The following is a 56377-nucleotide window of genomic DNA, read 5'->3' on the forward strand; positions in this document are numbered from 1 at the left end:
CCCGCCCGCCCGCGACAAGGAAAGACCCGCACCGTGACCGCATCGCGCGTACTCGTCCTCAACTCCGGCTCCTCGTCCGTCAAGTACCAGCTCCTCGACATGGCCGACCGCTCGCGCCTGGCTGTGGGCCTGGTCGAGCGCATCGGCGAGGAGACCTCCCGGCTGGTGCACGAGCCGCTCACCGGACCCGCCGCGGCCGGCGGCAAGCGCGAGCAGGTCGGCCCGATCGCGGACCACGAGGCCGCGCTGAAGGCCGTGGCCGCCGAGCTCGCCGCCGACGGGACGGGCCTGGACTCCCCCGAGCTGGCCGCGGTGGGGCACCGGGTGGTGCACGGCGGGACGAGGTTCACCCGGCCGACGGTGATCGACGACGAGGTGCTGGCGGAGATCCGGAACCTGATCCCCCTGGCCCCGCTGCACAACCCGGCGAACGTCACGGGCATCGAGGTGGCGCGCTCGCTGCGCGCGGACATCCCCCAGGTCGCCGTCTTCGACACCGCCTTCCACTCGACGATGCCGGAGCACGTGGCGCGGTACGCGATCGACGCCCGGACCGCCGACGCGTACTCCATCCGGCGGTACGGCTTCCACGGCACCTCCCACGCCTACGTCTCGCGGGCGACGGCCGCGCTGCTCGGCAGGCCGGTGGAGGAGGTGAACGTGATCGTGCTGCACCTGGGCAACGGCGCGTCCGCCTCGGCCGTGCGGGGCGGGGTCTGCGTGGAGACGTCCATGGGCATGACCCCGCTGGAGGGTCTGGTCATGGGCACCCGCTCGGGCGATCTGGACCCGGCGGTCGTCTTCCACCTGGCGCGGGTGGGCGGCCTCTCGGTGGACGAGATCGATTCGCTCCTGAACAAGAAGAGCGGTCTGCTGGGCATGTGCGGCGACAACGACATGCGCGAGGTGCTGCGGCGGGCGGGCGAGGGCGACGAGACGGCGCGCCTGGCCTTCGAGGCGTACGTCCACCGGCTGAAGAAGTACATCGGGGCCTACTCGGCGGTACTCGGGCGGGTGGACGCGGTGGCGTTCACGGCCGGGGTCGGCGAGAACGCCCACCAGGTCCGGGAGGCCGCGCTGGACGGCCTGGCCGAACTGGGCCTGGTGCTGGATCTCGAAGCCAACGCGGCGCGTTCCCCGCAGCCGCGCCTGATCTCGGCGGATCATGCCCGTGTGGCCGTGGCGGTCGTCCCGACGGACGAGGAACTGGAGATCGCCACCCAGACGTATGCGCTGGTTACCGAGTAGTCACTTGGACTTTCCACCAGCCGGAATATTCCGCTGCGAAACAAACCGATAGGATCCAGTCATGCGCCGTTCCAAAATCGTCTGCACGCTGGGCCCCGCCGTCGACTCGTATGAGCAGCTGAAAGCGCTCATCGAGGCAGGTATGAACGTGGCCCGATTCAACTTCAGCCACGGGTCCCAGGCAGAACACCAGGAGCGGTACGACCGCGTCCGGCAGGTCTCCGAGGACACCGGGCGCGCCGTCGGCGTCCTCGCCGACCTCCAGGGCCCGAAGATCCGGCTCGAGACCTTCGCCGAGGGTCCGGTCGAGCTGGTGCGCGGTGACGAGTTCACCATCACCACCGAGGACGTCCCGGGTGACAAGTCCATCTGCGGCACCACCTACAAGGGTCTCCCGGGCGACGTCGCCAAGGGCGACCAGGTCCTGATCAACGACGGCAACGTCGAGCTCCGGGTGACGGAGGTCGACGGCCCGCGGGTCAGGACCATCGTCATCGAGGGCGGTGTCATCTCGGACCACAAGGGCATCAACCTGCCGGGTGCCGCCGTGAACGTCCCGGCCCTGTCGGAGAAAGACGTCGACGACCTCCGCTTCGCCCTGCGGATGGGCTGCGACATGGTCGCCCTGTCCTTCGTCCGTGACGCCAACGACGTCAAGGACGTCCACCGGGTGATGGACGAGGAGGGCCGCCGGGTCCCCGTCATCGCCAAGGTGGAGAAGCCCCAGGCCGTCGAGAACATGGAGGCCGTGGTCGCCGCCTTCGACGCGGTCATGGTGGCCCGTGGCGACCTGGCCGTCGAGTACCCGCTCGAGAAGGTCCCGATGGTCCAGAAGCGGCTCATCGAGATGTGCCGCCGCAACGCCAAGCCGGTGATCGTCGCGACCCAGATGATGGAGTCGATGATCACCAACTCCCGCCCGACGCGCGCGGAGGCGTCCGACGTCGCCAACGCGATCCTCGACGGCGCGGACGCGGTCATGCTGTCGGCCGAGTCCTCGGTCGGCGCCTACCCGATCGAGACCGTCAAGACGATGTCGAAGATCGTCGCGGCTGCCGAGGAGGAGCTCCTCGCCAAGGGCCTCCAGCCTCTGGTCCCGGGCAAGAAGCCGCGCACCCAGGGCGGCTCCGTGGCCCGTGCCGCGTGCGAGATCGCCGACTTCCTGAACGGCCAGGCGCTCATCGCCTTCACCCAGTCCGGGGACACCGCCCGCCGCCTGTCGCGCTATCGCGCCACGCAGCAGATCCTGGCGTTCACCACGGACGTCAACACCCGCAACCAGCTCACGCTGAGCTGGGGCGTCGAGTCGTACATCGTCCCGCACGTGGACACCACCGACGCGATGGTCGACCTGGTGGACGGCGAGCTGCTGAAGCTGGGCCGCTACAACGAGGGCGACACCATGGTCATCACCGCCGGCTCGCCCCCCGGCGTCCCGGGCACCACCAACATGGTCCGGGTGCACCACCTGGGCGGCGTCGACCGCGCCTGACGCGTCGCACCGCGAGACCCTGCCGCACAGAGACCGAGGGCGGCACCCCGCAGTGATGCGGGGTGCCGCCCTCGGTGTGTGCGCACCGCGTGCGGCCCGCTATTCGGGCGGGCCGATGTAGTTCTTCAGGCCCGGGACCGTCAGGGTGCCGCCGAACTGGGCCGCCTGCACGACCTTGACGTCCGTGAAGAACGCGAACGGGACGTTCAGGGGCGGCGGGCTGTTCGGGGTGAACTCGATCGGGATCAAACCGAACAGGTTCCCCTTGAGGCTCTCGGTGTACATCGTCACCGTGCCGCCGCGGATCTTCGAGGTGGAGCCCGGACGGGACTTCAGGTGGGCGACGTTCCCGCCCTTGCCGACCGTCTGGTAGAGGTCCTTGATGTCCAGCGAGTCAGCCGTGAACTTCAGGACCTTCTTGATCTTGCCGCTGCCGGTCTTCACCTCGACGATGCCGTGGTAGTCCAGGCCGTAGAGGGTCAGCAGCGAGCTGTCGAGGTACCAGGGCTCGTCCGGCACGAGCGGGATGCCCTGCTCCAGGTCGGCGTTGGCCAGGGCCTCGGCGTCGTAGGTCGGGCAGGGGAAGGGTTCCTTCCCGTCCGGGTCCTTCTTCGCCTCGTCCTTGTCCTTGTCGTCCTTGTCCTCGTCCTTGTCACCCTTGTCCTCGCCCTTGGGCGTCTCGTCCTTGGGCTTGTCGACGGTGTCCTTGACCTCGTCGGGCAGCTCCTCTACCGCGACACCCGCCTGCTTGGCGGCGTCCCGGATCGCGTCCGCGGCCGGGTCCGGAGCCGGGGCCGGCTTCTCGGTGGTGGACGGCGCGGGCGTCGGGGTCGCCGTGGTGTCCTTGAGCGGCTGGCCGAGCCCGTCGATGAGGTCCTTCAGCTTGTCGCCGACGCCCAGCGGGTCCAGCGGGTTCGCGGACTTGGTGGGCTCCGGCGCCGGCGCCGTGGTGGTGGCCGGGGCCGGGGCGTTGGCCGACGGGGACTTGGTCGCCGACGGAGAGGCGCTCGCCTTCGGCTTGGCAGCCGTCGACGGTGCGGGTGACGCACTGGGCGAGGCGCTCGGCGAGGCCGTCTTCGAGGGCGTGGGGGACGGGGACTTCGACTCGGTGTCCGCCGGCTCGTCGGACCGCGTCACGCACGGACCGGGGGCGAAGGGGATCTCCTTGTCGTCGGCCACGGCGAGCTTGGGCGCCATGCCCATCCCGACGAACACGGCCGTCGGCATCGCCGCCAGCGCCATCGTCTTGCCGACGGGTATCTGGATCTTGTTCAGCAGCGACTTCCTGGGCGCCGCGTGGCGCGGGCCCTTCCTCTCACGGGACTCTGCGCCCGGGGCCACGGCCCGCTGCGTCTCGTCACCCCGCACTGTTCCTCCCGCCATCGGCGTGGGCAGTCGTCTCGGTCGCGCGTGCCGTCTCCGTCTCACGGGGTCCGGGGATGCCCTGGACGCCCGCCACCGCCTCCGCCTTGGTCGGGCCGGCGGCGGCCTGCGGCTGGCCCGCCGGCTCCTCGTCCGCCGGCTGTCCGGGCGCCCACGACAGCGCGAGGGCGCCGCCGACGAGGGAGAGGACGAACCCCATCCCGAATCCGCCCAGGTTGGACACCGGCAGGGACACCAGGGCCAGCAGGATCGAGGCGACGCCGGCGAAAACGCGGATGGCCTGCTGGAACCAGAGGGCCAGGCCCAGCGTGATCAGCAGTACACCGATGATCAGTGCGCCGGCTCCACCCGTGGTGGCCATCGCAAGACTGACATTGCCCAACCGGAGGTCCGCATAAGGGAAGTACGCGATCGGGAAGCCACCGAGGAGCGTGAAGAGCCCGGCCCAGAAGGGACGGCGACCGCTCCAGGCATGGAAGTGGTAGTACACCACGGTGAGCCAGGCGTCGTCTTCTGCGCGAACGTAAACCGGGGCCTGGGGGTTCATGGACAACAGCTCCCTGGAAACGGTGGTACGGAGAACTCTGTGGAGCCCGGACGGGCGGCCGGCGACGGCCGCCGCGGCCCGCCCGTCCGGTCAGTCACCGGGACCTGTTCAGTCCTTGGTGTCCTGGTAGCACGGCTGGTCGCCACCGAGCAGACGCAGCTTCAGGTCGGGCAGCTTGAACGTGCCGGCGGTGGTCGCCCACGCCTTCTGGCGCACGTTCGTCAGGATCGCCTTGTCCGCGCGCTGCGAGAACGCGTACGGGCTGGCGACCGTGCCGGCCTGCGGCTTCGTCTTGTGGCTCGGGTCGCCGACCGCGACACCGATGTCCAGGTTCTTGAACTCGGCATCGGTGTCGAGCTCCGCAACATCCAGGTAGATGTTGTCGGCGACGGCCGGCTTGCCCTTGTGGCCGGTGCGCAGCTGCAGCGTGATGTTGCCCAGCGGGGTCGGGGTCACCAGCGACTGGCACATGTTGGTGATCTCGGCGTGGCTGAACCCGGAGATGGTCACCGGGTGGTGCTGCGCATTGCCCTTGAGGTCGTGCCCCTCGGCGATGCCGCCGTACTGGATGAGGTTGTCACCGTCGAGCTTGTCGGCCGTGACCTTGAAGTCCTGGCCGGAGACGCTGAAGGACGCCGCGAGGGCACCCTGCGCCAGTCCTACACCGACCGCGGCGGTGGCCGCGATGCTCGGCACCATGACGAGCGCGAAGCGCTTCCATCTGGTCCCGCCACGAACCTGAGAACTCATTTCGTTCCTCCTTCTCGGACGTACATCTCCGGTCCGGGCCGAGCCCGTCCTGGGATGGGAGAAGTGCTACGTCCTCGGGAAGGAGCGCAGGCGGCCGGGCCGCGGCCGTGCCACGTCCGATACACCGGCGTTCACCCCCGAGCGACAACCACTGGGCCACGCGTTCGCGCAACCTGGGGGACAGGCCCCGCCGGTGCGGCAGAGACCCCCCTGTCCCACGGTCGGTGCCACTGCCACCGGCCGGCCCGGTGGGGACCCTCCACCGCGGCTCCGAGTGAGCGGCTCTGCGGGAAGGACCGAGCGTCGCCGATCGTGGTCCATTACCGGCCGGGGCACAAGGGGGTTCGTTACTGGCGGGTAACGGCCAGATAACCTGGATGCTGCCTGTAACCGTCCGTCGGCAACGCAGGGTGCCGCCCAGGGCCATGACAAAACGGCGAACCGGTGAACACACCGGACAGTTCGCGAGGTTCGATTTACTGCGAGTAACAGCGGCCGCATTTGCCAAGTTTTGGCAAAGTGCGGCCGCTGTTTATCTACGTGTCAACAAATCGGCGGTGGCCCGCCCACGTCCGGAAGGCTACGGGGAGCGGGGCCCGAGCGGCCCCGGAGCGGGGGCGCGGGGCCCGCCTAGAAGAGCACCCGCGCGAGCGCCGTACGCGCCGTCGTCACCCTCGGGTCGTCCGCGCCGATCACTTCGAACAGCTCCAGCAGGCGCAGCCGTACGGCATCCCTGTCGTCACCGAACGTGACCTTCACGGTGTCCACCAGACGCGCGAAGGCGTCCTCCACGTGACCGCCGACCACGTCGAGGTCGGCAGCGGCGATCTGCGCCGCCGGGTCGCGGGGGTTCTCCGCCGCGGCGGTGCGCACCTGCTGCGGGTTCATGTGCTGGACCCGGGCGAGCAGTTCGGCCTGGGCCAGGCCCAGCTTGGCCTCGGTGTTGCCCGGGTCGTCCGCCAGCACGTTCTTGTACGCCTGCACCGCGCCGCCCAGGTCACCGGCGTCCAGCGCGACGACGGCCGCCTCCAGCAGCGCGTCGTGCGGGCCGGCCGGAGCCTCGGCCGGGGCCTCGGCGGCACCTTCGGCGTTCGGGTCCACCTCGATGCCGATGATCCCGAACCGCTCCTCGGCGACCTGGACCAGCTGGGCCAGGGTCTCGCGGATCTGCTGCTCGGGGGCCACGCCCTGGAAGAGCGGCAGCACCTGACCGGCGACCACGGCGAAGACCGCCGGGATGCCCTGGATCTGGAACTGCTGCATCAGCATCTGGTTGGCGTCGACGTCCACCTTGGCCAGCACGAGGCGGCCGTTCGCCTCGACGGTCAGGCGTTCCAGGAGCGGGCTGAGCTGCTTGCACGGCTGGCACCACTCGGCCCAGAAGTCCAGGACGACCGGGACTTCCGCGGAGAGCTGGAGCACATCACGTTCGAAGCCGGCCTCGTCTACGTCGATGACGAGCGCGGACGGCGGAACGGCGCCGGCGGACGGGGCGGCCCCGCCGCCCTGGCTCGCCTGGCGCGCCGCCTCGGCGCGGGCCTGCTCGGCCTTGGCCTTGGCCTCGCCGGCCGCCTTCACCGCGGCGAGGTCGACGACGCCGCTCATGGACATGTTTCTGGGCTGCATGCGTACATCCTCCCCCGTGTGCGCGCGCCGACGAAAAAGATCGCGCGAATTGGCCGTGCCGCGTCACCGCACGGCCGTGCCGTCGCCTCCGTCGCGATCGTGTTGCTGTGCGGCGCCGGGTCCCCACCTGGCGCCTGTAGCCCTTCGCGTGGTTGTCGCTCTTACGCTACGAGCCGTAGCGTAACTCCCCCGGAGGCCCTCCGCGCCCCCGCGGTACCCGTGATCTGAACCACAGCGGCCCGTTCGGCTACCGACGGGTATGGTCTCGGCCATGCGCAACGCCAGCCCCGGCCGCACCGGTCGCCCCCGCAGCGCGGCCGCGGACGCCGCCATCCTCGCCGCCACCCGGGACGCGCTGGTCGAGCTGGGGTGGTCGAAGCTGACGATGGGCGACGTCTCGGCCCGCGCGGGCGTCGCCAAGACCACCCTCTACCGGCGCTGGGCGGGCAAGAGCGAGCTGGTCGTGGACGCGGTCGCGGAGCTCTTCGACTCGCTCGAACTGCCGGACCGGGGCTCCCTGGAAGCCGACATCGAGTACGTGGTCCTGCGCTTCGCGGAGCTGCTGCGGCGGCCGGAGGCCCGTACCGCCCTGATGGCGGTCGTCTCCGAGTCCACCCGGGACGAGGCCCTGCGCGACCGGATCCGGTCGGCGATCGTGGACCGGCAGAAACGTCTCGTCGTCCTGGGTCGCGAGCGGGCCCAGGCCCGCGGCGAACTCCCCTACGAGGAGGACGAGTTCCTCGCGGGCCGCACCACCGACCTGATCTTCGACGTGATCGCGGGCACCGTCGTGCACCGCGCGCTGGTGAGCTCCGAGCCGGTGGACGAGCTCTGGGTGGCCGCCTTCACCGCCCTGCTGATGCACGGCCTGCGCGGCGCGACCGCCGCCTGACCACGCCCGCCCGGCCGCTGCCGCCGCGTCGTCAGAAGGTCCGCGCCCCGGAGCGGCGGCGGGACTCCAGGACCTGTTCCGCCAGCGCCGCGGCCCGCGGGTTGTCGCCCGGCCAGGGACGCCGGCGGCCCTGCCAGCTCGCCCAGCGCAGCGCGTCGGCCTCCTCCTGCGGCCGCAGACCGGCCGCGACGAGTGCACCCCGGGCCACTTGGGCCCCGGCCGTGCGGTAGCCGATGTCGCGGGCGTCCGGCCAGTGGACGCCGCCGTCGGTGATCAGGACCGCGGCGTCGACCCCGTCGAGGCCCAGCTCGATACCGTCCCGCACGGCCGCGAGGAATTCCGCGGGCAGCCGATCCTCCCGGGCCAGGTTCAGGATCTCGGTCCCGGCCGGTCCCGGCGGCTCGAAGTCGGCGACGACGTAGGCGTAGTGGCCGCCGCAGCCTCCCTTGTTCATCACCACGCGCGCGCTCACGCCCCGTACGGGCACAGGAAGGCCGGTCATGCCCCCACCGTAAGGGGGGCACGACCGGCCGTTCCGGCCCTGCGGGCCCGAAAGCGGGGCTAGAAGCCCGGGGGCTCGGTGTAGGTGCCCCATTCGTCGCGCAGCGTGTTGCAGATCTCGCCCATCGTGGCCTCGGCGCGCACCGCGTCCAGCATGGCGGGAATCATGTTCGACCCGTCCCGGGCGGCGTCCAGCATGGCCTTCAGGGACGCGGCGACCTTGGCGTCGTCGCGGCGGGCCTTGCGGTCGGCGAGGACGCGGACCTGCTCGCGCTCCACCTCGTGGCTGACCCGCAGGATCTCCAGGTCGCCGGTCACCGACCCGTGGTGGACGTTGACGCCGACGACCCGCTTGTCGCCCTTCTCCAGCGAGCGCTGGTACTGGAAGGCCGACTCGGCGATCTCGCCGGTGAACCAGCCGTCCTCGATGCCGCGCAGGATGCCCGAGGTGATCGGCCCGATGGGGTGCTGCCCGTCGGGGTGGGCGCGCAGGCCGCGCTCCTTGATCTGCTCGAAGATCCGCTCGGCGTCGGCCTCGATGCGGTCGGTGAGCTGCTCCACGAACCAGGAGCCGCCCAGCGGGTCGGCCACGTTGGCGACGCCGGTCTCCTCCATCAGCACCTGCTGGGTCCGCAGGGCGATCTCGGCGGCCTGCTCGCTCGGCAGCGCGAGGGTCTCGTCGAGGGCGTTGGTGTGCAGGGAGTTGGTGCCGCCGAGGACGGCCGCGAGGGCCTCGACGGCGGTGCGCACGACGTTGTTGTAGGGCTGCTGGGCGGTCAGGGAGACGCCGGCGGTCTGGGTGTGGAAGCGCAGCCACATCGACTTCTCGCTCTTGGCCCCGTAGACCTCCTTCATCCAGCGCGCCCAGATCCGGCGGGCGGCGCGGAACTTGGCGATCTCCTCGAAGAAGTCGAGGTGCGCGTCGAAGAAGAAGGAGAGACCGGAGGCGAAGTGGTCCACGTCGAGGCCGCGGGAGAGCCCGAGCTCCACGTAGCCGAAGCCGTCGGCGAGGGTGTAGGCGAGCTCCTGGGCGGCCGTGGCCCCGGCCTCGCGGATGTGGTAGCCGGAGACGGACAGCGGCTTGTAGGCGGGGATGCCCTTCGCGCAGTACTCCATGAGGTCGCCGATGAGGCGCAGGTGCGGCTCCGGTTCGAAGAGCCACTCCTTCTGGGCGATGTACTCCTTGAAGATGTCCGTCTGGAGCGTGCCGTTCAGGACGGCGGGGTCCACGCCCTGGCGCTCGGCGGCGACCAGGTACATGCAGAAGGCGGGCACGGCGGGGCCCGAGATCGTCATGGAGGTCGTGACGTCGCCGAGGGGGATGTCCTTGAAGAGGACCTCCATGTCGGCGGCGGAGTCGATGGCGACACCGCAGTGGCCCACCTCGCCGAGCGAGCGGGGGTCGTCGGAGTCGCGCCCCATGAGGGTCGGCATGTCGAAGGCGACGGAGAGCCCGCCGCCGCCGGCGGCCAGGATCATCTTGTAGCGCTCGTTCGTCTGCTCGGCGTTCCCGAAGCCGGCGAACTGGCGGATGGTCCAGGTCCGGCCGCGGTAGCCGGTGGCGTGCAGGCCGCGCGTGTACGGGTACTCCCCCGGCCAGCCGATCCGCTCGAAGCCCTCGTAGGTGTCGCCGGGCCGGGGCCCGTAGACCGGTTCGACCTCATCGCCGGAGAGCGTGGTGAAGTCCGCCTCGCGCTTGCGGGCCTTGTCATAACGGGCCTGCCAGCGACGGCGGCCCTCCTCGATGGCGTCAGCGTCCATACCCATGAATTTACTAGGACGTCCTAGTAAATGTCGATGGGAAACCCCCGGGAGTCGTCCCGGGGGTGAGTGACGCTCGCCTCGTCGTCAGGCCTTCGCGGTCGCGAGCGGGTCGCTGATCAGCGGTTCCACCTCGGCGCGGATCCCCCGCTCGACGAAGAAGGCCGCCAGCGGAATCGTGCCCGACACGAGCACCCAGAGCAGCTTGCCGAAGGGCCACTTCGCCTTGGAGCCCAGATCGAAGGCGAAGACGAGATAGATCATGAAGAGCACACCGTGCGTCTGCGACACCACGAAGGTGAGATCGGCACCGGTGTCGAAGCCGTACTTCGCCACCATGCAGGCGCAGAGGATCAGGAGCATGACCGCGGTCACGTAGGCCATGACGCGGTAGCGGGTCAGCACGCTTCGTTTCATGCGGACGAGCCTAACCGTCCGTTTTGCTCGATCTTGACGCGGCCCCGTGCTCGCGGAACGGGCGGGCAGGGCCCTCAGGACTCGTCGAAGTCCGCGGCGGCCACCCGCAGCGGACGGAGCAGGGCGAAGATCTCCCCGCACTCCTCGGCGTCGTACGCGCCGAGGCCGAAGTCGATCGCCATCAGGTCCTTCGTGGCGGCCTCGACGACCTCCCGGCCCTTCTCCGTGATGGAGGCGAGGGTGCCGCGGCCGTCGTTCGGGTTGGGCCGCTTGGCCACCAGCCCGGACCGCACCAGCCGGTCCACGGTGTTCGTCACCGAGGTCGGGTGGACCATCAGCCTCTCGCCGATCTTCGACATCGGCAGTTCGCCCGCCTTGGAGAAGGTGAGCAGCACCAGCGCCTCGTAGCGCGCGAAGGTCAGCCCGTAGGGCTTGACGACGGCGTCGACCTCGCCGAGCAGGATCTGGTGGGCGCGCATGATCGAGGTGATCGCGGCCATCGAGGGCACGGGACCCCAGCGCTGCTGCCAGAGCTCGTCGGCGCGGGCGATGGGGTCGAAGGGAAGGCTGAGCGGCTTGGGCACGCTTCCGACCCTACCGGGAGGTCACTTCCCGGCGGAGGCCGTCTCATCCCTCAGTCGCTCCTCCTGCCGGACGGCGGAGCGGAGTTCGGCCAGGAGCGCCAGGACGACGGCGGTCCCGAGCACTCCGGCCCCGGTGACGACCACGTGCACCGGGAAGAATTCGGCGGCGAGACCGGCGAGGGCCATGCCGGCTCCCTGGAGGGTCATCAGGCCGGTGCTGAGCAGGGTCATCGCCCGGCCGCGCAGCTCGTCGGGGACGGCGTCCACGTACCACTGGTCCAGCCCCAGGGTGTACGCGTGGGCCAGTCCGGCGAGCAGCAGCGCGCACAGGGCCAGGGGCACGCCCGGCCGGCCGGCGTAGAGGAGGAACGGCAGCAGGCCGGCGGCGGCCAGTGGGGCCACGATCCGCGAACGCGTCCGCGCGCTCAGCGCGGAGCCCGCCCAGAGCTCTCCGGCGATGGTGCCGACGGGCATGGCGCACATCATCAGCCCGAGGACGGCGGTTCCGGCGCCGATGCCGTCGGCGTACGCGGCGAGCAGCGCCTCGGGTACGACGAGGAAGACGGGCGGCAGCCAGAACAGGAGGGTGAGCGCCCGCAGCCGGCGCCGGCCCAGGACGGCCCGCATCCCGGCGAGCGGGGAGGTGCGGACGGTCGTCCGCGCGGGACGGGCACGGGTGCCCAGCCGCAGCAGCAGGGCCGAGCCGAGGAATCCGGCGGCGGTCAGCGCGATGGCGGCGCGCGGGGCGAGCACCGTGAGCAGCAGCCCGCCCAGGCCGAAGCCGATGAGCTGGGCGCTCTGGGCGACCATGCGCAGCAGCGACCGGCCCAGGACGTAGGTGTCGCCGGAGCCGAGGATGTCGGGGAGGGAGGCGTTGCGCGTGCCCTGGAAGAGGGGTGCGACGAAGGCCGTGGCGCAGCGCAGCACGAGGAGCGCGGCGACGGGGGTGCCGGGCAGCACCATGGCCGCCGCACAGGCCGCACAGACGAGGTCGCAGGTGACGAGCACCCGCCGGGCGGGGTGACGGTCGGCGATCCCGGCGAGCAGGGTGCCGCCGAGGGCGTAGGGGAGGAAGCCGAGGGCGAAGGTGAGCGCGCTCATCAGCGGCGAGCCGGTGAGGCGGTAGACGAGGACGGAGAGGGAGATCTCGGCGACGACCAGACCGAGTACGGACATCAGGTGTGCGGCGAAGACGGCGGGGAACTCCGGGGTCCGCAGCACGGTGCGGTAGCCGGCGGAGCCCGCTTCGGCCGGGGCCGGGGTGACGGTTGCCATGACGGCAGCCTCGGGGGCCTAGGCTGGCCGGTGTAGAGATTCGGCCTGGGACGAATGTCGGGCGGGGCGGTCCGGGGAGCGGGAGGGTGCGGTATGGGGTTGCACCATCGTTTCGGGCACGAGGACCTGCTGCGGTGCCGGTTCGCGCTGTCGCCGGCCTGGGAGACACAGGAGGCGATCCGCACCCTGAGCCGCCCGGACCGGCAGGGCTACCACCTGCCGTGGCTCCGGCGGATCCGGGCCGCCGCCGACGGGCTGGACCTGCGGCCGCTGTGGCTGCTGATGCCGCGCCGCGGGCACAGCACCGACTTCATCAGCCCGCCGCCGAGCGGGCCGGGCGTCTCCTTCGAGGAGGAGCTCGCGGTGATCCGCGCGGCCGATCCGGCCGCGGCGCGCGAGGACATGCGCAAGTCGCTCGCCTGTACGCCGGGCGCGCTCGACAGCGACCTCGGCCGGGCCCTCCTCGCGGAGCCGGCGCGGTCGGTGCGGGAGCTGGCCGACCTGCTGGAGCGGGCCTGGGGCGCGCTGGTCGAGCCGCACTGGCCCCGGCTGCGGGCCCTGCTGGAGGCGGACGTCCTCTTCCACACCCGCCGTCTCGCGGCCGGCGGGCTGGAGTCGCTCTTCGACGGCCTGCACCCCGATCTGTCCTGGGACGCCGCCTCGCTCACCCTGACCATCGAGCGGCCCAGCCACCACGACCGCGTCCTGGGCGGCCGGGGGCTGCTGCTCATGCCGAGCGCCTTCGTCTGGCCGCAGATCGCGGGCGGCTTCGACCCGCCCTGGCAGCCGACCGTCGTGTACCCGGCCCGGGGCATCGGCGCCCTGTGGACCCCGGCGGGCGAGGACACGCCGACCGCGCTGGCCCGGCTGCTGGGCCGGGCCCGGGCGGACGTGCTGTGCGCGCTGGACGAGCCGGCGTCCACCACGGCCCTGGCGCACCGCCTCGGGCTGGCCCCGTCCACGGTCTCGGCCCACTTGGGGGTCCTGCACGCGGCGGGCCTGCTGATCTCCGCCCGGCGGGGGCACCAGGTGCTCTACGAACGCACCCCGCTGGCCATCGCCCTCACCACGGGGGACGGGGCCGGCTGACCGGCGCGGGCGGTGTCGCGCGGCCGCGCTGACTATCCGTCATGTCACCATACTCCGGTCGTACATCCTCACCGCCTCACCGCCTCACGGTCTGCCGCCCGACCCTTCATCGCGAGGAATCCGGATGCCACCCGTCGCCCCCAGGCCGCGCCGCCCCAGGCCCGCCGCCGTCCTCGGCCTCCTCCTGCTGCTCGCGGCGGCCCCCGCCTGCTCCAGCGCACCGGAGCCCGGGCCGCGCGGTCCCGCCGCCGGTCCCGGGGCCGCAGCCCCGGCTGCCGCCGGGGGCGCCGCCGGGGGCGAGTCCTCCTTCTGGGTGGACCCGAACAGCGAAGCCGCCCGGCAGGTCGCGGCGTGGGAGGCGACGGGCCGCTACGACGACGCCCAGGTGCTGCGCCGGATCGCCGAGCGGCCGGTCGCGCTGTGGGGGCGGCCGGGCGATCCCGGCCCCGGGATCCGCCGGGCCCGCGCAGCGGCGAAGGCCGCCGGGCGGACCCTGTTGCTCGCCGCGCACAACCTCCCGCACCGCGACTGCGGGAAGCAGCCGGCCGGGGGCGCCGCCGACGCCCGGGCCTACGGCCGCTGGATCGGCGCCTTCGCCGACGCCATCGGCGACGCCAGGGCACTCGTCGTCCTGGAGCCGCACGCCGTCGCGCACATGGCCGACGGCTGCGTGCCCGCCGAGCACCGTGCCGAGCGCTACCGGCTGCTCTCCGGGGCCGTCGACCGGCTGAAGAAGAACCGCAACACGAAGGTCTACCTGGACGCGGGCGATCCTGCGTGGATCCGGGACCCGGCGGACCTCGCCGGCCCCCTCCGCGAGGCGGGCCTCGACCGCGCCGACGGCTTCGCCCTCAACGTCTCCGGTTTCCAGCCGGACGCGGCCGTCCGGGCCTACGGCGCAGAGCTCTCCCGGGCGGTCGGCGGCAGGCACTTCGTCGTCGACACCGGCCGCAACGGCGAGGGGCCGCTGCCGGGCGAGCGCACCCCGGCCTCGTGCAACCCTCCGGGCCGCGCCCTCGGCACCCCGCCGACCGACCGGACCGGTGACCCGCTCGTCGACGCGTACCTCTGGGTGAAGCGGCCCGGCGAGTCCGACGGCACCTGCCGCGGCGGCCCGCCGGCCGGCACCTGGTGGCCCGAGCAGGCCCTGGGCCTGGCCCGCCGCGCCCACCACTGACCCGCCCCGGAACCGACGGGGCCCGGGCCGGGCCCTCCGCGTCAGGTGCGGGTGCCGCGGCGGAGGCCGTGGCGGACGGCGCGCTGGCTCAGGGGGCCCAGGCCCTCCAGTACGGCGGCCAGTCCGGCGAGCTGCTCCAGGGCGTCGAACGCGCGGCCGGCGCCCTGCGGGTCCACCGCCTCGTACAGCTCGATGCCGACGAAGGAGGCGGCGGTGGCCCGGGCGAGCCCCGCGGGGTCGGCGAACCCTTCCAGGGGGGTCGCCGCGAGCAGCCGGGTGAGCACCGCCTCCAGCTCCTCGACCCACAAGCCGAGTCCGTCGGCGGTGGCGGCCGCGAGGGCGGGCGAGTTCTGCCCGGCGGCCAGCAGCTGCCCGAGCACGGCGACGTGCCCGGCCTCCCGCTCCTCGGCGTGCATCGCGCGGGCGAACTCGACCAGTTCGGTGAGGCCGCCCAGTTCGGCGAGCCGGTCGCGGTAGCGGGCCACCCGCTGCTCGGCCCCGTACCGGCAGGCGGCGGCGAGCAGTTCGTCGACGGAGCCGAAGTGGTAGAAGATCAGGCCCTGGCCGACACCGGCGGTGGCCGCGATGGTGCGGGCCGAGGCCTTGGCGATGCCCTGCTCGACGAGCGTGCGCAGGGCCCCTTCGAGGAGTTTCTCCTTGGTGGCCGCGCTCACGCCCGGACCTCCTCGCGGACCGGCCGCAGGTCGCCGCAGAGCCCGGTCGCCCACCGTGCGCGTGCGTCGACGTAACTCGCGGTGAAGGAGCCCTCGTACCCGAAGAGCGGCCCGAAGCGGCGGTTGACCACGCGCACCCGGATCCGGAACCGGCCGGTGGCGTCGTCGAAGGACTCGCGCACCTCGGCGTCGCCGCCGATGAGGTCGGGGACGCGGACGTCGACGGGACCCTCGCGGAAGCGGTGTTCGCCGGAGCGGATGAGCAGCGAGCCGTCCGGTTCGGCGCTCATGTGCAGGTCGCTGGCGAGGTGCTGGTGCGTGCCCAGGTAGTCGAGGACGCAGTCGCGCTCGGGGCTGTGGACCATCGTCGCGTCGAACCGGTGCGGCCCGTCGGGCAGCCGGAAGGTCCGCACGAAGGTGACGGTTTCGCGCCCGAAGGAGTCGAGGTACGGGAGGTTCTCGATGACGAAGGGGACGTCTCGGCCCTCGCGCGGCACCAGGATGTTGCGCATCCCGCCGAGCCGGAGGAAGGGCTTCACGAAGCTGCCGCCGTGCCAGATCCGGTCCATGGTCCCGCGGCCGACGCAGCCCTCCCCGCTCTGCAGCCCGACCGAGAACCGGCGCTGGATCTGCGGGTGCAGACGGTCGAAGTCGGCGCCCATGTGGGCCCGGAAGATGGAGGTCATGACGGCTCCAGGGTGCTGAGCAGACGGGGGGCCGCGACCGGGGTGCGGCCGGGCGGGGTGCGCAGGCAGCGGCGGGCGGCCGGGGTGCCGGGCAGGGGCGGCAGCAGCACCGCCGCGGCCAGGACGGGCACGACCACGGCCGCGGGGGCGTACAGCAGGGCGGCCGCGGGCAGCAGTACGCGCAGTGCGCTCTCGCCCACCGCCCGGGCGAGGCCGAGGCCCGGCGGGGTTCCGCGTTCGCACCACAGCCGCAGCCTGTCGAAGGACCAGGCGGTGGCCCAGCCCATGAGCGGGCGCAGGACGAACCGGTCGGCGAGCGCCCCGAAGCGGCCCCAGCGGGGCCGGTAGTCGTAGCCGGTGAGGAAGCGGATGCCGTCGCCGTCCGGGACGTAGCGCCAGTAGCCACTGCCCTCGGCGAGCAGCGAGAGCGGGTGGTCCGAGGCGAACCGCAGGGCCGACACCCTGGTCCCGTCGGGCCGGCGGCGCTCCCCCGCGGAGACGCCGGTCCCGTCGACGGAGACGAAGGGCAGTACGCGGGTCGCGTACCGGAACCGCTGCGGCTCGCCCTCGGACCGCGGGAGGTAGTGGATGGAGGTGAACCTCAGGTCCCACCGCTGGTGCTGGGCCGGATCCTGGCTGCGTTCCCACAGCTCGTCCATCCCGGCCCGGACGAACGTCTCGACGTACAGGCCCATGCCCACCCCCCGCTCCCGCGTTTTGAGCGATCGCTCAACCGGGACCCTAGGCGAGTTTGAGCGATCGCTCAACAGTGAGCCCGGTCACATGGCCCGGGGTCCGGGTCCGGACATGCGAAAGCGCCCCCGGCCGGCTGGGCCAGGGGCGCTCGTGACGCGCCGGGGACGGGCGGTTCAGCCCTGCCCGAGGTGGCGCTCCACCGTCTCCACCTTCGAGGTGATCCCGTCGGTGACGCCGGGGCGGATGTCGGCCTTCAGGATGAAGGAGACACGGGGCGCCCGCTCCTCGACGGCGGCGACCGCGCGCCGGATCACGCCCATGACCTGGTCCCACTCACCCTCGATGGTGGTGAACATGGCGTCGGTGCGGTTCGGCAGCCCGGACTCGCGGACCACGCGGACCGCGTCGGCCACGTACTCGCCCACCTCTTCACCGACCCCGAGCGGGGTCACCGAGAACGCGACGATCACGCCTGGGCCGCCTCACGGGCACGGGCCGCGACCACGCTGTCGGCCTCTTCGCGCTTGAGCAGCTTGTCGCCGTACAGGCCGCCCAGGGGCACCACCGAGAGGACGAAGAAGAACAGGGCCTTCTTGAAGGGCCACTTCGCCTTGTACCACACGTCCAGCAGCAGCACCGAGTAGACCATGAACAGGATCGCGTGCAGGAAACCCAGCGGCATCAGCAGGTAGTCGATGTCCGAGACCCGGCTCAGCAGCGAGCCGAAGATCAGCAGCGCCGGGAACGACAGCGCCTCCGGGACGGAGACGAGACGCAGGCGGTGCAGGGCGGAGGCGGTCTTGATGTCCACGTGGAACCTTCGGGGGTGGAGGCCAGGGTCGCCTCCAGTGTCTCAGCCGCTTTACGGGATCTTGACCCGGCCCCCGCCTCCCGACCCGCGCCGGATGGGACCGGGAACGCTCCCAAACGCCCGGGTGTGTCATATATCCGGCCACGGGACTCTGTTCGGGTCCGCCCGCTGCCGATAACGTCTCCCCGTGGCTCAGTTCCGACTCCAAGGCAGCAAGGTGCTGGCCGTCGACCTGACCGGGGACGCCGTGAAAGCGAAGAACGGCTCCATGGTCGCGTACGACGGGCAGATGGCCTTCAAGAAGATGACCGGCGGTGGCGAAGGCCTCCGCGGCATGGTGACCCGCCGGCTGACCGGCGAACAGATGACGGTGATGGAGGTACAGGGACACGGCACCTGCTTCTTCGCCGACCGCGCAAGTGAGATCAATCTGGTCAATCTGCACGGCGAGAAGCTCTACGTCGAGTCCAGCAACCTGCTGTGCACCGACGCCGGACTGCGCACCGGCACCACCTTCACCGGGCTGCGGGGCGCCTCGACGGGCAACGGCCTCTTCACCACGACGGTCGAGGGATCGGGGCAGGCCGCGATCATCTCCGACGGTCCGGCCGTGGTGCTGCGCGTGAGCGCCCAGTACCCGCTGTCCGTCGACCCGGGGGCGTACATCGCGCACACCGGCAACCTCCAGCAGTCCTTCCAGTCCGGTGTGACGTTCCGCACGCTCATGGGCGAGGGCTCCGGCGAGGCGTTCCAGATCCGCTTCGAGGGCGAGGGCCTGGTCTACGTGCAGCCCAGCGAGCGCAACACCATCGGGGGCGACGTCTGATGCCGTTCCGCGAGATCAACTCGAAGATGGTCGAGGCCCAGGTCGTCCCGGGCCAGAGGATGTTCAGCCAGCGCGGAGCGATGCTCGCCTACCGCGGCGACGTCTCCTTCACCCCGAGCCTGACGGGCGGGCAGGGCGGGGTCATGGGCATGATCGGGCGCCGCGTGGCGAACGAGCAGACCCCGCTGATGACGGTCGAGGGCAGCGGCACCGTGATGTTCGGCCACGGCGGCCACCACATCCAGGTGATCAACCTGACCGGCGAGACCCTCTACGTCGAGGCCGACCGTCTGCTCGCCTTCGACGGGACCCTCCAGCAGGGCACGATGTTCATGGGCTCGCAGGGCGGGGTCATGGGCATGGTCCGCGGCCAGGTGACCGGCCAGGGCCTGTTCACCACCACCCTCAAGGGCCACGGCTCGGTCGCCGTGATGGCCCACGGCGGGGTCATCGAACTCCCCATCACCCCGAACCGGCCCATCCACGTGGACCCCCAGGCCTACGTGGCCCACCACGGGGACGTCAGGAACAAGCTCTCCACCGCCCTCGGCTGGCGGGACATGGTGGGGCGCGGCTCGGGCGAGGCGTTCCAGCTGGAACTGTCCGGTCAGGGCGCGGTGTACGTACAGGCCTCCGAGGAGAAGCTGTGAACTTTGGCCCCGTGATGGGCGGACCCGGCGGCCCGACGGTCTTCGACCCGTACACGCTGCCCTCCGACGACAACGTGAACCCGTACACCTTCTGCGTGGAGCTCAAGGGGAGCCAGTGGTTCCTGCAGAAGGGCAAGATGATCTCGTACTACGGGCGCATCGAGTTCAACGGCATCGGCAACGGGCGCTTCGACCGCCTGCTGCGCACCAGTTTCCACTCCCCGCTGCACGCCGGCGACTGGGTGGTGGCCGAGGGCCAGGGCAAGATGCTGCTGGCCGACCGGGCCTTCGACGTGAACTCGTACGACCTGGACAACGGCAACCTGACGATCCGGTCGGGCAACCTGCTGGCGTACCAGCCCTCGCTCGCCCTGAAGCAGTCGATCGTCCCGGGCTTCCTGACGCTGATCGGCACCGGGAAGTTCGTGGCGGCCTCCAACGGGCCGGTGGTGTTCATGGAGCCGCCGCTGCGCGTGGACCCGCAGGCGCTCGTCGGCTGGGCGGACTGCCCGTCTCCCTGTCACCATTACGATCACGGCTACATGTCCGGCGTGATGGGCGGACTGCGCTCGCTGACCGGCGTCGGGGGTACCTCGGGCGAGGAGCACCAGTTCGAGTTCGTCGGAGCCGGAACCGTGCTCCTGCAGTCCTCGGAGATGCTGATGGCGGAGCAGTCGGTCGGCGCGGTGGGCGCCGGGGCGGCCACGGGCAACGCACAGGGCGTGCCGGGTGCCGGCCAGGGGCCGCTGGGGCAGATCGGCGTGCCGCGGATGCCCGGACAGCTGGGTGATCTCCAGCGCCGCTTCGGACTGTGACAGCCGGGACCCCCGACCTTTGTACGCAATTCAACTTTTTAGGTAGAGTTCATTCATGGAGACCATGGAGACCGAGACGGCCACGCGCTGGCTGACCGACGCGGAGCAGTGCGCCTGGCGCACCCACCTGGACGTCAGCCGGCTCCTCATGCACCAGCTGGAAAAGGATCTTCAGCCCTTCGGACTCACCAACAACGACTACGAGATCCTCGTGAACCTCTCGGAGTCGCAGGACCACCGGATGCGCATGAGCGACCTCGCGACCGCCACCCTGCAGTCGAAGAGCCGGCTTTCGCACCAGATCACGCGCATGGAGACGGCGGGCCTGGTCCGCCGGGTCAACTGCGAGTCCGACCGCCGCGGCCTGTACGCGGTGCTCACGGACGAGGGCATGGAGACGATGCGGAAGGTCGCCCCGCACCACGTGGCATCCGTCCGTCGGCACTTCATCGACCTGCTGCCGCCGGAAGCCCTGGCGGCGCTGCGCGCCTCGCTGACCCCGGTCGCGGAGCACCTGCGCGGCACCCGCGGCAAGGTCTGAGCCGGGCGTCGGCGCGCCCCGCGGGGCGGCGGACCGGACAATGGGCGGTATCCGCCCGCTGCCGAGCACCCGTGAGCGCCATGGCCGGCCCGAAGGAGGTCCAGCCATGAGCGGACGACTGAAGGCCGTACCCCGCCCGCACCGGCCGGCCTGCGCGGGCCGGTGCGGGCTTGAGGTGCCGCTCACGCCTCCGTGAGGGTCGCCAGGAGCGCGTCGGCCGCCGCGTACGGGTCCAGGTCGCCCTCGGCGACCCTGGCGGCCAGCGCGCCGAGGTGGGCGTCACCGTGGACGTCCGCCATCCGCGCCCGCAGCGCCGTCACGGCGATCGTCTCGACCTCCCGCGCGGCCCGGGCCGCGCGCCGCTCGGCCAGCACCCCGCGCTCGTCCATCCACGCCCGGTGCTTCTCCAGCGCCTCCACGACCTCGTCGATGCCCTGGCCGCGGGCCGCGACCGTCTTCACGATCGGCGGCCGCCAGTCGTCCCGGCCGCGTGCCTCGCCCAGCCCCAGCATGTGGTTCAGCTCCCGGGCGGTCGCGTCCGCGCCGTCCCGGTCGGCCTTGTTGACCACGTACACGTCGCCGATCTCCAGGATCCCCGCCTTCGCGGCCTGGATCCCGTCGCCCATCCCGGGAGCCAGCAGCACCACCGAGGTGTCGGCCTGCGAGGCGATCTCCACCTCCGACTGCCCGACCCCGACCGTCTCGACCAGGATCACGTCGCACCCGGCCGCGTCCAGGACCCGGATCGCCTGCGGCGCGGCCCACGCGAGCCCGCCCAGGTGGCCGCGGGTGGCCATGGAGCGGATGTAGACCCCCGGGTCGGAGGCGTGGTCCGACATCCGCACGCGGTCGCCGAGCAGCGCCCCGCCCGAGAAGGGCGAGGACGGGTCGACGGCGAGGACGCCCACGCGCTTGCCGGCCCGGCGGTACGCGGACACCAGCGCCGAGGTCGACGTCGACTTCCCGACGCCCGGCGACCCGGTCAGGCCCACCACGTACGCCCCGCCCGTCAGCGGGGCCAGCGCGGCCATCACCTCGCGCAGCTGCGGGGACGCCCCCTCGACCAGCGAGATCAGCCGGGCCACCGCTCTCGGCCTGCCCTCACGCGCCTGGGCCACCAGCTGGGGGACGTCCACCGCCGTCATACGTGCTGCGCTCCTCGGTTCTCGTACGGGATACGTGGGGGCCGCCGGGGCCCGGTACGGCCCGGCGGCCGGGCCGCCTACTTGGCGACGCGCACGATCAGCGCGTCACCCTGGCCGCCGCCACCGCACAGCGCGGCCGCGCCGACCCCGCCGCCGCGGCGCTTGAGCTCCAGCGCCAGGTGCAGCACCACGCGGGCGCCGGACATGCCGATCGGGTGGCCCAGGGCGATGGCGCCGCCGTTGACGTTCACCTTTTCCGGGGTCACGCCCAGGTCCTTCATTGACTGCACGGCGACCGCGGCGAAGGCCTCGTTGATCTCGATGAGGTCCAGGTCGGAGACCTCCAGCCCCTCCTTCTTCAGGGCGTGCAGGATCGCGTTGGACGGCTGCGACTGGAGGGAGTTGTCCGGGCCGGCCACGTTGCCGTGGGCGCCGATCTCCGCGATCCACTCCAGGCCGAGCTCCTCGGCCTTCGCCTTGCTCATCACGACCACGGCGGCCGCGCCGTCGCTGATCTGCGAGGAGGTGCCGGCGGTGATCGTGCCGTCCTTGGCGAAGGCGGGACGCAGCTTGCCCAGGGACTCCACGGTGGTCTCGGGGCGGATGCCCTCGTCCGCCGAGAAGATCACCGGGTCGCCCTTGCGCTGCGGGATCTCGACCGGGGTGATCTCGGCCTCGAAGACGCCGTTCTTCCGGGCGGCGGCGGCACGCTGGTGGGAGGCCGCAGCGAACTCGTCCTGCGGGGCGCGCTCGATGCCCAGGCGGGTGTTGTGCTTCTCGGTGGACTCGCCCATCGCGATGTTCTCGAAGGCGTCGGTGAGGCCGTCGTAGGCCATCGCGTCCAGCATCTCGATCGCGCCGTACTTGTAGCCCTCGCGGGACTTCGGCAGCAGGTGCGGGGCGTTGGTCATCGACTCCTGCCCGCCCGCGACCACGATGTCGAACTCACCGGCGCGGATCAGCTGGTCGGCCAGCGCGATCGCGTCCAGGCCCGAGAGGCACACCTTGTTGATGGTCAGGGCGGGCACGTTCATCGGGATGCCGGCCTTGACCGCCGCCTGGCGGGCGGGGATCTGGCCCGCGCCGGCCTGGAGCACCTGGCCCATGATCACGTACTGGACCTGGTCGCCGGAGATCCCGGCCCGCTCCAGCGCGGACTTGATGGCGAAGCCGCCGAGGTCGGCACCCGAGAAGGACTTCAGCGAGCCGAGCAGCCGCCCCATGGGCGTGCGGGCCCCGGCGACGATCACGGAAGTGGTGTTGTTCGATCCGGACATGAGGCACAGCCCCTTGGATGAGGAGTGAACGAGGGTTTACGTGAATGTACTGGGCGGTACCGCAGCGGTCACCGGGCAGCCGGTGTGATCGCGCGCACGTTGCGTGACGACCCCCTTCGGCGGTGCACTGTCCCCATGCTGACAAGAATCGACCACATCGGGATCGCCTGCTTCGACCTGGACAAGACTGTCGAGTTCTACCGTGCCACGTACGGCTTCGAGGTGTTCCACACCGAGGTCAACGAGGAGCAGGGCGTGCGCGAGGCCATGTTGAAGATCAACGAAACCTCCGACGGCGGCGCCTCCTACATCCAGCTCCTGGAGCCCACCCGCGAGGACTCCGCGGTCGGCAAGTGGCTCGCCAAGAACGGCGAGGGCGTGCACCACATCGCCTTCGGCACCGAGGACGTCCTGGGCGACTCGGAGGCCATCCGCGGCAAGGGGGTCCGCGTGCTCTACGACCAGCCCCGCACCGGTTCGATGGGCTCCTCGATCACCTTCCTGCACCCCAAGGACTGCCACGGAGTCCTGACCGAACTGGTCACCTCGAACCCCGACCATTGATGGACCACTGATGGCCCGATTCCCCGGCCGGTAGAGTGGCCATGGCTCGGCCGGGGTTCGGTGCGGAGAGGGTCGGGGCCTGTGACCCCTGCCCCGGTATCTGACACCATTCCCCCGGGGGCGTCGTTCAGCGGGCGAGCGATGCTCATTGGAGTGAGCTTGCGACCAGGGGACGGATGGGACCGCGCTGTGCGGGGCTACGAAAGCCAGGAGAGCCATCAGGCCGAGGCCGACCATCTCTCGCGCTTCGAGGCCGAGATGGAGCGGCTGAAGAAGGAGCGCGGGAAGGCCGTCCAGCACGCTGAGGACCTGGGCTACCAGGTCGAGGTGCTGCGCGCCAAGCTCCACGAGGTACGCCGGGCCCTCGCGTCCCGTCCTGCCTACGACGGCGCGGACATGGGCTACCAGGCGGAGCAGCTGCTCCGCAACGCCCAGATCCAGGCCGACCAGATGCGCTCCGACGCCGAGCGCGAGCTGCGCGACGCCCGGGCGCAGACCCAGCGCATCCTGCAGGAGCACGCCGAGCACCAGGCGCGCCTGCAGGCCGAGCTGCACAGCGAGGCCGTCAACCGGCGCCAGCGGCTGGACCAGGAGCTCAACGAGCGCCGCCAGACCGTCGAGGCGCACGTCAACGAGAACGTGGCCTGGGCCGAGCAGCTGCGCGCCCGTACCGAGGCCCAGGCGCGCCGCCTCATGGAGGAGTCCCGCGCCGAGGCCGAGCAGTCCCTGAACGCGGCCCGCGCCGAGGCCGCCCGGGTCGCCGAGGAGACCCGGCGCCGGATCGCCTCCGACGCCGAGGCCGCCCGCGCGGAGGCCGAGTCCACGCTGCTGCGCGCCCGCAAGGAGGCCGAGCGGCTGCTGACCGCTGCCTCCACGCAGGCGCAGGAGGCCACCCAGCACGCCGAACGGCTGCGTTCGGCCACTTCCGCCGAGGCCGAGCAGACCCGGCAGCAGACGCTGGACCTCGGCCGGATCGCCGAATCCCGTGCGCAGGAGGCCGAGGCCGCGCTGCGCGAGGCCCGCGCCGAGGCCGAGAAGGTCCTCGCGGAGGCCAAGGAGAGCGCCTCGCGGCAGCTCGCCTCGGCGGAGTCCGTCAACGAACAGCGCACCCGCACCGCCAAGGAGCAGGTCGCCCGCCTGGTCGGCGAGGCCACCAAGGAGGCCGAACTCCTCAAGGCCGAGGCCGAGCAGGTCCTGGCCGACGCCCGCGCGGACGCCGAGCGGCAGCGCACCGAGGCCGGCCAGCAGGCCCGCACCGCCGCGGCCGAGGACATGGCGGCGCAGCTGGCGAAGGCCGCCCGTACCGCCGAGGACGTGCTGAACAAGGCCTCGGAGGACGCCCGGGCCACCACCCGGGCCGCGTCCGAGGAGGCCGAGCGGATCCGCCGCGAGGCCGAGTCCGAGGCCGAACGGCTGCGCCTGCAGGCCGCGGCCACGGCCGACGAGCTCAAGGGCGCCGCGAAGGACGACACCGAGGAGTACCGGGCCCGCACGGTCGAACTCCAGGAGGAGGCCCGGCGGCTGCGCGGCGAGGCCGAGCAGCTGCGCGCGGAGGCCGTCGCCGAGGGCGAGCGGATCCGTGGCGAGGCCCGTCGCGAGGCGGTCCAGCAGATCGAGGAGGCGGCCAAGACCGCCGAGGAACTGCTCGGCAAGGCCAAGTCGGACGCGGACGAGCTGCGCGCCGGGGCGACCACCGAGAGCGAGCGGGTCCGCGCCGAGGCCGTCGAGCGGGCCGGCACCCTGCGCAAGCAGGCCGAGGAGACCCTGGAGCGGACCCGCGCCGAGGCCGAACGGCTGCGCGGCGAGGCAGAGGAGCAGGCCGAGGCGGTCCGCGCCGAGGCGGACGCGGCGGCCCTCGCGCGGCGCGAGGAGACCGAGCAGGCACTGGCCGCGAAGCGTGCCGAGGCCGACGAGGAGCTCGTACGGCTGCACACGGAGGCCGAGGGCCGGCTGGCCACGGCCGAGCAGACGCTGCGCGACGCCCGCAGCGCGGCGGAGAACATCCGCCGCGAGACGACCGAGGAGAACGACCGGCTGCGCGCCGAAGCGGCGGAACGCATCCGCACGCTCCGGACGCAGTCCGAGGCCGAGGCCGACCAGCTGCGCACGGAGGCGGCGCAGGACGCGGGCCGGGTGCGCGCCGAGGCCGAGCAGGTGGCCGTACGGCTGCGCGGCGAGGCCGAGGCCGAGGCGGAGCGCGTGCGCTCCGAGGCCCAGGAGACCGCGGACCGGCTGCGCGCGGAGGCCAAGGCGGCGGCCGAGCGGGTCGCCGTGGAGGCCGCCGAGGCGCTGGCCGCCGCGCAGGAGGAGGCCGCCCGGCGCCGCCGGGAGTCCGAGGAGACCCTGGCGTCGGCCCGGACCGACGCCGACCAGGAGCGGGCGCAGGCCCGCGAGCAGAGCGAGGAGCTGCTGGCCGCGGCCCGCCGCCGCTCGGAGGAGGCGCAGGCCGAGGCGGCCCGCCTGACCGAGGAGGCCGAGAGGCGCGCGTCGGAGCTGGTGTCGGCGGCCGAGGCCACCGCCCAGCAGGTGCGCGACTCCGTGGCCGGGCTGCACGAGCAGGCCGAGGAGGAGATCTCCGGGCTGCGCAGTGCCGCCGAGCACGTGGCGGAGCGGACGAAGACGGAGGCCGAGGAAGAGGCCGCCCGGGTCCGTGCCGACGCCTACGCGGAGCGGGAGCGGGCCACCGAGGACGCGAACCGCATCCGCACCGAGGCGCGCGCCGAGACGGACGCGGCGAAGGCGCTGGCGGAGCGGACCGTCGGCGAGGCGATCGCCGAGGCGGAGCAGCTGCGCGCCGACACCGCCGAGTACGCCCAGCGGTTGCGTACCGAGGCCACGGACGCGCTGGCGGCCTCCGAGCGTGACGCCGCCCGTACCCGGGCCGACGCCCGCGACGACGCGAACCGCATCCGCGGCGAGGCGGCGGAGTCCCTGGAGGCCGCCCGTGCCGAGGGTGCCCGGATCACGGCCGAGGCCTCGGCGGAGGCCGAGCGGCTCACCGAGGAGACCCTCGCGGCGAACGCGGCCACGGTCGCCGACGCCGCGGCGGAGGCGGAACGGATCACCGCGGAGGCGGCGGAGGCCGCCGAGGCCGCCCGCACCGAGGCCGCGGCCACGCTGGACGAGGCGCGCGCCGAGGGCAACCGGCTGCGCACCGAGGCCGCGGAGCAGGTCGACCGGCTCATCACCGAGGCCTCGGCGGAGGCGGACCGCCTCATCGAGGAGACCCGCGCCGCGAACGCGGCGACCGTGGGCGAGGCGGCGGCGGAGGCCGAGCGCCTCACCACCCAGGCGGCACGGCTGAAGTCGCAGGCGGCCGAGACGCTGGCGAGCGCCGAGCGCGACGCCGCGAAGATCATGGTCGACTCGCGTGCCGAGGGCGACCGGCTCATCGACGAGACCCGGGTGGCCAACGAGGCCATGGTCGGCGAGGCCGCGGCGGAGGCCGAGCGGCTGCGCGCGGACGCGGCCCGAGTGCTGGAGGACGCCCGCGCGGAGGGCGGCCGGATCATCGGCGAGGCCACCGCGGAGGCGGACCGCGTCACGGTCGCGGCGGGCGAGACCCTGGCCGGTGCCGAGCGCGACGCCGAGCAGATGCTGGACGAGGCGCGTGCCGAGGCGAACCGGCTGCGCACCGAGGCGGCCGAGCAGGCGGACCGGCTCATCACGGAGGCGGCGGCCGAGGCGGACAAGCTCACCGCGCAGACCCGCAAGGACAACGAGCGCACGGTCGGCGAGGCGGCGGCCGAGGCGGAGCGGCTGCGCGCCGACGCCTCCGAGGCGCTGTCCTCGGCGCAGGAGCACGCGGCCCGCACCCGGTCGGAGGCCGAGCGGGTCAAGGCGGAGGCAGCGTCCGCGGCGGAACGTGCCCGCGCGGAGGCCCGCAAGGAGTCCGAGCGGCTGCTGGACGAGGCCCGCGAGGAGGCGAACAAGCGCCGCCGCGAGGCGGCGGAGCAGGTCGACCGGCTCATCACCGAGGCGGCGACGGAGGCCGACAACCTCACCGTCGACGCGCAGAAGCAGGCCCTCGCCGCCACCACGGCGGCCGAGGAGCAGGCCGACGCCATGGTCGACGCGGCCCGCAAGGAGGCGGCGCGGATCACCTCGGAGGCCACCGTCGAGGGCAACTCCCTGGTGGAGAAGGCCCGTACGGACGCCAACGAGCTGCTGGTCGGCGCGCGCACGGACGCCGCCGCCATAAGGGAACGGGCGGAGGAGCTGCGCGGCCGCGTCGAGGGCGAGGTCGAGGAGCTGCACGAGCGGGCCCGCCGGGAGTCGGCCGAGCAGATGAAGTCGGCCGGCGAGCGCGTGGACAAGCTGGTGCGCGCGGCGACCGAGCAGAGCGTCGAGGCCGAGGCGAAGGCCAAGGAGCTGCTGTCGGACGCGAGCAGCGAGGCGAGCAAGGTGCGCATCGCCGCCGTCCGCAAGGCGGAGGCGCTGCTCAAGGAGGCCGAGCAGAAGAAGGCGGAGCTGGCCCGGGAGGCCGAGAGCGCGCTGGCGGAGGCCAAGGCGGAGGCCGAGCGCCTCGTCGAGGAGGGCCGCCGTGAGCTGGAGGTCCTGGTCCGCAGGCGGCAGGACATTCAGGGGGAGATCTCCCGTGTCCAGGACGTTCTTGAGGCGTTGGAATCATTCGAGGCGCCTGCGGGCGGCAAGCCCACGGTCGGCGGGCAGGGCGCGGGGGGCGCCAAGGCCGGAGTGACAGCGGGATCCACTCGTTCGGGTGGCAAGTCGTCGGAGGGCTAGCCAAGGGGACCGGGATGTGTGCACCTGATGAAGGTTCAGGCGAACGGGTGACAAGCAATCCGCCGCCTTGCCACTCAAAAGGGGTGTCATTGTCCAGATCAAACGCGGATTGACTCGATGACACGCCGTCTGGGCGCCTAGGATTCCCCTTAACACCTCACGTAGCACCTCATCGGTCTCATTCGACAGGAACCCCATGAGCGACACTTCCTCCCCCTTCGGCTTCGAGCTCGTGCGGCGTGGTTATGACCGCGGTCAGGTGGACGACCGCATTACCAAGCTGGTCTCCGACCGCGACAGCGCCCTTGGACGTATCAACTCTCTGGAAAAGCGGATCGAGGAGCTGCACCTCGAGACGCAGAACGCCCAGGCCCAGGTGAACGACGCGGAGCCGTCGTACGCGGGTCTCGGCGCCCGGGTCGAGAAGATCCTGCGGCTGGCCGAGGAGGAGGCGAAGGACCTGCGCGAGGAGGCCCGTCGCGCGGCCGAGCAGCACCGGGAGCTCGCCGAGTCGGCCGCCCAGCAGGTGCGCAACGACGCCGAGTCGTTCGCGGCCGACCGCAAGTCGAAGGCGGAGGACGAGGGCGTCCGCATCGTCGAGAAGGCCAAGGGCGACGCCGCCACCCTGCGCGCCGAGGCCCAGAAGGACGCGGCTTCCAAGCGCGAGGAGGCCGACGCGCTGTTCGAGGAGACCCGCGCCAAGGCCGCCCAGGCCGCCGCGGACTTCGAGACCAACCTGGCCAAGCGCCGTGAGCAGTCCGAGCGCGACCTGGCCTCCCGCCAGGCCAAGGCCGAGAAGCGCCTCGCGGAGATCGAGCACCGCGCCGAGCAGCTGCGCCTGGAGGCCGAGAAGCTGCGTACGGACGCCGAGCGCCGGGCCCGCCAGACCGTGGAGACGGCCCAGCGCCAGGCCGAGGACATCGTGGCCGACGCCAACGCCAAGGCGGACCGCATCCGCAGCGAGTCCGAGCGCGAGCTGGCGGCGCTCACCAACCGCCGCGACTCGATCAACGCGCAGCTGACCAACGTCCGCGAGATGCTGGCGACGCTCACCGGTGCGGCCGTCGCGGCGGCCAACCCGATCGCGGACGACGAGCCCGTCACCCGCGGGGTGCCGGCGCAGCAGAGCCGCTAGCCCGCGGACATGACCCGCAGGTAGGCGAAGAGCCTGATCGAGGGCCCTATGTCACCCGTTCGAGGTGGCGTAGGGCCCTCGGGCGTTCTAGCGTGGCCGCATGATCGAGCTCGAGGGACTCACGAAACGATTCGGCGCCAAGACCGCCGTCAACAACCTCAGCTTCCAGGTCAGACCGGGGGTGGTGACCGGCTTCCTCGGCCCCAACGGGGCGGGCAAGTCCACGACCATGCGCATGATGCTCGACCTCGACAATCCGACCAGTGGTCAGGTCCGGATCTACGGGAAGCGCTACCGGGAACTCCAGGAACCGCTGAAGCACGTAGGGGCGCTGCTGGACGCGAAGGCCATGCACGGCGGCCGCAGCGCGTACAACAACCTGCTCTGCCTGGCCCAGTCGAACGGCATCCCGCAGCGCCGGGTCGGCGAGGTGCTGGACCTGGTCGGGCTGACCCCCGTGGCCAGGAAGAAGTCCAAAGGATTTTCACTGGGCATGGGACAACGGCTGGGAATCGCCTCCGCATTGCTGGGCGATCCGCAGATCCTCATGTTCGACGAACCCGTCAATGGTCTGGACCCCGAGGGAATTCTCTGGATCCGCAATCTGATGAAGGGCCTGGCGGCGGAGGGCCGCACGATCTTCGTCTCCTCCCACCTGATGAGCGAAATGGCCCTGACCGCGGACCATTTGATCGTGATCGGTCAAGGAAGGCTGTTGGCCGATACCTCTATGGCTGATTTCATTCACCAGAACTCCCGCAGTTACGTCCGCATGCGTTCACCGCAGCAGGAGCGGCTCAAGGACGTCCTGCACGAGGCCGGGATCAACGCCGTCGGCGTCCCCGCCACCGGCACGCTGGAGATCGACGGCGTCGACGCGGAGCAGCTCGGCGAGCTGGCCGCCCGCCACCAGATCGTGCTGCACGAACTCAGCCCGCAACGGGCTTCACTGGAGGAAGCGTTCATGCGCATGACGGCGGATTCCGTCGAGTACCACTCCCACGCGCCGGGCGCGCCCGGCGCGGCCACCGACCATCCGGCCCGGCCGGCCGACGTCCCCGCCTGGGGCGCCGGCTTCGGCTCCGCCGACGCCGCGCGCAAGGGCGGGCGGTGACCATGGCCTTCACCGCCGTCCTCACCTCCGAGTGGACCAAGATCCGCACCGTCGCCTCCACCAGCTGGACGCTCGCCGTGGCCCTGATCGTCACCGTCGGCTTCGGCGCCCTGATCTCCGTCGCGGCCGCGGCGGGCCTCGACAACATGAGCGAGCTCGAACGGGCCACCTTCGACCCCACCCTGGTGAGCTTCACCGGGATGCAGTTCGGCCAGCTGGCGATGATCGTCTTCGGTGTCCTGGTGGTCAGCACCGAATACAGCACGGGCATGATCCGCACCTCGCTGGCCGCCGTGCCCGCCCGGGCCGGCTTCCTGTTCGGCAAGCTCACCGTGGCCACGACGCTGGCCCTGCTGGTCGGGCTGCTGACCAGCTTCGTGTCGTTCTTCCTCGGCCAGGCGATCCTGGGCGACCACGGCACCGACCTCGGCGCGGAGAACGTCCTGCGTGCGGTGATCGGCGCCGGCGTGTACATGGCGCTGCTGGCGCTGTTCTCCATGGGCGTGGCCGCCATGCTGCGCAGCTCGGTCGCCGCGATCAGCATCCTGATCCCGTTCTTCCTGATCGTCTCGAACGCCCTCAACGCCTTCGAGGCGACCCGCACGTACGGTCAGTACCTGCCCGACGCCGCAGGGTCGAAGATCATCGAGGTCGTGCCGAACGCCTTCGGCGGGTCCGAGACCCCGTACGGTCCGTGGGGCGGACTCGCGATCATGCTCCTGTGGGTGGCCGCCGCGGTGCTCGGGGGCTACCTCGTCCTCAGGAAGAGGGACGCCTGACGGCCTGCCCCCTCCGCAAGGACTACGGGTCATGCCAGGGTCGGTCTCGGGGACGGGTCAGGGATCCGGCCCGGGACGGAACCGGAGGATCCTCGTTATCCTCTTAACCCTTACGCGGGCGAGAGTCGTCCCGGCCTGGTAAGGGGCAGCAAGATGATCGAGGCAGTCGGCCTGACCAAGCGCTACGGCGCCAAGACCGCCGTCGACCAGTTGTCCTTCCAGGTCAAGCCGGGTCACGTGACGGGCTTCCTGGGGCCGAACGGCTCCGGGAAGTCCACGACCATGCGCATGATCCTCGGACTCGACCGGCCCACCTCGGGTCATGTCACGATCAACGGCCTGCCCTTCCGGGAGCTGCCGAACGCCCAGCGGCACGTCGGGGCCCTGCTCGACGCAAAGGCCGTGCACGGCGGCCGCCGGGCCCGTACCCACCTGCTGTCCATCGCCCAGCTCTCCGGGATCCCGGAGAAGCGGGTGGACGAGGTGCTGGCCGTGGTCGGCCTCCAGGACGCCGCCCGGCAGCGTGCGAAGGGCTTCTCGCTCGGCATGGGCCAGCGCCTCGGCATCGCCACGGCGCTGCTCGGCGACCCCCAGGTGCTGCTGTTCGACGAGCCGGTCAACGGGCTCGACCCGGAGGGCATCCTCTGGGTCCGCAACCTCATGCGCCGGCTCGCCGCCGAGGGGCGCACCGTCTTCGTCTCCTCCCACCTGATGAGCGAGATGGCGCTGACCGCCGACCACCTGATCGTCATCGGCCGCGGACGCCTGCTGGCCGACATGGGCACGCAGGAGTTCATCGCGCACAATTCGGCCGGATTCGCTCGGGTGCGGGCGGCCGACACCGATCCCGATGGCCGGGACGCATTGGGCAAGGCCCTCGCCGGGGCGGGCGGCCGGGTCCTCCAGGAACCCGACGGAGCACTGCGCGTGACCGGGCTGGAGCTCCCCCGCATCTCGGACCTCGCGCACGCGGCCGGCGTACGGCTGTGGGAGCTGTCCCCGCACCGGGCCTCGCTGGAGGAGGCGTACATGCGGATGACCCAGTCCGCCGTCGAGTACACCTCCACCGAGGACCCGCGGGCCGAACTGTGGGAGCAGGACCCGCTGGCCCTCCCGGCCTGGGAGGACGAACCGGCGGCCCCCGAGGTCCCGCAGGCGGGTTTCTTCGCCCCGCCGCCGCCCGGAGCGGGCGGGAAGCCCTTCCTGATGCCCAGCAATCCCGGCGAGCTCGCGAGCACCGCCAAGGACTCCACCGAGGACACCCGATGACCCCGACGACCACGACGCCGGACCAGCCGCGGAGCTACACCTCTCCGCTGCCCTCGCCGCGGCCGCACCTGGGACACGCCCTCGCCTCGGAGTGGACCAAGCTGATCTCGATCCGCTCCACCCTGTGGACGCTGGGTGCGCTCGTGGTGACCGTCGTCGGTGTCGGCATGCTCTTCGTCTCGCAGACCTCGGACCGGGACTACGAGTCCATCTCCTTCACCACGCCCGCCCTCTTCGGCCTGATGGTCGGCCAGGTCGCGGTGATGGTCCTCGGGGTGCTGACGATCGCCTCGGAGCACGCCACCGGCCTGGTGCGGACCACGTTCACCGCAGCCCCGGACCGCTTCCGCGTGCTCACCGCGAAGTACCTGGTCTTCAGCATCACGGCCTTCGTCGCCACCACGCTGTCCGTCTTCGTGGTCGGGATCGCCGCCTCCCTCGTCCACGGCGGAGCGGCCGCGGGTCCGCACACGGCCGACGAGTGGCTGGGCGCCGTGGCCGGCTGCCTCTACGTCACCCTGCTCGGCGTGCTCGCCCTCGCGATCGGCGCCCTGGTGCGGCACTCCGCCGGGGCGATCGCCGTCATGCTCGGCGTGGTCACGCTGCCGCCGGTGCTGGGGGCCATGCTCATCGTCTGGGAGGCCGTCGCCCCCATCGGGCGGGAGATCCTCCAGCGCAACGTGCCCGTCGCGCTGAGCCAGCTGTTCGGCATGCAGGAGGGCGGCGACCTGGGCGCGGCGCCCAGCAACCTCTCCAACGTGCTGATCATCATGCTGATCACGGGAGCGACCGTGGCCGCCTCGTACCTCGTCGTCGGCCGCCGCGACGTCTAGCCGGTCCGTCGCCGGGGGTCAGTACTTCGGCGCGTTGCGGGACCGCTGCACCTTCGTGGTGCGGCGGTCCTTCGCGTTCCAGCAGGCCTTGTGCCAGTGCCGCCGGTCGTCCACGCCGCCGTACTCCGGCCACGCCACCAGGTGCGGGGTGCCGGAGGGGATCTCCTGGTCGCAGCCGGGGCAGCGGTAGCGCTTGCCGGCCGCGCTCGCGCCCGCGACGTGCCTGACCTTCCAGTCCTCGCCCTGGTACTCCTCGGTGCGCTCCAGCCCGAAGCGGTCCAGACCGATGGCGGGGCGGTCGTCCGGGTTCTCGCCGCCCCTGGGGCGGTTGTTGCGCGGTGACACGTATACCTCACGGATGGGCCGACGGCAGTGACTTTCTTCCAGACTACGCGCAGCGAGGCCGGGTACCCGCAGGGTGTCTACGGGGTGGAGGGCCGTTGGCCGGGACTGGCCCGACAATCCCAATAACTTTCCTGTCAGCCCGTGCCTTTGGCACGTGTCAGACGTTGTTGCCGTAGGAAGAACCGGTCCACCTGGGGGAGGCCGCGTCAGCCGCGAGGAGGCAAAAGGCGATGCGCGTAGGAGCGTTTGTACTGGCGGCCCAGTTCCCGGGCCAGGGACAGGGCGAGGCACTGCACCGGGCGGTGCGCACCGCGGAGGTGGCCGAGGAGGCAGGGCTCGACTCGGTCTGGCTGGCCGAGCACCATTTCGTCCCGTACGGGGTCTGCCCGTCGGCGGTGACCCTGGCGGGCCTGATGCTGGGCCGGACCCGCCGGCTGCGGGTGGGCACGGCGGTGAGCGTGCTGCCGAGCACGCACCCGGTCGCCCTCGGGGAGCAGACGGCCCTGCTGCACATGGCCTCGGGCGGGCGTTTCACCCTCGGGGTGGGGCGCGGCGGGCCGTGGGTCGACCTGGAGGTGTTCGGGGGCGGCCTGGACGCCTACGAGAAGGGCTTCCCGGAGTCCCTGGACCTGCTGCGGCGATGGCTCACCGAGGCACGGGTGGGAGCCGCCGGCGAGCGGTACGCCTTCCGCGAAGTGGCCGTCGTACCGCGGCCGTCGGAAGCCCTGGACGGGGACGGATCGGGACCGGAGGTGATCGTGGCCTGCACCTCGCCGTCGTCGGTGCGGATGGCCGCGCGGCGGGGGCTGCCGATGCTGCTGGGCATGCACTGCGGCGACGAGAACAAGGCCGAGATGGTCGCACTGTGGCGCAGCACGGCGCTCGCGGCGGGCCACTCCCCCGAGCACGTGGCCGCGGCCGGGCACGTCTCCGCAGGCGTGTGCCAGATCGCGGACAGCACCGCGGACGCACGCGAGACCCTGCTGAAGTCCATGCCGGGCTGGCTCCGGCTGGGCCTGGACGCGCACGTGACCGTGGACGGCCGCGTGCGCGCGATGCGGGATCCGGTCGCGTACACGGAACTGCTCTGCGACCTGCACCCGGTGGGCACCCCGGAGCTTGCGGCGGACCGTCTGGCGGCAACCTCCGCGCGCACCGGGATCACTCGCTTCGCCCTCCTGACGGAGGGCTCCGGAGACCTCGCCGCGACGGAGGAGAACGTACGACGACTCGGCGTCGAGGTCCTGCCCCGTCTCGGCTGAGATCTACCGGCTCCGGCCCTGCTCAGCAGTCGCGCAGCTCCGGCGACTGGTTGAGCAGCTGGCCGCGGATCGAAGTGAACTTGGCCAGCCGGTCGTCCACCGAGGGATCCAGCGGGAAGACCGCCACCCGGTGGCAGTTCTGGAATGCCAGGCGTACTCCGAAGTGCCGCTGCAGCGCACCGCGTATCGCGTCACTCGCGAGTGCGCGCAGCAGCTGCCCGCGCGCCTGCTCGTCCGGCGGCGGCGTCTGGTTGTCGGCGAACTGTCCACCGTCCACCTTCAGCTGGGCCACCAGCGAGCTGATCATCTCCCATGCGTAGGGCAGGGAGGTCCGGACGCAGTCGACGAAAGCGGCTTCGTCGACCTCGCCTCGCTCGGCCTGTTCGAGTAGGGCCGGTGAGACGTCGAGCGACATGGGTTCTCCTCTCGCGACCCCGGCTGACTGGTTGCCGGAGTCTTACGGGCAGGGAAGGAGATCGCGACGCAGAGTGCACGCTCGACGACCTCCCGCTCACCACGGTAGGCGCCCCATGGGTGACGCACCAGGAGAATGCGCATACAACGCGCCATCGGCGAACGGGGCTTTCAGGGGCGAATCGCGTGGAGGGGCGTAGGTCGAGTAGCGTTGCCGACCATGCGTCTCGTGATTGCCCGCTGCTCCGTCGACTATGCGGGCCGGCTCACCGCCCATCTGCCCTCGGCACCCCGTCTGATCCTCGTGAAGGCCGACGGCAGTGTCTCGATCCACGCGGACGACCGGGCGTACAAACCGCTCAACTGGATGTCGCCGCCGTGCACCCTCAAAGAAGGGAGCGGAGACGACGCCGGCGTGTGGACGGTCGTCAACAAGGCGGGCGAGAAGCTCATCATCACCATGGAAGAAGTGCTCCACGACTCCTCCCACGAGCTCGGCACCGACCCGGGGCTCATCAAGGACGGCGTCGAGGCGCACCTCCAGGAGCTGCTCGCCGACCGCATCGAAACGCTGGGCGAGGGCTACACCCTGATCCGGCGCGAGTACATGACCGCGATCGGCCCGGTCGACATCCTGTGCCGGGACGCCTCGGGCGCCACGGTGGCCGTGGAGATCAAGCGCCGCGGCGAGATCGACGGCGTGGAGCAGCTCACCCGCTACCTGGAGCTGCTCAACCGCGACCCGCACCTGGCCCCGGTCCGGGGCGTCTTCGCCGCGCAGGAGATCAAGCCCCAGGCGAAGGTGCTGGCGACGGACCGCGGGATGGACTGCGTGGTCCTGGACTACGACGCGCTGCGCGGCATCGAGGACGACAAGCTCCGCCTGTTCTGATCGGCCCGCACGACGCAACGGCTCCGTCCTCGCGGACGGAGCCGTTGCGCGTTCAGGGCTTGGTGACGACCGGCGAGGTGGCGGTGGCCGTGCCCGTACCCGTCCCGGTACCGGTTTCCGTGGGCGACGGCGCGGCGGTCTCCGTCGGCTGCTGGGTCGGCGCCTGGGAGGTCGTCGGGGGCGAAGAGGACGTCGGGGCCTGGGAGTTCGGGGCCGTCGTGGACGGGCGCCTGGACGGGGTCCGGCCGGGCGTGCGGCCGGGGGCCGGGGCTGCGCTCACGCCCGCGGCCGGGACCGTGGCGTCCTGCGAGGGCGCCGTTGCGGGCGGCTCCGGCGCAGGATCGTTCCCTCCGGTCTGCCGGGCCGTGGAGGGCGCCCCCGGGGCTTCCGGCGTCGAGGACACGGCCGGCCCCTGGGCGGGCGGCTCTGCGTCCGAGGAGCTCATCGCGAGGCTCACGACGGTGCCCAGCGCCACGACCGTCAGCGCTCCCGCCGCGACGAGCAGCACGCGCTTGCGGCGGCCGGCGTCCCGGCCGGGCGGCGCGGCCGGGACGGGCAGCGGGGCGGCCGCGGGGGGCCCGTCCTGCTTCGGCGACATCGGGAAGGCGTCCTCGAACACCGCCGACAGCGTCGTGGGCGGCTCCGCGCCCCGGGTCACCGGCACCACCGGGGTCATCCGCGTGACCGCCTCCGGGGAGACGGGCACCGCCGGGACGGCGGGCGCCGCGGGCGCCCCGGAGGCCGGCGCCGAGGGCGCGACAGCCGGGGCCTTCCGGGCGGCGGGGGCGGCCGGGGCAGGCCGGGCGCCGGGGGCGGCCGGGGCAGGCCGGGCCGATCGAGGTCTCCAGCTCGGCGCGGGCCCGGTCCAGGCGGCCCTCGCACAGGGCGAGCACCCCGAGTTCGTGGTGGAAGTACGCCTGCTCGGCGACCTCCCCCGCCTTGCGCGCGGCCTCGGCTCCCGAGCGCAGCACCCGCTCCCAGGCCTCCCAGTGCAGCGAGGCCGCGAAGGCGGGAGCGGCCGTACGCGCCAGCACGGCCGCGGCCACCACGTCCGCGCCGGCCAGCGCCGCGAGCACGGCGTCCGCCTCTGCCGCCACCCGCTCCGGTACCACCGAGGCGTGACCGGTCCACCAGGCGTAGTGCCGGGCGGCCGTACGGGCCTCCTCCGACACGGTCTCCCCGTAGCCGACGTCCTCCAGCTGGCGCGCGACGCCGGCGGCGAGCCGGTAGCGCGTCCCGACGGGCGTCAGCAGCCCGCAGGCCAGCAGTTCCGCCACCGCCGTGTCGGCGTGGGTGTCCCCCACGAGCGCCGGCAGGTGGGCGTGGTGCGGCAGCTCGCCGCCCAGCGCGCACGCGATCCGCAGGGCCGCGCGCGCCGACTCGCTGACCCGCGACGCCAGCAGCTCCGCCGGGGCCGCCCCCTCGGCGAGCGTCGGCAGCGGCACCACTCCGCTGTCGCGCGGACGCTCCTCGAAGACGCCGGGCTCCTCCTCGTCGTCCTCGTCGCCGTGGTTGAGCTCGTCCCGCTGCCGCAGCATCGCGGCGGCCTGTACGAAGCGCAGCGCCAGCCCCTCGGAGGCGAACCGCAGGTCTTCCGCCCAGGCAGTCTCCTCGTCCGTCAGGGGGCGTCCCACGCCCGCCTCCAGCAGGGCCACGCAGTCGGCCCTGCCGAGGCCGGTGAGGAAGACCTCCTCGATGTGGGAGTCGTCGGAGGGGGCCTTGGTGTCGGGGGTGGCCGCCAGCAGGTAGGCGCATTCGGGGGTCGCGCGCAGCAGCTCGTCGAGGGCGCTCCCGCCCATCTCCAGGTCGTCGAGGAGCACGACGGCCCCGATGTCGCGCACGCGGGCGAGCAGCACGTCCCGTTCGGGCCGTTCCCGCGGGGCCTCGTACACGGCCGCGTAGAGGGCGTGGAGGAGTTCCCCGGGCTGCTGGTGTCCGTAGCCGCTGAGGCGGACGACGCCGTCGGGCGCGAGGCCCGTGCACCGGTCGGCGACCGCGTCGAGCAGTGCGCTGCGTCCGGATCCGGAAGGACCGGTCAGGCGTACGGAGCGGCCGCGGCCCAGGAGCCGGACGAGCCGCTCCAGCTCCTCGTCCCGTGCGAGCAGGGGCCGGGCGGATATCGGGGGGCCTGGCAGTGCGGGCGGGCGCGCGGCCGCGTCCCGGGCCGCGCGGGCGGCGGCGTCGCGCTTGGCGGGGCGGCCGCGTTCGGTGCCGGGCCGCAGCGGTTCGATCTCGCTGCCGTCGACGGGGTTGACGGTGAGGGTGAAGTCTCCGGCGGTCAGGGCGACCACCCGCGCGGGACCGGCGGGGGCGGGCGACTTCGGCCCGGAGGACGCGGGTACGGAGGCGGGAGCCGGCGACGCGGGGCCGCCCGTGGCCTGCTCGCCCTGCCCGCTCTGCCCCTGTGTACGGTCCATGACCCACTCCCCCGATCGCGGGCCGCGCGCCTCGCCGTCGTGCCTCCCGGCCGTCGCGCACCCGCTGTCGCCACTGGTCCGGTTTCCGCCCGAACCCTAGACCGTGGCCGGTCGTGCGGGAAACCGCAGGGGCACGATCACCACCGGACCGTTACTTTCCGCAGGAAATGCAAAGGTCAGCGGCTTGTGGATCGCCCGGGTCAGACGCGGGGCAGGGACTCGGCCTCCAGACCGCCCTCGATCGCGAGGATCCGGTGCAGCCGGGTCGCCACGAGCAGCCGCTGCATCTGCGGCGGCACCCCGCGCAGGACGAGTCGGCGTCCGGTCCGGCCGGCCCTCCGGTGCGCGCCCATGATCACGCCGAGGCCGGTCGCGTCCCAGGAGTCGAGCCCGGTGAGGTCGAGCACGAGGTCGCCCTGCCCGTCGTCGAGGGCGGTGTGGAGGGCCGTACGGGCGTCCGCCGCGCTGCGCACGTCGAGGCGGCCCCCGACAGCGAGTTCGGCGTGGTCGCCCCTGATGTGCATGTGTACTCCCGGCAGTACTGCGTACGTATGGCAACTGGTCCGTGGTCGGCAACTCTCACTGCAACTGACTGCCGCGCGGGCAGGGAAGTTGCCGACCGTGAGCGAACCGATACCTAAATCACCCTGACGGGTGAAGGCATTCGAACGATGGCGCTCAGTGGCTGGACCGCTCAGTGCTTGTAGAAGCCCTGGCCGCTCTTGCGGCCGATGTCCCCGGCGTCGACCATGCGGCGCATGAGCTCCGGCGGCGCGAACTTCTCGTCCTGGGACTCGGTGTAGATGTTGCTGGTGGCGTGCAGCAGGATGTCGACGCCCGTGAGGTCGGCGGTGGCCAGCGGCCCCATCGCGTGCCCGAAGCCCAGCTTGCAGGCGATGTCGATGTCCTCGGCGGAGGCCACGCCCGATTCGTACAGCTTGGCGGCCTCGACGACCAGCGCGGAGATCAGACGGGTCGTCACGAAGCCCGCGACGTCGCGGTTGACGACGATGCAGGTCTTGCCGACGGACTCGGCGAACGCGCGGGTGGCGGCGAGGGTCTCGTCGCTCGTCTTGTAACCGCGGACGAGCTCGCACAGCTGCATCATCGGGACCGGCGAGAAGAAGTGCGCGCCGACGACCCGCTCCGGACGCTCCGTCACGGCCGCGATCTTGGTGATCGGGATGGCGGAGGTGTTGGAGGCGAGGATGGCGTCCTCACGCACGATCTTGTCGAGGGCGCGGAAGATCTCGTGCTTGATCTCGATCTTCTCGAAGGCCGCTTCCACCACGATGTCGACGTCGGCGGCCGCGTCCAGGTCCGTGGTGGTCGTGATGCGCGCGAGCGCCGCCTCGGCGTCCTCGGCCGTCAGCTTGCCCTTGGAGACGAACTTGTCGTACGAAGCCTTGATCCCGTCCGTGCCCCGGGTCAGCGCGGCGTCGGTGACATCGCGCAGCACGACGTCCCATCCCGCCTGAGCGGAGACCTGAGCGATCCCGGAACCCATCAGTCCCGCACCGATGACGGCGAGCTTCCCAGCCACTGCACACCCCTCGTTGTTCTCAAATACGGCACGGCTTCGTAGCCACTCCGGCGGAGACTAGCGCCCGGGCGGTGCGGTGTGACCGTGAAGTAACACGCGTCACGTCTCAGATGACGGACATCACACCGGTACGGCCCAGCAGCCCTGCCCCGACGCCCAGTTCATGTGACGCGGGTCCCTGCGTACCGCCCGGCAGGTGCGCGCAGCCGGCTCAGCTCCTTGCGCGCGGCGCCCGGGCGGCCGAGTCCGACGGCCGAGGCACGCGGCCCGCGAGGTCGTGGGCGTCCGCCCCGGCCTGCGCGTCCGCCAGCGGCCCGGACCGTATCCGGGCAGCGGCGACCCGCACCCGGAACGTCCCCGGCGGGCCCGTCTACCCTGGCCGCATGGTGAACCTCACGCGCATCTACACCCGTACCGGCGACAAGGGCACGACCGCCCTGGGCGACATGAGCCGCACGGCCAAGACCGATCTGCGGATCTCCGCGTACGCCGACGCCAACGAGGCCAACGCGGCCATCGGGACGGCCATCGCCCTCGGCGCCCTGCCCGCGGAGATCGTGAAGGTCCTGGTCCGGGTGCAGAACGACCTCTTCGACGTCGGGGCGGACCTGTGCACCCCGGTGGCCGAGAACCCGGAGTACCCGCCGCTGCGCGTGGAGCAGTTCTACGTCGACAAGCTGGAGGCCGACTGCGACGTCTTCCTGGAGCAGGTGGAGAAGCTGCGCAGCTTCATCCTGCCCGGCGGCGCACCCGGCGCGGCCCTGCTGCACCAGGCCTGCACCGTGGTCAGGCGTGCCGAGCGGTCGACGTGGGCGGCGCTGGAGGTGCACGGCGAGACGATGAACCCGCTCACCGCCACGTACCTCAACCGCCTCTCCGACCTCCTGTTCATCCTGGCCCGGGTGGCCAACAAGGAGGTCGGGGACGTGCTGTGGGTGCCGGGCGGCGAGCGGTAGCCCACCCGGAGCCGTTGTCAGCCGGACTTCACCGGCGAGCGCCGGTCCTCCTCCGCGTCCGCCGGGGCCTTGGTCGGCCACACCGTGTAGGCGACGGCGACGAGGGCGTGGATCCCGACCACGCGCAGGGCGCCGGCCTGCCAGGCCCGGAGCGAGCTGATGTCGCCCGCGTCGCCGACGTACCAGATCGCCGCCTGGAGCAGGAGGAGGGCGACGGCGGCGCCGAGGACGGTGCGGGCCCACAGCTTCCACTCGTGGACGGCCCGCGCCTTCCCGTGGCCGGGGCCGGCCGGCTTGGGGCCGCCGGCCAGGCGGTGGGCGGCGTGCCCGTCGAGCCACTTGATCGTGTAGTGCCCGAAGGCGACGGTGTAGCCGATGTAGAGCGCGGCGAGACCGTGCTTCCAGTCCGGTTCGGCGCCGTTCTTGAGGTCGATCGTGGTGACGACCAGCAGGATCAGCTCCATCAGCGGCTCGCACAGCAGGACCGCGGCCCCCAGCCGGGGCATCTTCGCGAGGTAGCGAAGGGCCAGCCCCGCCGCCAGCAGGACCCAGAAGCCGACCTCGCAGGCGATGATCAGAGCGACGATCACGGGATTCTCCGTCCGCTCGGGTGCGTCGTTCCCCTTCAGCCTCCCGTCCGACGGCGGCCGGTACGTCGTCGCCACGGACCATGTGCACCTGCATCCTTCGATGTAGCCGCGCCTCGGCCGCTCCGCCGACGTGCGGGAGCCGTGCACCCTGTTGGATGGGACCGTGACCGAGAAGAGTCTGCGCCCCCACCGTGACGACGTCCTCCTCGCGGTGGTCAGCGTGGCCGCGGGCCTGGCGTTCTGGTCGCTCGGGGTCTACAGCAGCCCAGGGCGCGGCGCCCTGCCTGCCTGGGCCGCCCTGGTGCCCCTCGTGGCGCTCGGCGCGATGGAGCTGCTGCGCCGCACCGCCCCGCGGGTGACCCTGGCCGTCGGCACCGTGGGGGTGATCGCCGACCAGTTCACCGTCGGCAGCCTCGCCACCGTCGTGATCTTCACCGACCTCATGTACGCCGCCGTCGTCTACGGAAAACCGGCCATGGCCCGGCGGCTCCCGGTCACCACCGGGCTGATCACCGTCGTCGTCACCGTCGCCTCACTGGCCTGGCTGCGCACCCCCCAGGCCCTGCTGATCGGCGCGGTCACCGGCATCGTGAGCTTCGCCCCGGCCCTGACCGGCGCCACTCTGCGCAACCACCGCGAGGCAGCCGAGGCCGCCCGGCTGCGCGCCGAGCAGACGGCACTGCTGGCCGAGATGGACCGCAGCCAGGCCGTGGCCGCCGAGCGCGCCCGGATGGCCCGCGAGCTGCACGACATGGTGGCCAACCACCTCTCCGCCATCGCCATCCACTCCACCGCCGCGCTCTCCATCGACACGGCCGAGACCAGCCGTGACGCGCTCGGGGTCATCCGCGAGAACAGCGTGCAGGGGCTGGCCGAGATGCGCCGCCTGATCGGGCTGCTGCGCGATGCCGGGGGCGACCAGGAGCCGGTGGCGGTGCCCTCGCTGGACGGCCTCGACGCCCTGATCGGACAGGCCGGTACCAACGGCTCGGCGAGCGGGCTGACCTTCGTCCTGCACGACGACCGGCCCTCCGGGGAGCCCGCGGCGGCCCCCGTGGAGCTGGCGGCGTACCGGATCGTCCAGGAGTCCCTGACCAACGCCCTCAAGCACGCCGCCCCCGGCACGGTCACGGTCCGCGTGGCGCACGAGGACGGCCTGCTGAGCGTGGTGGTGGACTCGCCCTACGGGGAGCGCCCCGGACCCCGCGCGCCCGGTTCTGGCGCCGGGCTGGTCGGCATGCGGGAGCGCACGGAACTGCTGGGCGGGGAGTTCACGGCGGGCCGGGCCGGCACCGTCTGGCACGTGCGGGCGATCCTGCCCGCCGAGGAGAAAGCGGTGGAGATGTGAGCATCCGGGTGGTGGTGGCGGAGGACCAGGCCGCGGTGCGGGCCGGGCTGGTGCTCATCCTGCGCAGCGCGGGCGACATCGAGGTGGCGGGCGAGGCGGCCGACGGTGAGGAGGCGGTGCGCCTGGCCCGGGAGCTGCGGCCGGATCTCGTCCTCATGGACGTGCAGATGCCCCGGCTCGACGGGGTGTCCGCGACCCGCCAGGTCGTGGAGGAGGGGTTGGCGGACGTGCTGGTGCTGACCACCTTCGACCTCGACGAGTACGTCTTCGGGGCGCTGCGGGCGGGCGCCGCGGGCTTCCTGCTGAAGAACGCGGACGCGGCCGAGCTGATCGCGGCGGTACGGACCGTCGCGCGCGGGGAGGGGCTCATCGCCCCGGCGGTGACCCGGCGGCTGATCGCCGAGTTCGCCGCGCCGCGCCCGGCGCGGACCGCCCCTGCACCCGAGCGGGCGGCGGCGGTCGCCTCCCTCACCCGGCGTGAGCGGGAGGTGCTGGGCGCACTGGGCGAGGGCCTGTCGAACGCCGAGATCGCCGAACGCCTGGGCATGGCGGAGGCGACGGCGAAGACGCACGTCAGCCGTCTGCTGGGCAAGCTGGAACTGCGCAGCAGACTCCAAGCGGCGGTCCTGGCACAGGAGTTGGGGATCTGACGGACGGCGGGCGGCACCGGTCTGGACCTCTTGACGGTTGGTCCAGACCTTTCTACTCTCACGGCAACACTGTGGTGAGCGTGCCATGACAAAGCGTGCTCACGGGCGGCGCAGGTCCCACCCCCATGTCGCAGTCGGCCCCACGGCCGCGACGGACCTACGGAGGAGCACCCTTGAGCACAGCATCCCCACCCCCCACCAGGCGCACCCGGTTCTTCACCAGGGTCGCGGCGGTCCTCGCCGCGCTCGCCCTGCCCGTCACGGGGCTCGTGGCCCTGGCCGGCCCGGCCCAGGCCGCGGCCGCGGCGACCGCGACGTACACCAAGGTCTCCGACTGGGGTTCCGGCTTCGAGGGCAAATGGGTGGTGAAGAACACCGGCACCACCACGCTCAGCAGCTGGACCGTGGAGTGGGACTATCCGGCGGGCACCGCGGTCACCTCGGCCTGGGACGCCACCGTGACGGGCTCGGGCACCCACTGGACCGCCAAGAACGTCGGCTGGAACGGCACCCTCGCCCCGGGGGCCACCGCCAGCTTCGGCTTCAACGGTTCCGGCTCCGGCGCCCCCAGCGGCTGCAAGATCAACGGCGCTTCCTGCGACGGCGGCACCCAGCCCGGCGACAATCCCCCCACCGCCCCCGGCACCCCCGCCGCGAGCAACGTCGCCGACACCTCGCTGACCCTGACCTGGACCCCGGCCACCGACGACAAGGGGGTCAAGAACTACGACGTCTACCGCGGCTCCGCCAAGATCGCCACGGTCACCGGCACCAGCTACGCGGACTCGGGCCTGACCAAGGGCACGACGTACACCTACAGCGTCACCGCCCGCGACACCATCGACCAGACCGGCCCCTCCTCCGGCTCCGCCACGGTCACCACGACCGGCGGGGTCAACCCCCCGGACCCGGGCGACAAGGTCAAGCTCGGCTACTTCACCAACTGGGGCGTCTACGGACGCAACTACCACGTGAAGAACCTGGTCACCTCGGGTACCGCGGGCAGGATCACGCACATCAACTACGCCTTCGGCAACGTCCAGAACGGTCAGTGCACGATCGGTGACGCCTACGCCGACTACGACAAGGCCTACACCGCCGACCAGAGCGTCGACGGCGTGGCCGACACCTGGGACCAGCCGCTGCGCGGCAACTTCAACCAGCTGCGCAAGCTGAAGAAGGCGTACCCGAACATCAAGATCCTGTGGTCCTTCGGCGGCTGGACCTGGTCCGGCGGCTTCCCGCAGGCCGCCGCCAACCCGGCCGCCTTCGCCCAGTCCTGCTACAACCTGGTCGAGGACCCGCGCTGGGCCGACGTCTTCGACGGCATCGACCTGGACTGGGAGTACCCGAACGCCTGCGGCCTGTCCTGCGACACCAGCGGCCCGGCGGCCTTCAAGAACCTGATGCAGGCCGTGAAGTCCCGCTTCGGCGCGAACAACCTGGTCACCGCCGCCATCACCGCCGACGCCTCGGACGGCGGCAAGATCGACAAGGCGGACTACGCGGGCGCCGCGCAGTACACCGACTTCTACAACGTCATGACGTACGACTTCTTCGGCGCCTGGGCGGCCCAGGGCCCCACCGCCCCCCACTCCCCGCTGACCTCGTACGCCGGCATCCCGCAGGCCGGCTTCAACTCGGCCGACGCCATCGCCAAGCTCAAGGCCAAGGGCGTGCCGGGCTCCAAGCTCAACCTCGGCATCGGCTTCTACGGCCGCGGCTGGACCGGCGTCACCCAGGCGGCCCCCGGCGGCTCCGCCACCGGCCCGGCCCCCGGCACGTACGAGCAGGGCATCGAGGACTACAAGGTGCTCAAGAACAGCTGCCCGGCCACCGGCACCGTCGCCGGCACGGCCTACGCCAAGTGCGGCAGCAACTGGTGGAGCTACGACACCCCCGCCACCATCGCCGGGAAGATGACCTGGGCCAAGCAGCAAGGCCTCAGGGGAGCCTTCTACTGGGAGTTCAGCGGCGACACCGCGAACGGCGAGCTCGCCAACGCGGTCCACACCGGGCTCCGGTAACGGACCGAAGCCGGGGAGACGGGTCCGCCCCCGTTCTCCCCGGCTTCTTCATGCCCTCACGTACCCCTCCGGGGTAACGGCCCGTCCTAGGCGACGTTCACCCGCTGGCCGGGCGGCGCCGCCTCCAGCCAGGCCAGGAAGCCCGTCAGCGCATCCTCGCTCATCGCCAGCTCCAGGCGCGTCCCCCTGTGGAGACAGCCGAGCACGACGGCATCGGACAGCAGGGCCAGCTCCTCCTCGCCCTCCGGGGCGCGGCGGGCCAGGACCTCGATGGAGGAACGCTCCAGCAGCCGGCGCGGGCGCGGGGAGTACGAGAACACCCGGAACCACTCGATCCGGTCACCGCTGTAGCGGGCGACCCCATACACCCAGCCCTTGCCGGAGATGTCGGGCTCCTCGGCGACCCCCCAGCGCATGCTGCAGTCGAAGGTGCCGCCGGACCGCTGGATCAGTCTGCGGCGCAGTCCGAAGACGAACAGCCCGATCACCACCAGGGCTACGACCAGGCCGCTCACAAGCAGAGCGAGGAGCATCTTCACCGACCTCCTCGCTCATCGATACGCATGAGAAAAAACGGACCTGCATCGCCTCAGCCGCGACCCGGTCTGGAAAATTCCAGAACGGACCGCGGCTGAGGTCTGCCGAGCCCCGAAGGTCGCCCTCCGGGACTCAGCGGTTGAAACTCCGACGGGCTTTTCAGCCCGTTACGGCGCGCAGCCGGACATCCGCGCGACGCTCGGCGGCCGCGTCGGCCTCCGCCTTCGCGCGCTCCAGTGCCCGCTCCGCACGCTGGACATCGATCTCGTCCGCGAGCTCGGCGATCTCGGCCAGCAGGGACAGCTTGTTGTCCGCGAACGAGATGAATCCGCCGTGCACCGCGGCGATGACAGTGTTGCCCTCGCTGGTGCGGATGGTCACCGGGCCCGATTCCAGCACACCGAGAAGCGGCTGGTGACCGGGCATGACGCCGATGTCGCCGGACGTGGTGCGGGCGACAACAAGGGTGGCCTCGCCGGACCAGACATTGCGGTCCGCCGCGACCAGCTCGACGTGCAGCTCAGCAGCCAAGGTGGCTCCTCGGGTCACCACCCGGCGGGTCGGCCGGGTGTTGGGTCAAATTCTAATGGGCGTGGGGAGAGGGACGGGACACACCCGCCCCTCTCCGTCGAACCTGCGAACCGGATGCGCCCCTCGCGGAGCGCGCCGGATCAGGAGACGCCCAGCTCCTTGGCGTTGGCCTTCAGGTCCTCGATGCCACCGCACATGAAGAACGCCTGCTCGGGGAAGTGGTCGTACTCACCGTCGCAGATCGCGTTGAACGCGGTGATCGACTCGTCGAGCGGAACGTCCGAACCGTCCACACCGGTGAACTGCTTCGCCACGTGGGTGTTCTGCGACAGGAAGCGCTCGACGCGACGGGCACGGTGGACAACGAGCTTGTCCTCCTCGCCCAGCTCGTCGATACCGAGGATCGCGATGATGTCCTGGAGGTCCTTGTACTTCTGCAGGATCCCCTTGACACGCATGGCGGCCGCGTAGTGGTCCGCCGCGATGTACCGCGGGTCGAGGATGCGGGACGTCGAGTCCAGCGGGTCCACGGCCGGGTAGATGCCCTTCTCGGAGATCGGACGGGAGAGAACCGTCGTCGCGTCGAGGTGGGCGAAGGTGGTCGCCGGCGCCGGGTCGGTCAGGTCGTCCGCGGGGACGTAGATCGCCTGCATCGAGGTGATCGAGTGACCACGGGTCGAGGTGATGCGCTCCTGGAGGAGACCCATCTCGTCGGCCAGGTTCGGCTGGTAACCCACCGCGGAGGGCATACGGCCGAGCAGGGTCGACACCTCGGAACCCGCCTGGGTGTACCGGAAGATGTTGTCGATGAAGAAGAGCACGTCCTGCTTCTGAACATCGCGGAAGTACTCCGCCATGGTCAGACCGGCCAGGGCGACGCGCAGACGGGTGCCCGGGGGCTCGTCCATCTGGCCGAAGACGAGGGCGGTCTTGTCGATGACGCCCGAGTCGCCCATCTCCTCGATGAGGTCGTTGCCCTCACGGGTACGCTCACCGACGCCCGCGAACACCGACACACCGTCGTGGTTGTTGGCGACGCGGTAGATCATTTCCTGGATCAGAACGGTCTTGCCGACACCGGCACCACCGAACAGACCGATCTTTCCACCCTTGACGTACGGGGTGAGAAGGTCGATGACCTTGACGCCGGTCTCGAACATCTCCGTCTTGGACTCGAGCTCGTCGAAGCTCGGGGCCTTGCGGTGGATGGGCCAGCGCTCGGTGACCTCGGCGTTCGCCTCGGGGTAGTTGAGCACCTCACCCAGGGTGTTGAACACCTTGCCCTTGGTGAAGTCGCCGACGGGGACGGTGATGCCCTCGCCCGTGTCGGTCACCGGGGCCTGGCGGACCAGACCGTCGGTGGGCTGCATCGAGATGGTGCGGACCAGGCCGTCACCCAGGTGCTGGGCGACCTCAAGGGTCAGCGTCTTGAGCGCGCCGTCCTCGGCCGGGTCGGCGACCTGGACCTTCAGCGCGTTGTAGATCTCGGGCATCGCGTCGACGGGGAACTCCACGTCGACGACCGGGCCGATGACCCGGGCGATGCGGCCCGTGGCAGCGGCCGTCTCAACAGAGGTCGTCATTACTTGTCACTCCCCGCGGTCGCGTCGGCCATGGCGCTGGCGCCACCGACGATCTCGCTGATTTCCTGGGTGATTTCGGCCTGGCGGGCCGCGTTGGCAAGCCGGGAGAGGCTCTTGATGAGGTCCCCGGCGTTGTCGGTCGCCGACTTCATCGCGCGGCGGCGGGCGGCGTGCTCGGAAGCGGCCGACTGCAGCAGTGCGTTGTAGATCCGGCTCTCGACGTAGCGCGGCAGAAGGGCGTCGAGGACGTCCTCCGCCGACGGCTCGAACTCGAACAGCGGAAGGATCTCGCCCTTCGCACCGTCCTCCTCCGCAGCCTTGTCGAGGCTGAGCGGCAGCATCCGGCCGTCGACCGCGTTCTGCGTCATCATCGACACGAATTCCGTGTAGACGATGTGCAGCTCGTCGACGCCGCCCTCGGCCGTTTCCAGCTGGATGGCCTCGATCAGCGGACCCGCGACGCGCTTGGCGTCGGCGTAGGCCGGGCTGTCGGTGAAGCCGGTCCACGAGTCCGTGACCTTGCGCTCACGGAAGCCGTAGTAGGCGACACCCTTACGGCCGACGATGTAGCTGTCGACCTCCTTGCCCTCGGCACGCAGCCGCTCGGTGAGCCGCTCCGCCTGCTTGATGGCGTTCGAGGAGTAGCCGCCGGCCAGACCGCGGTCGCTCGTGATGAGCAGGACCGCGGCGCGGGTCGGCGCCTCCACCTCGGTGGTCAGGGCGTGCTTGTTGTTCGAACCGGTCGCCACCGCGGTCACCGCACGGGTGAGCTCGGTCGCGTACGGCATCGACGCCGCCACCTTGCGCTGCGCCTTGACGATGCGCGAGGCGGCGATCATCTCCATCGCCTTGGTGATCTTCTTGGTCGCCGTGATGGCACGGATGCGACGCTTGTAGACCCGGAGCTGCGCTCCCATGAGTCAGGTCCCTTCCGTCGTCACTTGGAGACGTTGACGGCCGGCACGTCCTCGCCCAGGAGCTTGCCGTCCGAGGTCTCGAACTGGCGCTTGAAGGCCGCGATGGCGTCGGCGATCGAGCCGAGGGTGTCGTCCGACATCTTGCCGCCCTCCGCGATGGAGGTCAGGAGGTCCTTGCGCTCGCGGCGCAGGTGCTCCAGCAGCTCCGACTCGAAGCGACGGATGTCGGCGACCGGGACGTCGTCCATCTTGCCGGTGGTGCCGGCCCAGACGGAGACGACCTGCTCCTCGACGGGCATCGGCTGGTACTGGCCCTGCTTCAGCAGCTCGACCATGCGCTTGCCGCGCTCCAGCGAGGCCTTCGACGCGGCGTCCAGGTCGGAACCGAAGGCGGCGAACGCCTCCAGCTCGCGGTACTGGGCCAGGTCGACGCGGAGACGACCCGAAACCTGCTTCATGGCCTTGTGCTGGGCGGAGCCACCGACGCGGGAGACGGAGATACCGACGTTCAGCGCCGGGCGCTGGCCCGCGTTGAACAGGTCGGACTCCAGGAAGCACTGGCCGTCGGTGATGGAGATGACGTTGGTCGGGATGAACGCCGACACGTCGTTCGCCTTGGTCTCGACGATCGGCAGACCGGTCATCGAACCGGCGCCCATCTCGTCGGACAGCTTCGCGCAGCGCTCCAGCAGACGGGAGTGCAGGTAGAAGACGTCACCCGGGTAGGCCTCACGGCCCGGCGGGCGGCGCAGCAGCAGCGACACGGCGCGGTAGGCGTCGGCCTGCTTCGACAGGTCGTCGAAGATGATCAGGACGTGCTTGCCGGCGTACATCCAGTGCTGACCGATGGCGGAACCGGTGTACGGCGCCAGGTACTTGAAGCCGGCCGGGTCGGACGCCGGGGCGGCGACGATCGTCGTGTACTCGAGCGCGCCGGCCTCTTCCAGGGCGCCGCGAACGGACGCGATGGTCGAGCCCTTCTGGCCGATGGCGACGTAGATGCAGCGGACCTGCTTGTTCACGTCGCCCGAGCGCCAGTTGTCGCGCTGGTTGATGATCGTGTCGACGGCCAGAGCGGTCTTGCCGGTCTGACGGTCACCAATGATCAGCTGACGCTGGCCACGGCCGATCGGCACCATCGCGTCGACGGCCTTGTAGCCGGTCTGCATGGGCTCGTGCACCGACTTACGGACCATGACGCCCGGGGCCTGCAGCTCGAGGGCGCGGCGGCCCTCGGTCGCGATCTCGCCGAGGCCGTCGATCGGGTTGCCGAGCGGGTCGACGACACGGCCGAGGTAGCCCTCGCCGACACCTACGGAGAGAACCTCACCGGTGCGCTGCACCGGCTGGCCCTCCTCGATACCGCTGAACTCGCCGAGGACGATCGCACCGATCTCGCGCTCCTCGAGGTTGAGGGCGAGACCGAGGGTGCCGTCCTCGAACTTCAGCAGCTCGTTCGCCATGGCGGAGGGCAGGCCCTCCACCTTCGCGATGCCGTCGCCGGCAACGCTGACCGTTCCGACCTCCTCGCGCGAGGCCGCGTCCGGCTGGTACGACTGGACAAAGTTCTCCAGTGCGTCCCGGATCTCCTCCGGCCGGATCGTGAGCTCCGCCATCTGGGTTCCCTGCTCTCCTTGTTGGGCCTGAAGCTTCTTAGGGGTCTGGGGGCGACCCCCAGGAATCTTCTGCAAGTTCTGCACGGCCCAACCGGGCCGCTAGGAATGCTTTGTACTTTTGGTGGCTGGTCAGCCGGCCATGCGGCGGGACGCCTCTGCGAGGCGGTCCGCGATGGTGCCGTCGATGACCTCGTCGCCGACTCGCACCGAGATCCCGCCGAGGACCTCGGGGTCCACGTCCAGGTTCAGGTGCATCTGGCGGCCGTACAGCTTGGCCAGCACCGCGCCGAGACGCTGCTTCTGCACGTCGCTGAGCGGAACCGCGCTGGTCACGGTGGCGACCATGCGGTCACGGCGCTCTGCGGCGAGCTTGGAAAGGGACTCGAGGCCCGCTTCCAGGCTACGTCCACGCGGGTGGGTGACAAGACGGATCACCAGGCGCTCGGTGACGGCGCTCACCTTGCCGTTGAGCAGGCTGCGCAGCAGCTGGCTCTTGGCGGAGGCGGTCGCCGCGCGGTCGGTCAGCGCGGCACGCAGCTCGGTGCTCGAGGACACGATCCGGCCGAAGCGGAAGATCTCGTCCTCGACGTCGTCGAGCACGCCGGCCTGCTGGGCCGCCGTGAGGTCGGCGGTGGCCGCCAGCTCCTCCAGCGAGTCCACCAGGTCGCGGGACTGCGACCAGCGGGACCGGGCCATGCCGGACACCAGGTCGAGGGTCTCCCCGCCGACCTGACCGCCGAGCAGCCGAGCGACGAGCTCGGCCTTGGCCTCGCCGGCCTGCGCCGGGTCCGTGATGACCCGACGCAGCGAGACCTCACGGTCGAGCAGCGCGGTGACAGCGGCCAGCTCACCGGCGAGCTTCGCCGCGTCGACGGACGTGTTGTCCGTCAGCGCGTCGAGACGCTCGCGCGCGGAGGCCAGCGCCTCGCGGCTCGCTCCGTTCATCGGGCCGCCTCGGCCTTCTCCTCAAGCTCGCTGAGGAAGCGGTCGATGGTGCGGCTCTGCCGGGCGTGGTCCTCGAGGGACTCGCCGACGAGCTTGCCGGCCAGGTCGGTGGCGAGCTTGCCCACGTCCTGACGCAGCGCCTGAGAGGCGGCCTTGCGGTCTGCCGCGATCTGGGCGTGGCCGGCAGCGATGATCTCCTCACGCTGCCGCTGGCCCTCTGCGCGCAGTTCTTCCTTCAGCGCAGTGCCCTGCTCCAGCGCTTCCTGGCGCAGGCGCGCGGCCTCGTGCCGGGCTTCGGCGAGCTGGGCCTTGTACTGCTCCAGGACGCTCTGGGCCTCGGTCTGAGCGGCTTCCGCCTTCTCGATACCGCCCTCGATGGCCTCGCGGCGCTCTTCCAGAACCTTGTTGATGTTCGGGAGGAGCTTCTTCGCGAGGAAACCGAAGACGATGACGAAGGCGATCAGACCGATGACGAGCTCGGGGATCGGCGGGACGAGGGGGTTTTGAGGCTCCTCGGCCGCCAGAACCAGGAGGTTCACATCAGTGCCTTTCGTCGATTCGAACTAGTCGTGGGGTTCGTCAGCTGTAGACGAACGGCATGACCAGACCGATGAGGGCGAGCGCCTCACAGAAGGCGAAGCCGAGGATCTGGTTGGCGCGGATCAGACCGGCAGCTTCGGGCTGACGGGCGAGCGCCTGGGTGCCGTTACCGAAGATGATGCCGACGCCGACGCCGGGGCCGATCGCCGCGAGGCCGTAGCCAACGGAGCTGAGGGAACCGGTGACGGCAGCAAGGGTCTGGGACATGCCAGTTCTTCCTTCTCTTTCACGGACCGGTGGGGGTTGGCCACCGGACGACTGGGGGGATTGCTGGGAGCGGGCGGCGCTCAGTGGTGCTCGGCGAGCGCGCCCTGCAGGAAGCTGCAAGCCAGCAGCACGAAGACGTAGGCCTGGACGGCCTGGATGAAGAGCTCGAACGCGGTCATCACGATGACCATGACGAACGAGACGCCCGCGTAAGCGATGCCGATCCCGTTCAGCAGGTACCAGCTGGCGATCGTGAACAGCAGCAGCAGGGTGTGACCGGCGAACATGTTCGCGAACAGTCGGACCGCGTGGGTGAAGGGACGGACCAGGACGTTCGAGAAGAACTCGATGACCATGACCATCGGCAGGACGGGGCCGAGCGTCTTGTCGTAGCCCGTGATGTTCTTGAAGCCGCCGACGAAGCCGTGGCGCTTGAAGGTCACCGACATCCACATGACGTAGATGACGAGGGCGAGACCGGCCGGGTACGCGATGACCGCGGTCACCGGGAACTGGGCGAGCGGGATGATCGACCAGAGGTTCATCATCCAGACGAAGAAGAACGTCGCGACCATGAAGGGGACGTACTTCTCGCCCTCCTTCTTGCCCAGCGTCTCGTAGACGATGCCGCGGCGCACGAAGTCGTAGCCGGCCTCGGCGACCATCTGCAGCTTGCCCGGGACGACCTTCGGCTTCCGGAACGCGGCCCAGAAGAAGCCGACGATGACGATCGAGCCCAGCAGGGCCAGAAGCATCGTCTTGTTGAAGTACAGGTTGCTGTCCGCGTCACCGAAGATCGGGTCGAACAGGAACGAGTACAGGGTCGGGCCCGGGAAGCCGCAGCCAGTGCCGTCTTCGAAATGACAATTGATCTCGAAGGCGAGCGTCATGTCAGCAGCACTCACCGCAGGGCTCCTTCAGCGTGGCGCATAGGTACGGCAACCTCGTTGTGTCGGCGCGGCGCACGGCCGCGGTTCGGCACTGGACTGGTGTAACGGATGGTGGGGCGGCAGTCAGGCATCGAGCCTCGCGATGGAACAGGCGTCAGCTCAGATGCCCGCGCCCGCAGTGCCGCAGTTGGCACCGGACGATAGCAGGATCTCGAACGCCCACTTATCCCGGCCCTACCCTTCACGACTTCGATCCCGGATTTTCGGGCTTGTCGCCCTTCACCGAGTCCGGTTCGACGTAAAGGATCTTGGCCTTCATGTGGGCACGCGTCTGCGCGGCGATCCACACCAGGGTGGTGGCGACGAGCGTGATGGCGAAGGCCTTGGGGTTGAACAGCGTCGTGTTCTTGAACGCTGCGACAAAGACGAAAAGCAGCAGGATCTGGGCCGTGTAGAGCATGAGCCCCATGGCCTGGAAGAGGTGCGGAAGCGATTTCGCCGTGCGCTGCAGGACGATGAATCCGATGCCCATGAACAGGATCACGACCAGCGTCGCGACGACGGCTCCGACCGCGCCCTTGCCGCCGACGACCAGCCCACTGATCAACGCGGCGAGTGCGCCGGCGATGGCCGTGGGCACGGCGGCTTGCAGAAGGGATCGGACGTCATCTGACCGCATGGCGGTTTGCTCCGCGTGGTGGTGGGGGCACTGGACTCGTACGGGACGAGCGTAAGCCCGGTCCGAGAGAGAACCTCGGGCCAAGGAACCGTCGCACTACGGTCCTTCGGCTCTGTCGCCGGGTTTAGTGAACGGTATCACAAACTATTTGATGAGAGCTTTACCTGGCGGGTGTGCCGACTGTCACACATGAGAGTGACCATGCGCGTGTGTGCACGACAGGAGGGTCGACTGTCTGCTAATGGGCGACCATGTCGGACATGTGGCGCCGGTGTCAGCGCGTGGATTCAGCCTTACGCCGCTCGGGGAAGCGCGAACGGGGGCCCACGGCGGTCGCTCCGTTGACGCCCGAGACGCCCGCGGCGATCGGCCTGGCGGGCTGCGGCTCGGCGCCCGAGGCGTCCTGTGCGGCCGCCTCCGCCGCCGCTGCCGCCGCCCGTGCGGCGTGCCGGTAGCGCGGCGGGACCAGGCGCTCGGCCCAGGCCGGGGTGCGCGGCGTGAAGCGCGGCAGGAGCAGCAGGAAGAGGCCCACCGCGCTGAGCACGGCGATCACCAGCACGATCCACATCGCGGTGGAGTGCACGGAGTAGGCGACGGTGCCGAAGGCGATCAGGCCCGACCAGAAGTACATGATCAGGACCGCCCGGCTGTGCGAGTGGCCGAGCTCCAGCAGTCGGTGGTGCAGGTGCCCGCGGTCGGCCGCGAACGGCGACTGGCCCTTCCAGGTGCGGCGCACGATCGCCAGCACCAGGTCCGCCATCGGGATCGCGATCACCGTCAGGGGCAGGATCAGCGGGATGTACGCGGGGAGCATCGCGTGCGTCGCGTTGCGCTCACCACCGGCGAACAGCGCCAGCGCGTCCGGGTCCACCTGGCCCGTCAGGGAGATCGCCGCGGCGGCCAGCACCAGGCCGATGAGCATCGAGCCGGAGTCGCCCATGAAGATCCGGGCGGGGTGCATGTTGTGCGGCAGGAAGCCCAGGCACATGCCCATCAGGATGGCCGCGAAGAGGGTGGCGGGCGCCGCGGACTCGATGCCGTAGCCGAACCAGATCCGGTAGGCGTAGAGGAAGAGCGCTGCGGCGGCGATGCAGACCATGCCGGCGGCGAGGCCGTCGAGGCCGTCCACGAAGTTCACCGCGTTGATGGTGATCACGACGAGGGCCACGGTGAGCAGGTTGCCCTGCCACTGGGTGAGCGGGACGGTACCGATGAAGGGCACCGGGATCCACAGGATGGTCAGACCCTGCATGACCATCACACCGGCGGAGATCATCTGCGCACCGAGCTTGATCAGGGCGTCGATCTCGAACTTGTCGTCCAGTACGCCGATCAGCCAGATCAGGGCGGCGCCGGAGAGCAGTGCGCGCGGTTCGTTCGACTTCTCGAAGACCGCGTTGAGGTTCTGCAGGTGGTCGGCGACCAGCAGGCCCGCGCACAGGCCGCCGAACATGGCGATCCCGCCGAGGCGCGGCGTCGGCTCGCGGTGCACGTCGCGGGCGCGGATCTCCGGCATGGCCCCGGCCGCGATCGCGAACTTCCGCACGGGCCCGGTCAGCAGGTAGGTCACCGCGACCGTGACGCAAAGCGTCAGCAGATATTCACGCACTGGCTGCCCCAGATGTATCGCCGGCCATCTCAGCCCCACACATTAGCTGCGATGTCCCCTCTCCCGAGGACGCGAGGGGGCGGTATACCGGTTCCACTACACCCCTCTTGCCCCATTTACTCCCCGTAAGGGGGAAATCCCTCCGTGAGCTCGCCGACCTCCGTACGTGTCTTCGCGGCTTCCCCGTGCAGCGCGGCCGCGAACAACTCCGCGATCCGGCGCATCTGCGTCTCCCCCATGCCCTGGGTGGTCACGGCGGCCGTTCCCAGACGGACGCCCCGCTGGTCCCCGTACGGCAGGACGCAGGTGTCCAGCACGATCCCGGCGGCGGCCAGCCGGCCGCGGGCGGTCGGGCCGTCCACGCCCAGCGCCGCCGGGTCCGCGGTGATCATGTGCGTGTCCGTCCCGCCGGTGGTGACCGTGAACCCGTGCTCCTCCAGCGCGCGCGCGAGCACCCGGGCATTGGCGACGACGCGGTGGGCGTAGGTGGCGTAAGCCGGCCGGGCCGCCTCGCCGAAG

56 protein-coding genes (1 of these 56 cut by a window edge) are annotated in these 56377 nt (G+C 71.3%); 22 read left to right on the plus strand and 34 right to left on the minus strand.

Going from position 1 to position 56377, the window contains the following annotated elements; translation table 11 throughout:
* Nucleotides 1-33 precede the first annotated feature (33 nt).
* Together IH80_RS0127955 and pyk are read left to right on the plus strand one after the other, a co-directional pair.
* Entirely contained in the window at nt 34-1248 is a 1215-nt protein-coding gene (locus tag IH80_RS0127955; protein WP_030964196.1) for an acetate kinase, read from the plus strand.
* A gap of 61 nt (nt 1249-1309) precedes the next feature.
* Entirely contained in the window at nt 1310-2740 is a 1431-nt protein-coding gene (pyk, locus tag IH80_RS0127960; RefSeq protein ID WP_030964197.1) for a pyruvate kinase, read from the plus strand.
* Between the two features lie 99 nt (nt 2741-2839).
* Here pyk and IH80_RS0127965 read toward each other — a convergent pair whose 3' ends face one another.
* The 4 genes from IH80_RS0127965 to IH80_RS0127980 form a co-directional block, all read right to left on the minus strand.
* Nucleotides 2840-4108, minus strand: a complete 1269-nt coding sequence (locus IH80_RS0127965) for a hypothetical protein (protein ID WP_030964198.1) — start codon at nt 4106-4108, stop codon at nt 2840-2842.
* Entirely contained in the window at nt 4098-4670 is a 573-nt protein-coding gene (locus tag IH80_RS0127970; protein WP_030964199.1) for a DUF6114 domain-containing protein, read from the minus strand. Before IH80_RS0127970 ends, IH80_RS0127965 begins: the two co-directional genes overlap by 11 nt.
* Before the next feature lie 108 nt (nt 4671-4778).
* Nucleotides 4779-5420 carry a DUF6230 family protein gene (locus IH80_RS0127975; RefSeq protein WP_030964201.1) on the minus strand — a complete coding sequence of 214 codons (642 nt, stop codon included), beginning with the start codon at nt 5418-5420 and terminating at the stop codon, nt 4779-4781.
* A 630-nt stretch (nt 5421-6050) separates the two neighbouring features.
* Nucleotides 6051-7046: a tetratricopeptide repeat protein gene (locus IH80_RS0127980; RefSeq protein WP_030964202.1), complete on the minus strand. Its 996-nt coding sequence runs from the start codon at nt 7044-7046 to the stop codon at nt 6051-6053.
* A 271-nt stretch (nt 7047-7317) separates the two neighbouring features.
* Between IH80_RS0127980 and IH80_RS0127985 the strand changes: the two genes are divergently transcribed.
* Nucleotides 7318-7938 carry a TetR/AcrR family transcriptional regulator gene (locus tag IH80_RS0127985; protein ID WP_030964203.1) on the plus strand — a complete coding sequence of 207 codons (621 nt, stop codon included), beginning with the start codon at nt 7318-7320 and terminating at the stop codon, nt 7936-7938.
* A gap of 31 nt (nt 7939-7969) precedes the next feature.
* Here the strand turns inward: IH80_RS0127985 and IH80_RS0127990 are convergent, their stop codons facing one another.
* From IH80_RS0127990 to IH80_RS39760, 5 genes are all read right to left on the minus strand, one after another.
* A complete protein-coding gene (locus IH80_RS0127990; RefSeq protein ID WP_030964205.1) occupies nt 7970-8440 on the minus strand; it encodes a hypothetical protein in 471 nt (156 codons plus the stop codon).
* 59 nt (nt 8441-8499) lie between these two features.
* Nucleotides 8500-10200 (minus strand): acyl-CoA mutase large subunit family protein, encoded by a 1701-nt coding sequence (locus IH80_RS0127995; RefSeq protein WP_030964206.1) that lies wholly within the window; start codon nt 10198-10200, stop codon nt 8500-8502.
* A gap of 87 nt (nt 10201-10287) precedes the next feature.
* Complete coding sequence (locus IH80_RS0128000; protein WP_030031371.1) at nt 10288-10617, minus strand: DUF3817 domain-containing protein; 330 nt, start codon at nt 10615-10617, stop codon at nt 10288-10290.
* Nucleotides 10618-10691: 74 nt separating this feature from the next.
* Nucleotides 10692-11201, minus strand: a complete 510-nt coding sequence (locus IH80_RS0128005) for a MarR family winged helix-turn-helix transcriptional regulator (protein ID WP_030853700.1) — start codon at nt 11199-11201, stop codon at nt 10692-10694.
* A gap of 21 nt (nt 11202-11222) precedes the next feature.
* On the minus strand, nt 11223-12476 hold the full coding sequence (locus IH80_RS39760; RefSeq protein ID WP_051810052.1) for an MFS transporter: 1254 nt from the start codon (nt 12474-12476) through the stop codon (nt 11223-11225).
* Nucleotides 12477-12569: 93 nt separating this feature from the next.
* Between IH80_RS39760 and IH80_RS0128015 the strand changes: the two genes are divergently transcribed.
* Both IH80_RS0128015 and IH80_RS0128020 read left to right on the plus strand, forming a co-directional pair.
* Nucleotides 12570-13565 (plus strand): ArsR/SmtB family transcription factor, encoded by a 996-nt coding sequence (locus IH80_RS0128015; protein ID WP_030964207.1) that lies wholly within the window; start codon nt 12570-12572, stop codon nt 13563-13565.
* 124 nt (nt 13566-13689) lie between these two features.
* Entirely contained in the window at nt 13690-14742 is a 1053-nt protein-coding gene (locus IH80_RS0128020) for a glycoside hydrolase family 6 protein (protein ID WP_030964208.1), read from the plus strand.
* Between the two features lie 41 nt (nt 14743-14783).
* Here the strand turns inward: IH80_RS0128020 and IH80_RS0128025 are convergent, their stop codons facing one another.
* From IH80_RS0128025 to IH80_RS0128045, 5 genes are all read right to left on the minus strand, one after another.
* Nucleotides 14784-15416, minus strand: a complete 633-nt coding sequence (locus IH80_RS0128025; protein ID WP_030964209.1) for a TetR/AcrR family transcriptional regulator — start codon at nt 15414-15416, stop codon at nt 14784-14786.
* Nucleotides 15413-16102 carry a DUF4166 domain-containing protein gene (locus IH80_RS0128030; RefSeq protein ID WP_030964210.1) on the minus strand — a complete coding sequence of 230 codons (690 nt, stop codon included), beginning with the start codon at nt 16100-16102 and terminating at the stop codon, nt 15413-15415. Before IH80_RS0128030 ends, IH80_RS0128025 begins: the two co-directional genes overlap by 4 nt.
* The gene (locus IH80_RS0128035) at nt 16099-16797 is read right to left on the minus strand and encodes a hypothetical protein (RefSeq protein ID WP_030964212.1); all 699 of its coding nucleotides are present in this window, start codon (nt 16795-16797) and stop codon (nt 16099-16101) included. The genes IH80_RS0128030 and IH80_RS0128035 overlap by 4 nt, the downstream gene beginning before the upstream one ends.
* A 174-nt stretch (nt 16798-16971) precedes the next feature.
* Nucleotides 16972-17268 (minus strand): MTH1187 family thiamine-binding protein, encoded by a 297-nt coding sequence (locus IH80_RS0128040; protein WP_030964214.1) that lies wholly within the window; start codon nt 17266-17268, stop codon nt 16972-16974.
* On the minus strand, nt 17265-17609 hold the full coding sequence (locus IH80_RS0128045) for a DUF3817 domain-containing protein (RefSeq protein WP_030964215.1): 345 nt from the start codon (nt 17607-17609) through the stop codon (nt 17265-17267). Before IH80_RS0128045 ends, IH80_RS0128040 begins: the two co-directional genes overlap by 4 nt.
* Nucleotides 17610-17796: 187 nt before the next feature.
* Here IH80_RS0128045 and IH80_RS0128050 point away from each other — a divergent pair, with 187 nt between their 5' ends.
* The 4 genes from IH80_RS0128050 to IH80_RS0128065 all read left to right on the plus strand — a co-directional run bounded on the left by IH80_RS0128050 (nt 17797) and on the right by IH80_RS0128065 (nt 20441).
* Nucleotides 17797-18435 carry an AIM24 family protein gene (locus IH80_RS0128050; protein WP_030964220.1) on the plus strand — a complete coding sequence of 213 codons (639 nt, stop codon included), beginning with the start codon at nt 17797-17799 and terminating at the stop codon, nt 18433-18435.
* Nucleotides 18435-19085, plus strand: a complete 651-nt coding sequence (locus IH80_RS0128055) for an AIM24 family protein (RefSeq protein ID WP_030964221.1) — start codon at nt 18435-18437, stop codon at nt 19083-19085. Before IH80_RS0128050 ends, IH80_RS0128055 begins: the two co-directional genes overlap by 1 nt.
* 14 nt (nt 19086-19099) lie before the next feature.
* A complete protein-coding gene (locus IH80_RS0128060) occupies nt 19100-19900 on the plus strand; it encodes an AIM24 family protein (RefSeq protein ID WP_030964222.1) in 801 nt (266 codons plus the stop codon).
* 64 nt (nt 19901-19964) lie between these two features.
* Nucleotides 19965-20441, plus strand: coding sequence for a MarR family winged helix-turn-helix transcriptional regulator (locus IH80_RS0128065; protein ID WP_030768965.1), 477 nt, complete (start codon nt 19965-19967; stop codon nt 20439-20441).
* A gap of 182 nt (nt 20442-20623) precedes the next feature.
* Here IH80_RS0128065 and meaB read toward each other — a convergent pair whose 3' ends face one another.
* Together meaB and IH80_RS0128075 are read right to left on the minus strand one after the other, a co-directional pair.
* Complete coding sequence (gene meaB / locus IH80_RS0128070; protein ID WP_030964224.1) at nt 20624-21586, minus strand: methylmalonyl Co-A mutase-associated GTPase MeaB; 963 nt, start codon at nt 21584-21586, stop codon at nt 20624-20626.
* A gap of 77 nt (nt 21587-21663) precedes the next feature.
* Nucleotides 21664-22863 carry an acetyl-CoA C-acetyltransferase gene (locus IH80_RS0128075; protein WP_030964225.1) on the minus strand — a complete coding sequence of 400 codons (1200 nt, stop codon included), beginning with the start codon at nt 22861-22863 and terminating at the stop codon, nt 21664-21666.
* A gap of 135 nt (nt 22864-22998) precedes the next feature.
* On the opposite strand from IH80_RS0128075, the gene mce reads away from it, so the two are divergent.
* From mce to IH80_RS0128110, 7 genes are all read left to right on the plus strand, one after another.
* Nucleotides 22999-23427 carry a methylmalonyl-CoA epimerase gene (mce, locus tag IH80_RS0128080; protein WP_030964226.1) on the plus strand — a complete coding sequence of 143 codons (429 nt, stop codon included), beginning with the start codon at nt 22999-23001 and terminating at the stop codon, nt 23425-23427.
* Nucleotides 23428-23616: 189 nt separating this feature from the next.
* The gene (scy, locus tag IH80_RS0128085; RefSeq protein ID WP_030964227.1) at nt 23617-28170 is read left to right on the plus strand and encodes a polarized growth protein Scy; all 4554 of its coding nucleotides are present in this window, start codon (nt 23617-23619) and stop codon (nt 28168-28170) included.
* 196 nt (nt 28171-28366) lie between these two features.
* Nucleotides 28367-29305: a cellulose-binding protein gene (locus IH80_RS0128090; protein WP_030964228.1), complete on the plus strand. Its 939-nt coding sequence runs from the start codon at nt 28367-28369 to the stop codon at nt 29303-29305.
* Between the two features lie 100 nt (nt 29306-29405).
* Nucleotides 29406-30419 (plus strand): ABC transporter ATP-binding protein, encoded by a 1014-nt coding sequence (locus IH80_RS0128095; protein WP_030964229.1) that lies wholly within the window; start codon nt 29406-29408, stop codon nt 30417-30419.
* A gap of 2 nt (nt 30420-30421) precedes the next feature.
* The gene (locus tag IH80_RS0128100; RefSeq protein WP_030964230.1) at nt 30422-31198 is read left to right on the plus strand and encodes an ABC transporter permease; all 777 of its coding nucleotides are present in this window, start codon (nt 30422-30424) and stop codon (nt 31196-31198) included.
* Between the two features lie 153 nt (nt 31199-31351).
* A complete protein-coding gene (locus IH80_RS0128105) occupies nt 31352-32467 on the plus strand; it encodes an ABC transporter ATP-binding protein (protein WP_030964232.1) in 1116 nt (371 codons plus the stop codon).
* Complete coding sequence (locus IH80_RS0128110; protein WP_030964233.1) at nt 32464-33300, plus strand: ABC transporter permease; 837 nt, start codon at nt 32464-32466, stop codon at nt 33298-33300. The genes IH80_RS0128105 and IH80_RS0128110 overlap by 4 nt, the downstream gene beginning before the upstream one ends.
* An 18-nt stretch (nt 33301-33318) precedes the next feature.
* Here the strand turns inward: IH80_RS0128110 and IH80_RS0128115 are convergent, their stop codons facing one another.
* Nucleotides 33319-33645: a hypothetical protein gene (locus tag IH80_RS0128115; RefSeq protein WP_030964234.1), complete on the minus strand. Its 327-nt coding sequence runs from the start codon at nt 33643-33645 to the stop codon at nt 33319-33321.
* Between the two features lie 230 nt (nt 33646-33875).
* Here IH80_RS0128115 and IH80_RS0128120 point away from each other — a divergent pair, with 230 nt between their 5' ends.
* Nucleotides 33876-34907: an LLM class flavin-dependent oxidoreductase gene (locus tag IH80_RS0128120; protein WP_030964235.1), complete on the plus strand. Its 1032-nt coding sequence runs from the start codon at nt 33876-33878 to the stop codon at nt 34905-34907.
* 22 nt (nt 34908-34929) lie between these two features.
* On the opposite strand, the gene IH80_RS0128125 is transcribed toward IH80_RS0128120, so the two are convergent.
* The gene (locus tag IH80_RS0128125) at nt 34930-35322 is read right to left on the minus strand and encodes an SCO5389 family protein (RefSeq protein WP_030660337.1); all 393 of its coding nucleotides are present in this window, start codon (nt 35320-35322) and stop codon (nt 34930-34932) included.
* 219 nt (nt 35323-35541) lie between these two features.
* On the opposite strand from IH80_RS0128125, the gene nucS reads away from it, so the two are divergent.
* Nucleotides 35542-36213, plus strand: a complete 672-nt coding sequence (nucS, locus tag IH80_RS0128130) for an endonuclease NucS (RefSeq protein ID WP_030660334.1) — start codon at nt 35542-35544, stop codon at nt 36211-36213.
* Here nucS and IH80_RS39765 read toward each other — a convergent pair.
* The 3 genes from IH80_RS39765 to IH80_RS0128145 form a co-directional block, all read right to left on the minus strand.
* Nucleotides 36165-38630, minus strand: a complete 2466-nt coding sequence (locus IH80_RS39765) for an ATP-binding protein (RefSeq protein WP_051810054.1) — start codon at nt 38628-38630, stop codon at nt 36165-36167. The two genes, nucS and IH80_RS39765, sit on opposite strands and share 49 nt — an antisense overlap.
* A gap of 200 nt (nt 38631-38830) precedes the next feature.
* Nucleotides 38831-39154 carry an STAS domain-containing protein gene (locus IH80_RS0128140; RefSeq protein ID WP_030386930.1) on the minus strand — a complete coding sequence of 108 codons (324 nt, stop codon included), beginning with the start codon at nt 39152-39154 and terminating at the stop codon, nt 38831-38833.
* Nucleotides 39155-39324: 170 nt separating this feature from the next.
* A complete protein-coding gene (locus tag IH80_RS0128145) occupies nt 39325-40173 on the minus strand; it encodes a 3-hydroxyacyl-CoA dehydrogenase family protein (protein ID WP_030964237.1) in 849 nt (282 codons plus the stop codon).
* A 383-nt stretch (nt 40174-40556) separates the two neighbouring features.
* Between IH80_RS0128145 and IH80_RS0128150 the strand changes: the two genes are divergently transcribed.
* Nucleotides 40557-41129 carry a cob(I)yrinic acid a,c-diamide adenosyltransferase gene (locus IH80_RS0128150; RefSeq protein WP_030964238.1) on the plus strand — a complete coding sequence of 191 codons (573 nt, stop codon included), beginning with the start codon at nt 40557-40559 and terminating at the stop codon, nt 41127-41129.
* Nucleotides 41130-41146: 17 nt separating this feature from the next.
* Here the strand turns inward: IH80_RS0128150 and IH80_RS0128155 are convergent, their stop codons facing one another.
* On the minus strand, nt 41147-41719 hold the full coding sequence (locus IH80_RS0128155) for a hypothetical protein (protein WP_030964239.1): 573 nt from the start codon (nt 41717-41719) through the stop codon (nt 41147-41149).
* Between the two features lie 163 nt (nt 41720-41882).
* On the opposite strand from IH80_RS0128155, the gene IH80_RS0128160 reads away from it, so the two are divergent.
* The 3 genes from IH80_RS0128160 (at nt 41883) to IH80_RS0128170 (ending at nt 45744) form a co-directional block, all read left to right on the plus strand.
* Nucleotides 41883-43067: a sensor histidine kinase gene (locus tag IH80_RS0128160; protein ID WP_037881320.1), complete on the plus strand. Its 1185-nt coding sequence runs from the start codon at nt 41883-41885 to the stop codon at nt 43065-43067.
* Nucleotides 43064-43717: a response regulator gene (locus IH80_RS0128165; protein WP_030964242.1), complete on the plus strand. Its 654-nt coding sequence runs from the start codon at nt 43064-43066 to the stop codon at nt 43715-43717. Before IH80_RS0128160 ends, IH80_RS0128165 begins: the two co-directional genes overlap by 4 nt.
* A 125-nt stretch (nt 43718-43842) precedes the next feature.
* Nucleotides 43843-45744, plus strand: a complete 1902-nt coding sequence (locus IH80_RS0128170) for a glycoside hydrolase family 18 chitinase (RefSeq protein WP_078906780.1) — start codon at nt 43843-43845, stop codon at nt 45742-45744.
* 86 nt (nt 45745-45830) lie between these two features.
* On the opposite strand, the gene IH80_RS0128175 is transcribed toward IH80_RS0128170, so the two are convergent.
* The 12 genes from IH80_RS0128175 to glyA form a co-directional block, all read right to left on the minus strand.
* Complete coding sequence (locus IH80_RS0128175; RefSeq protein WP_030826849.1) at nt 45831-46277, minus strand: DUF2550 domain-containing protein; 447 nt, start codon at nt 46275-46277, stop codon at nt 45831-45833.
* A 163-nt stretch (nt 46278-46440) separates the two neighbouring features.
* Nucleotides 46441-46812, minus strand: a complete 372-nt coding sequence (locus IH80_RS0128180; protein ID WP_030027381.1) for a F0F1 ATP synthase subunit epsilon — start codon at nt 46810-46812, stop codon at nt 46441-46443.
* A 140-nt stretch (nt 46813-46952) separates the two neighbouring features.
* Nucleotides 46953-48395, minus strand: a complete 1443-nt coding sequence (gene atpD / locus IH80_RS0128185) for a F0F1 ATP synthase subunit beta (RefSeq protein WP_030768913.1) — start codon at nt 48393-48395, stop codon at nt 46953-46955.
* Nucleotides 48395-49312: a F0F1 ATP synthase subunit gamma gene (locus IH80_RS0128190; RefSeq protein ID WP_030964245.1), complete on the minus strand. Its 918-nt coding sequence runs from the start codon at nt 49310-49312 to the stop codon at nt 48395-48397. Before IH80_RS0128190 ends, atpD begins: the two co-directional genes overlap by 1 nt.
* A gap of 20 nt (nt 49313-49332) precedes the next feature.
* Complete coding sequence (gene atpA / locus IH80_RS0128195; protein ID WP_030027378.1) at nt 49333-50928, minus strand: F0F1 ATP synthase subunit alpha; 1596 nt, start codon at nt 50926-50928, stop codon at nt 49333-49335.
* 129 nt (nt 50929-51057) lie between these two features.
* Entirely contained in the window at nt 51058-51873 is an 816-nt protein-coding gene (locus IH80_RS0128200; protein WP_030964246.1) for a F0F1 ATP synthase subunit delta, read from the minus strand.
* Nucleotides 51870-52412, minus strand: coding sequence for a F0F1 ATP synthase subunit B (locus tag IH80_RS0128205; protein WP_030826858.1), 543 nt, complete (start codon nt 52410-52412; stop codon nt 51870-51872). The genes IH80_RS0128200 and IH80_RS0128205 overlap by 4 nt, the downstream gene beginning before the upstream one ends.
* A gap of 40 nt (nt 52413-52452) precedes the next feature.
* Nucleotides 52453-52680, minus strand: coding sequence for an ATP synthase F0 subunit C (gene atpE, locus IH80_RS0128210; protein ID WP_030386954.1), 228 nt, complete (start codon nt 52678-52680; stop codon nt 52453-52455).
* Nucleotides 52681-52760: 80 nt separating this feature from the next.
* Nucleotides 52761-53570, minus strand: a complete 810-nt coding sequence (atpB, locus tag IH80_RS0128215; protein WP_030964247.1) for a F0F1 ATP synthase subunit A — start codon at nt 53568-53570, stop codon at nt 52761-52763.
* A 241-nt stretch (nt 53571-53811) separates the two neighbouring features.
* Nucleotides 53812-54249: a hypothetical protein gene (locus IH80_RS0128220; protein WP_030964249.1), complete on the minus strand. Its 438-nt coding sequence runs from the start codon at nt 54247-54249 to the stop codon at nt 53812-53814.
* A gap of 274 nt (nt 54250-54523) precedes the next feature.
* Nucleotides 54524-55870 (minus strand): MraY family glycosyltransferase, encoded by a 1347-nt coding sequence (locus IH80_RS0128225; RefSeq protein ID WP_199819318.1) that lies wholly within the window; start codon nt 55868-55870, stop codon nt 54524-54526.
* A gap of 104 nt (nt 55871-55974) precedes the next feature.
* Nucleotides 55975-56377, minus strand: the 3' portion of a protein-coding gene (gene glyA / locus IH80_RS0128230) for a serine hydroxymethyltransferase (protein ID WP_030964252.1). Its footprint extends 827 nt past the window's final position; only the last 403 of its 1230 coding nucleotides appear in the window; the start codon falls outside the window, past its right edge; it ends in the stop codon at nt 55975-55977.

It is taken from the genome of Streptomyces sp. NRRL S-378 (assembly GCF_000720645.1).
In the GTDB taxonomy this organism is placed as follows: domain Bacteria; phylum Actinomycetota; class Actinomycetes; order Streptomycetales; family Streptomycetaceae; genus Streptomyces.

Coding starts and splice junctions, on each gene's coding strand:
- IH80_RS0128075 (WP_030964225.1), bottom strand. CDS start 22,863: ATGTCCGGATCGAACAACACCACTTCCGTGATCGTCGCCGGGGCCCGC.
- IH80_RS0128065 (WP_030768965.1), top strand. CDS start 19,965: ATGGAGACCGAGACGGCCACGCGCTGGCTGACCGACGCGGAGCAGTGC.
- atpB (WP_030964247.1), bottom strand. CDS start 53,570: ATGACGCTCGCCTTCGAGATCAATTGTCATTTCGAAGACGGCACTGGC.
- atpE (WP_030386954.1), bottom strand. CDS start 52,680: ATGTCCCAGACCCTTGCTGCCGTCACCGGTTCCCTCAGCTCCGTTGGC.
- IH80_RS0128055 (WP_030964221.1), top strand. CDS start 18,435: ATGCCGTTCCGCGAGATCAACTCGAAGATGGTCGAGGCCCAGGTCGTC.
- IH80_RS0127975 (WP_030964201.1), bottom strand. CDS start 5,420: ATGAGTTCTCAGGTTCGTGGCGGGACCAGATGGAAGCGCTTCGCGCTC.
- IH80_RS0128030 (WP_030964210.1), bottom strand. CDS start 16,102: ATGACCTCCATCTTCCGGGCCCACATGGGCGCCGACTTCGACCGTCTG.
- IH80_RS0128170 (WP_078906780.1), top strand. CDS start 43,843: ATGTCGCAGTCGGCCCCACGGCCGCGACGGACCTACGGAGGAGCACCC.
- IH80_RS0128110 (WP_030964233.1), top strand. CDS start 32,464: ATGACCCCGACGACCACGACGCCGGACCAGCCGCGGAGCTACACCTCT.
- IH80_RS0127985 (WP_030964203.1), top strand. CDS start 7,318: ATGCGCAACGCCAGCCCCGGCCGCACCGGTCGCCCCCGCAGCGCGGCC.
- nucS (WP_030660334.1), top strand. CDS start 35,542: ATGCGTCTCGTGATTGCCCGCTGCTCCGTCGACTATGCGGGCCGGCTC.
- IH80_RS0128035 (WP_030964212.1), bottom strand. CDS start 16,797: ATGGGCCTGTACGTCGAGACGTTCGTCCGGGCCGGGATGGACGAGCTG.
- IH80_RS0128140 (WP_030386930.1), bottom strand. CDS start 39,154: ATGCACATCAGGGGCGACCACGCCGAACTCGCTGTCGGGGGCCGCCTC.
- atpD (WP_030768913.1), bottom strand. CDS start 48,395: ATGACGACCTCTGTTGAGACGGCCGCTGCCACGGGCCGCATCGCCCGG.
- IH80_RS0128015 (WP_030964207.1), top strand. CDS start 12,570: ATGGGGTTGCACCATCGTTTCGGGCACGAGGACCTGCTGCGGTGCCGG.
- IH80_RS0128020 (WP_030964208.1), top strand. CDS start 13,690: ATGCCACCCGTCGCCCCCAGGCCGCGCCGCCCCAGGCCCGCCGCCGTC.
- IH80_RS0128095 (WP_030964229.1), top strand. CDS start 29,406: ATGATCGAGCTCGAGGGACTCACGAAACGATTCGGCGCCAAGACCGCC.
- IH80_RS39760 (WP_051810052.1), bottom strand. CDS start 12,476: ATGGCAACCGTCACCCCGGCCCCGGCCGAAGCGGGCTCCGCCGGCTAC.
- IH80_RS0128105 (WP_030964232.1), top strand. CDS start 31,352: ATGATCGAGGCAGTCGGCCTGACCAAGCGCTACGGCGCCAAGACCGCC.
- meaB (WP_030964224.1), bottom strand. CDS start 21,586: ATGACGGCGGTGGACGTCCCCCAGCTGGTGGCCCAGGCGCGTGAGGGC.
- IH80_RS0128100 (WP_030964230.1), top strand. CDS start 30,422: ATGGCCTTCACCGCCGTCCTCACCTCCGAGTGGACCAAGATCCGCACC.
- atpA (WP_030027378.1), bottom strand. CDS start 50,928: ATGGCGGAGCTCACGATCCGGCCGGAGGAGATCCGGGACGCACTGGAG.
- IH80_RS0128175 (WP_030826849.1), bottom strand. CDS start 46,277: ATGCTCCTCGCTCTGCTTGTGAGCGGCCTGGTCGTAGCCCTGGTGGTG.
- IH80_RS0128125 (WP_030660337.1), bottom strand. CDS start 35,322: ATGTCGCTCGACGTCTCACCGGCCCTACTCGAACAGGCCGAGCGAGGC.
- IH80_RS0128120 (WP_030964235.1), top strand. CDS start 33,876: ATGCGCGTAGGAGCGTTTGTACTGGCGGCCCAGTTCCCGGGCCAGGGA.
- IH80_RS0128200 (WP_030964246.1), bottom strand. CDS start 51,873: ATGAACGGAGCGAGCCGCGAGGCGCTGGCCTCCGCGCGCGAGCGTCTC.
- IH80_RS0128000 (WP_030031371.1), bottom strand. CDS start 10,617: ATGAAACGAAGCGTGCTGACCCGCTACCGCGTCATGGCCTACGTGACC.
- IH80_RS39765 (WP_051810054.1), bottom strand. CDS start 38,630: ATGGACCGTACACAGGGGCAGAGCGGGCAGGGCGAGCAGGCCACGGGC.
- IH80_RS0128060 (WP_030964222.1), top strand. CDS start 19,100: ATGGGCGGACCCGGCGGCCCGACGGTCTTCGACCCGTACACGCTGCCC.
- IH80_RS0128220 (WP_030964249.1), bottom strand. CDS start 54,249: ATGCGGTCAGATGACGTCCGATCCCTTCTGCAAGCCGCCGTGCCCACG.
- IH80_RS0127990 (WP_030964205.1), bottom strand. CDS start 8,440: ATGACCGGCCTTCCTGTGCCCGTACGGGGCGTGAGCGCGCGCGTGGTG.
- IH80_RS0128150 (WP_030964238.1), top strand. CDS start 40,557: ATGGTGAACCTCACGCGCATCTACACCCGTACCGGCGACAAGGGCACG.
- IH80_RS0128090 (WP_030964228.1), top strand. CDS start 28,367: ATGAGCGACACTTCCTCCCCCTTCGGCTTCGAGCTCGTGCGGCGTGGT.
- pyk (WP_030964197.1), top strand. CDS start 1,310: ATGCGCCGTTCCAAAATCGTCTGCACGCTGGGCCCCGCCGTCGACTCG.
- IH80_RS0127970 (WP_030964199.1), bottom strand. CDS start 4,670: ATGAACCCCCAGGCCCCGGTTTACGTTCGCGCAGAAGACGACGCCTGG.
- IH80_RS0128190 (WP_030964245.1), bottom strand. CDS start 49,312: ATGGGAGCGCAGCTCCGGGTCTACAAGCGTCGCATCCGTGCCATCACG.
- mce (WP_030964226.1), top strand. CDS start 22,999: ATGCTGACAAGAATCGACCACATCGGGATCGCCTGCTTCGACCTGGAC.
- IH80_RS0127995 (WP_030964206.1), bottom strand. CDS start 10,200: ATGGACGCTGACGCCATCGAGGAGGGCCGCCGTCGCTGGCAGGCCCGT.
- IH80_RS0127980 (WP_030964202.1), bottom strand. CDS start 7,046: ATGCAGCCCAGAAACATGTCCATGAGCGGCGTCGTCGACCTCGCCGCG.